Below are 55,966 nucleotides of genomic sequence, written 5' to 3'. Positions count from 1 at the left end.
CGTCCCATTCGAAATGCAGTTCCTCGCGGCCCAGGGCGCGGGCGGCGATGTTCTCGCCCTCCTCGATGCTGGCGAATGTCGAATGCAGCATGTCGAAGAACCGCCCCGTGGAATCGAACTCCAGGAACGAGGCGCCGAAAGGCACCAGCAGGATGTCGGCCGCGGCCAGCCCGTTGATGGTCAGGTATCCAAGCGCCGGCGGGGTATCGAGGAAGATCAGGTCGTAGCGGTCGAGGATCCCGTCCGCCGCCAGCGTCTCGGTCAGCGCGTCCCACAGCTTCCACCCGCGCGAGGCCATGCGCCAGACCGGGATCTGGAATTCGGCCCAGTACAGGTTCAGCTGCGCCCCGATCAGGTCGATGTTGGGCCAGTGGGTGGGCCGGATCAGGTCGCCCGCAGCGATCTTCAGCGCATCCGTCAGGCTCTCGTCCATCGCCACCGGCGGGTCGCCCCGGTCGATGCGGCGCTGATTGTCGGCCCGCAGCGTCTCGGCATAGTGGCGCGCCAGAAGCGGGAAGACCGTCTGCCATTCGTCCTCGACCTGGGCGCCGAAGATCGACGACAGCGAGCCCTGGCTGTCCAGGTCGATCACCAGCACCTTGTAGCCGTCGAGCGCCGCCGACATCGCCAGATGCGCGCAGGTCGAGGTCTTGCCGACGCCGCCCTTGAAATTGGCCACCGCCACGATCTTGGCGGGCAGGCCCGCGGGGCGGTAGGGCAGGTATTCCTTGGTCTTGGACCCCTCGGCCCCGAAATGGGCGCGCAGCCGCTGCACCTCGTCCAGGGTGAACCACCGCGCGCCCCCGCCGGTCTCGGATCGGCCCTGCGGCAGGTCGGGATTCTGGCGCAGCACGCGGCGGAAATGCTGGGGCGCGACCGGGATCAGATAGCGGGTGATCTCCCAGGTCGAGAACAGCCGCAGCCTGCGATCGCCATTCTCCTCGAGCCCGCGGCCGACCAGATCCTGGCGTCCCCGGCGATAGTTCGCGGCGATCCGGGCCAGACCTTCGGTTCCCGTGGGTTCGCCCAGCAGGGTCATGGCCCGATCGGGCGAGATGTTGAAATAGGGGGCAGATCCTGGCCGCTCATCGCCTGTCCGTAACCATGTATCGCTTTTTTGGGATCATATCCTGTAACGCGATACATGAAAGGAATTTCGATACTCAACAGCCTCTTTCTGGAAAATTCGCGGCTTTCCAGGGTCCGGCTGTGGCCATTCTGCCATCCTTTCCTTGTTAGAATCCAGTTAGTATCAGTTACGCCACCGCCCTTGGGCCTGACCTTGCCCCCAACCCATTGAAGGGAGGAACTTTCTGGGTCCGCCCCGATGGGGGCGGTGAATCCGATACCACGCAAACGCGATTCCGAACCCACGCTGATCCGAATCCGATCCCCCGAAGCGCCGGTCCCGTCGGCGCTTGTCGTGCTGGACGGGCGGCCTGTGGATAAGTAGGGTGGCGTCAATGAAACGACGAAGCTGCGCCGACCCGGCTTATCCCGGCGACAGGCGGCCGAGCGCGTCCCGACCGGGCAGGATGATGGCCGGCGGGTGGACGGAAAAGGGACGGGGATGGCTCCAGCCGCCTTCTTGGACGCGCAGGCCGACACGCGGCCGGTGCAGGATTTCTTCGTCTGCGACTTCTTCGCGGCGGTCCCCAAGCACGACCTGGCCTCGATGGAGCATCCGATCTTCTCGCTCTCGACCCGGCCTGACCGGCGCGTGGTCAGCTATGACCACAACGGCGCCACCCTGACGGTGATCCCCAGCGTCAAGGGCCGCGCCACGATCTTCGATGCCGACATCCTGATCTTCTGCATCAGCCAGCTGATGGCCGCGCTGAATGTCGGCCGGGCGGTCTCACGCAGGCTGACGCTGACCGCGCGCGACCTGCTGCAGGCCACCAACCGCGAAACCTCGGGCGATGGCTACAAGCGGCTGCGCGACGCCTTCGAGCGCCTGGCCGGCACCCGCATCACCACCAACATCGTGACCGGCGATCACGAGATCACCCACGGCTTCGGCCTGATCGAAAGCTGGGAGATCGTCCGCAGGACGCGCGCCGGCCGCATGGTCGCCGTCACCATCACCCTGTCGGAATGGCTGTTCAACGCGGTCCTGTCGCGATCGGTGCTGACGCTGAGCCGCGACTATTTTCGCATGCGAAAACCGCTCGAGCGGCGGATCTACGAACTGGCCCGCAAGCATTGCGGCCGCCAGGCCGAATGGAGCGTGTCGGTCGCGGTCCTGGCCAAGAAGACCGGCTCGACCAGCCCGCTGCGCGTCTTCCGCGCCATGCTGCGCGAGATGATCCGAGAGAACCGGCTGCCCGACTACCTGCTGTCTGAGGAGAGCGGCGACATCCTGCGCGTCACCCCGCGCGCCGCCGTCCTGGAACCCGGCGAGGGCCCGCATCTGCGCCCCGAAACCCTGGACCAGGCCCGCGCCCTGGTCCCCGGCGCCGATGTCCACGCGCTGCAGGCCGAATGGCGCAACTGGTGGGCAGCCACCGGACGCCCCCGGCTGCGCAGCCCGGACCGGGCCTTTCTGGGATGGGTCGGAACCCGGCCCCGGTAGCAGTGGCGCGAGAGCGAAAGCTGCGCTAGACCATCTGCATCTCAGCAAAAGGCATCCTCATGTCGCGTCCTCGTGTTCTTGTTCTTGCCGAAAGCTGCAACCCGGAATGGCCGTCCCTGCCTGTCGTGGGCTATAAGTACGCGCGGGCGTTAGGCGAGGTTGTGGACATGACCCTGGTCACCCATGTCCGCAACCGCCCGAACATAGACAAGGCGGGCGACATGACCGGGCCTGTTCATTATGTCGATAATGAATGGCTGGCACGGCCCATGTATCGCCTGGCCCGCAGATTGCGCGGAGGCAACGAGGTCGCTGGTCCACGAACCAGATGATGGCCTATGCTCCCTATCTGGCCTTCGAACGCCAAGCTTGGTCAAGATTCCGCAAAGCCCTGAAGGCTGACGGGTTCGATTTGATTCACCGCATCACACCGATGTCGCCCACCTTGCCGTCCTGGATTGCCGGGCGCGGCCGAGTCCCCTTCGTGGTGGGCCCCTGAATGGAAATCTGGACTGGCCCAGGCAATTTTCCCGGGAACAGAAGCGAGAGCGCGAGGGGCTGAGGAAACTGCGTGACCTCTACAAGATGCTGCCCTATGCGCGTCGCACCTATCACAAGGCAGCGGCGGTCTTGGCGGCTTTCGATCATACCGCAAAGGACCTGTCCTTCGCCGATCCGGCCCGGATCGTTCCCATGCCGGAAATTGGCTACGATCCCGAAATCTTTCATGCCCAGGGACGTTTTCCGGCCTTCTCGACGCCGGGGCCGCACAGGTTTCTCTATGTCGGCCGTCTGGTTCCTTACAAGCTTCCCGAAGTCGCGATCCGCGCCTTTGTCGGATCGAACATCCTGAACCCGCATTGCCTGCACATCGTCGGCGATGGTCCCGAAATGGAACGCCTGCGGGCGATCGTCCAGCAGGCGGGGGCCCAGCAACGCATCATCTTCGAAGGCCGCAAGAGCCAGGCCGAGGTAGCCGATGCCATGCGCAAAAGCGACGCCTTCGTCTTCCCCTCGATCCGCGAGCAGGGGTGGTGATCGAGGCCATGGCATCGGGTCTGCCCTGCATTGTGAGCGATTACGGCGCCCCGGGCCACTTGGCCGCACAAGGCCGAGGAATCCGCATTCCGATGTCCGATCGCGACGGTCTGATCACGGCCTACCGCGACCGGATGGAGGCCTGTGTCCTGGGTCGCGAGGACATTTCCGGAAGATAGTGTCCCAGGGGATGGTGTAAGAGCGCCGACCCTCGGAGTGGTCAGGGCTTGATCAGGTCGCCACGGCGGGCAGCCTGACATTGGGATTGTCGGTCACGCGGGCGAGCGTTTCAAGCGACATGTATCGCCGTGCGACCGCCCATTCGTCGTTGGTCTCCAGCATCAGCGCGCCGACAAGGCGAATGATGGCTTCGTCGTTCGGGAAGATGCCGATGACATCGGCGCGGCGCTTCACCTCGCGGTTCACCCTTTCGAGCGGGTTGGTCGAGGCGATCTGGGTCCAGTGCTCGCGGGGGAACGACATGCAGGCCAGGACGTCGTCGCGCGAGTTGTCCATCAGGGCGCCGAGCTTGGGCTGCTTCTCGCGCAGGGCGTCGGCCACGATCTGCCATTGGGCTTCGGCCTCGGCCTTGGTCTCCTGTGCGAAGATCGTCTTCAGCATCGCCGCCACGGCGGTGCGGCTCCTGGCCGGGGCGTGAGCCAGGGCGTTGCGCATCCAGTGAATGCGGCATCTCTGATGGGTGGCGTTGAAGACGCGGCGCGCGGCCGCCCGCAGGCCTTTGTGGTCGTCGGCGATGACCAGCTTCACGCCGCGCAGGCCCCGATCGGCCAGGGACCGCAGGAACTCGGTCCAGAACGTCTCGGCCTCGGAGGGGCCGGTGGCGACGCCCAGCACCTCGCGCTTGCCGTCGTCGTTCACGGCGACGGCGATCATCACCGCTCGGCTGACGATCCGCCCGCCCTCGCGCACCTTCACAGAGGTCGCGTCGAGCCAGAGGCAGGGCCACGCGCCCTCGAGCGGCCGGGTCAGGAAGGCGTTCACCCGCTCGTCGATCTCGGTGCACAGCCGGCTGACCTGGCTCTTGGACATGCCGCCTGCGCCCATCGCCTTGACGAGGTCATCAACCGACCGTGTCGAGACGCCATGGACGCAGGCCTCCCGGATCACCGCCACGAGGGCCTTCTCCGCCGTGCGACGCGGCCCAAGGAAGCTCGGGAAATAGCTGCCCTTCCGGAGCTTCGAAATGCGCAGCTCGACAGTCTCGGCACGGGTCTCCCAGTCGCGCTCGCGGTATCCGTTGCGCTGGACCTCCCGCATCGCAGTGCGCGCGCCCTTGGCCGCGCCGGTCCGGGCTTCCACCTCATTCTTCGCTGAAATCGATCCACTGGATCGATTTCCCTCCGCTCGAATTCCATGATCCGTTCCGCCGCGAAGGCCAGCATCTCCCGCACGAGATCACCATCAGCCTTCTTCTCAACCAGCTCGATCAGCGCCATTCTCTCTTCGGTCATCGTCATCTCCGTTGTCGGTTCCAGGTCTCGCAACCCGAGCCTTCTCCGAAGATCGGCGGTGACCGCCAGCGTCACCCACGGCCGCGCGGCTCGCGCTACGCCGGAGGCTCCGCGCGCGGCCTCCTACACCACCACCCGGGACACTGTCCTACCCCAAGATCACGCAGTCTGCCGTCCAGGGTCTCATGCATTGTGTTCTTGGTCGCCGCCCGCCGCTTAGCCTCACCCATGCCTTTGCTCCTTTGCTTTATCCAAGATCACCAAACAACCAGGAAGATCGTCACCACGCATTCAAGCAACCTCTACGCAGAGGGCTCTGGTGACGGACGCTAAGGGCAAGCGCATATCCATCAGTTCACCTGACGGTTCAATTCGCACTTCGCGTGCCTCAAGCTTCGGCACTTGTTCCAGGACCAAAGTCCTGCCGTGCGGCATCCTGCTCACACCGCGGGAAGGGGGATCAGCGTTCTGCCGCCAGGCTGTCCAGATCGCCGTAGAAGCCGGATCCATGAAGGACGCATCAAGACCGTTGGCGACCTTTCTGGGCTGACCCGTGAAGGTGATGCCCCGCACGGCCTCTGTCTCGTCTGCAGCCGGGCCCGGAGCCTCTGGCCAGTTGGCAGGCTCATCCATCCCGGCCTCGTGCCGGATCCGTTCATCAGCGTTGTAGAGCGCCACGATCTCGCGGCGGGCGAGCGAAGGCTGCACGGCCCGTGCGGCAGCGGCCGCCATGGGCAGCCTGTCCAGCCGGTCACGCAGTTCCTCGGGGCTGCAGCCATTAGCGCGGATGAAGTAATTCGAACTGTTTGAGTAGCCCCGGGGCGTCACTCCGGCAGCAAGGGCGGCCGCATCGGGGCAGGGGAGGATGACGCCCGCGCGGTTCCCCACCCGGCGGATGACCAGGTCGGCCTGCGCCAGGTCGGCCACGAACTCGAAATCGGGATGGGCATCCGGGGTGCGGGTCATGACGCGTGCCTCAGGCCGCCGCTCCCAGATCTGGAAGACGCAGTTGACCCGGTGCAATCCGTCTTCGGTTTGGAAGGGCTCATTGGGCAGGTCGACCTGGCGGCGCAGGTGAAACCGCGGATCGATGCCACGCTGCATGGAGGCCTTGGCGAAGGAGGCGGGCAGGATGAAGGCGATGACATCGGCAAACAAAGCCGCGCGTTGGATGAAGCGTGTCGCCAGATGGCCGCCGCGCCCGAAGGGCGGATTGCCCAGCACGATGATGCGGCCATCATGGCGAGGCGCGGGCAGGGTGAAAAAGTCCCGTTCTTCGATGCCAGGCGCATCAGGGACAAGATCGACCGCGATCAGCCGATCCTGAGGCAAAAGACGCGAGAACGCCCCGGCACCGGCAGCGGGCTCGATGAAAAGATCATCTGTCCGAAAGCGGACCTCACGCCACGCCATGCCGATGCACTGACGCGCCGTCGCGTCCGTCGTATAGAACTTGTCCACGGCCAAAGCCGCTGACGCACCTGCGTTGTTCACCTTGAAATCGCGCATCTTCATCGAGCTTTTTTCCAGTTGCGCGGTCTTCGCGCTGTTGGGACTGACGATAAATTCCGGCTGTGAAAACCGCTAGCGACACAGCTCGCTCGACGCTGCCAAACCTGTGGATAACGAGACAAAAGGGGAACATCAGGAGCCAGCCGCATCCATGCTCCATGAGCGATGGGGTGGAGGCCTCTCCTGGGCGGCATCGATGTGCCTTGGCGGCGGGTGTTGGAGCGCCGCTACGGAAGGGAGCGACCATGGAAGAGGTTCGTATCATCGGCCTGGATGTGGCCGAGAGCGTGCTTCAGGCGCATGGCGCTGCAGCTGGCGGGGCAGCGGTCTTCCGCCGCAGGCTGTCACGGGCGCGGCTGTTGAACTTCATGACCATACAGGCGCCTTGCATCGTGGCGATGGAAGCTTGCGCCAGTGCACATCAATGGGGCCGGGCTATCGGTGACCTCGCCCACGACGTGCGGCTGATCCCGCCAGCCGATGTGAAGCCTTCGTGACGCGGCAGCAGAACGATATAGCCGAGGCCGAGGCGATTGCGGAAGCGAGTCGCGGCCGACGATGCGGTTTGTGGCGGTAAAGACCGAGGCCCAGCAGGCATCCGCGATCGCCTACCGGACCCAGAATGGTCTGGTTGGTCAACCCACGCAGACGATCAATGCCTTGCGCGGCCATCTTGCCGAGCGCGGTCTCGTGGCGCCGCCGGAGCCGCGCATGTCGGGCGCCTTGAGGCGCTCACGGGGCAGCTCATCGCACTGCGATGCCTCAGGAGAGGGTGGCATGCCGGACGCCTGAATGCCGCCGAAGGGAGGCCCTGCCTGTTACGCTGTTACGCCCTGTTTCAGGGTCTGTAACAGATAAGATATTGAAAATACACGATGTTACAGTGTTACGCCAAAAAAACGGCCCGAGTGTCTTCCTGTGCGGGCGTGCGTGCGTGGGCGCGTGGGTGCGCGCACGTACTAGGTCATGTTGACAAATGGCGGAGCCAGAGCTTGATGCATGCGATGTCGATGAAGCCGCGGAAGCTTTCTGCGGTTTTGTCGTAGCGGGTTGCCAGCCGACGGCTGTTTTTCAGCTTGTTGAAGCAGCGCTCGACCATGTTGCGCAGGGTGTAGATGGTCATGTCGACAGCCTTGCGCACCCTTCGGTTCTTTCGCATCGGTATCATGGGGAGGGCGTTGCGGCTCTCGATGTCTTCCCGAATTTTATCAGAGTCATAGCCCCTGTCTGCGACCAGGACGGCTGGCTGCGGCAGGTTGTCGGCCATCACCAGATCATAGCCGGTGTAGTCGGAATCCTGCCCCGGCGTGATCTCGGTCCTCATCGGGAGGCCAGCGCCGTTGACGCGGAGATGGATCTTGGTCGAGAAGCCACCTCTCGAACGGCCAAGAGCCTCTTTCGGAGTCCCCTTTTGCGCCCGCCGCATGATGATGGGCGCGGATCACGGTGCTGTCGATCATCTGCAGCTTGTCCGGCGCGATCCCAGCGTGGTTCAGCGCGTCCAGGATATCCTCCCACAGCCCGGCAAGGGTCCAACGGCGGAACTGCCGGTAGACCGAGGACCACTTGCCGAACTCTTCGGGCAGGTCGCGCCACGGCGCACCAGTCCTTGCGATCCAGAAAATGCCATCCAGAACAAGACGATGGTCCGCAGGCTTGCGCCCGTTCGGATGCCGGACGGCTCGGATGAAGCCCTCAAAGAATCCCCATTCGTCGTCGGACATCAGGTTGCGTGCCAAGCTCATCTCCTACGTAGAGAGCAGCTTGAATCACAGCGCGAACGCCGGTGGAACCCCTTTTGTCAACATCACCTAGTATATATATATTCAGAACATGTAACAATGAAACACTCGCCCTATTCTTCAACGAAATCAATATCTTGATCTGTTACAGTTTCCGTTACAGCCTGTAACCTCTGTAACACTATGATTTCAAAAGAAACGCCTGTTACAGCGGCGCAGGAAATCGCCCTCTGGGGCTGTGGGACAGGCTCCCTGGCCGGTTTTACAGTGGTGACTAGAGGATTTTTTGTGCCTCCCGGGTGTCGTCCAGTTCCCCCATGCCTGCCCGATGGCATAGGCCGGCAGCGCAAGCTTGGCCCGGTTCGGTCAGGGCCCTTGTCCCTGGAATGTCCCGGCCATCAGGGGCCAGGTGGTCTCCCTCGGCGCCCTGGCTGAGACGAAAGGGACGGGCGCAGCTTACGGCATCTTCGTCATGGTCGCTGCGGGCATGATCTCACCCTCGTGGCCGGGTTCCGCGTTCATCAATCAGCCCCCGCAGCAGGCGCTCGGCTTCGTAGCCTGGTTCGACGTCGTCCGGATAGCCGAGTGAGACATTGATCACCGGCACGCGGTGGACGGTGGCATCCAGAAGCCGATGCGTGTGGCCAAAAAACCAGCCATCGGGGCGATGCCTGCCGATCCAGGTGTCGAGATCGGAGGCAAAGGCGGGCGACAAGCCATTGACTTGCCCGGCCACGGCGGGGCTTGGGGCGTGGTGGGTGACGACAATGCGCTGTCCCCTCCAAGGCTCAGCCATCGCCTGCGTGAGCCAATCCAGATGGTCTTGGTGCACGGCCAGAGTGTCTTCGGGGCGGATCGGGCCTTTGGCGACGTCAGCGCTTTTGCGGATGCGGATGTAGTCGGGCATGACCATCCGGGCGCGGTGCATGGCCTCCGGGCGATCCCCGGTGAGGGCAAAATCGGTCCACAGCGTGCAGCAGAGCAGCCGGACCGCTCCGATGTCGATGACCTGCTTCTGTGCCAGATGGGCCCCGGCCGTCCGGGCAATCTCAGCCAGCCGGTGGTCGCCACCGTGCAAATACAGGTTCCACAGATCGTGATTGCCGGGCACGATCCAGACACGGTCCAGGTCGATCAGCCGGCCGAGGCGCGCCAGGCAGCGCGGCCATTGATAGCCAGGATTATTGCTCAGATCGCCAGCGACGATCAGCGCGTCGAGGTGGGACAGCACCGGGGCGATAGGGGCGAGCGGATCGCGCCCGTCGCGCATCCAGGCGTCGAGGTGCAGGTCAGCGACGACGAGGATCATGGGTGGTGTTCCTTCACGGTCTTGGGGCATGGGGCAGGCCGCCTCGGCGGCGGCGGCTGGCACAGGACACGGCGGTCAGGGCGGTCTTTGGCTGGGGTGCCGGTCATTGCCGGAGCGCGGGCAGGGCAGGCTCTGGCCCGCCCCGCCGCCGCGCTATCGGCTCAGTGTCTCGCCGCTCGCTCGGCCGCGATGGTGTCGCGGTGGGCGCGCAATCGGTCCCTGTGGGACGCGAGCAGACGATCGAGCAAGGCGCGATTGCTGACAGGCAGACATCTCAGGCGCGCGGCGTCGGCCGCCAGCCGGGCCCTGTCGCCGCACGCCGGCTGTCTGCATTCTGGCGCCTCGGGACCGGCTGCAGGCTGGCCGATCCCCCGGCCCAGCCGATACCAGCGGCTGGAGGTCCGCGCCCACTGGCCGTCGGGGTCGAGAGCGATGAGGCGCGCGGTGGTGATCCATCGCGCCCCCAGGATCGGGTGGCCGTTGACATGGCCCCACAGCAGCGGCTCGGCCGCGAGGGTCAGGATCGGGTGCCAGGGGCTCAGCGTCGGGGCGGTGGCCAGGTCTTCGGGCGTCGGGCCGGACCGGGCTTCGTCAGTGGCGGCGAGGATCTGCTCAAGCCAGGGAACGGCATCGGTAATCATGAAGATCTCCAGAAGCGGGGGTCGTGAGAAAGGAAGGCTTGCCGGGATGCACTGCGGAGGCCGCGGTGTCCGGCCTCATGGGGTTTCTGGCGTCCTCATGCGGTTGCGCTGTCATCGTCGGGCGCCAGAGGGTCATCGGCGCGACCCGGTTCGCTCCCGCCCGCGGGAAGCCCGTGGCGCACGTGCTCGAGCCAGGGGCGGATGGCCTCGGCCTCCATCTCGCGCGCCGCGAGGAGCGCGTGCGCCATGCCCTCCAGGATGTCCCTGTTGTCGGCAAGGATGGCGCGGGCCCGTGCCTCGGCGGCCTCCAGATCGTGGCGGACCTGACGGCGCAGGGCCGGATCGAGCAGCAAAGCCTTTTCCGCGTCCTCGAGCCAGACCGGTCCGTAAGCCCCCAGGCCATGGCGGGTGTGGATGCTCGCGGCCAGTGCGGTAGCCTGGGCCAGGTCGGACGTTCTGCCGCCGCCCGCGCCCGTCGAGACGGTGCCCAGCACCACGGCCTCGGCAGCGCGCCCGGCGAGAAGCTGAGCCATCTCATCGCGCAGGCGCGACAGGGAGACCGATCCTGGGATAGGGTCGACAAAGGTCATGCCACCGCCCCGTCGCCCCAGCCGGATGCGATGCACCGGCCCGAGGCGCAGCGCCGCGCAGACGAGCGCATGCCCGCACTCGTGCAGGGACACGCCCCAGGCATCGTGGTCATCACATGCCGGGGCGAGGACAGCGCGCAGATCGGCGGGCAGAAGATCCCGCCCGTGCACCCGGGCGTCCGTGCGCGCCTGGCGGATGGCGGCGTCGACTTCCGCTGCGCTGAGACCCACGGCTGAGCGGGCCAGCTCCAGCAGGTCCGCCTCAGCCCAATCCGGCAGATGGTGACGCAGGATGCCGTGCAGCGCGGCGCTGTCGGGCTGCGGCATTGCCACCGTCCGGTCGATCCGACCGGGGCGGAGGACCGCCGGATCGATCGCATCGGGGTCATTGCAGGTGGCGATGACAATGACCCCCTCGTGCTGCGCGATGCTGTCGAGTTCGGTGAGGCAGGCGTTGACGACCTGGCGGCGGTAGGACGCGTTCTGACTGCCGCGATCTTCGCGTGAGCCCACAGAGTCGACCTCGTCGATGACGAGAAGGGCGGGTGCCTTGGCGCGGGCCTCGGCAAAGCTTTTGCGCATCTCGCGCAGCATGTCGCCGAGATGCCCCGCCGCCTGCCATTGGCCGAAGGTCGCCGCGATGACCGGCATGCCGGCGGTGTGGGCAATGGCCCGCGCCAGCCACGTTTTTCCACTGCCTGGCGGACCGTAGAGAAGGAGCGAGCGCGACAACTCGTTCCAGCGGATCTGCCCCGCCCGCCATGCCTGCAGGTCCGCCGCCATCTGGCGGGCCGCGACCAGGGCCGGGGCGTCTCCCGTGAAGTCGTCCAGGTTGGGCGTGCCGGTCGCAAGGGGTGCAGCGGGAGGGCGTGCCGGGGAGGGAGCCGGTGCCGCCGGTTCTGCGGCCCTCGCCAGGCGCGCGACGACTCCCTCATCTGCAGCGCCGCCACCACGTCGCGGCGGTATTCGCGCTGAGCATAATCACTCATCCGGCCGTCCGACAGCGCGGGCCGGATCACCACCAGATCCGGCTCCCCGGTCGCGATTTGGGAATTCGAGGCGATCGTGCAGGATAGCGGCAGGACGAACTCGAGCAGACTGCGGGTGTCCTCCAGATCCTCGCCGGGAATGCCATCGAGGAGGGTCAGCGCACCTGGCGACAGCAGCCGATCGATGGCGTCCGCGCCGCCCAGGGTTGCTGCCAGGCGGACGAGCAGCAGGAGGTGATGACGGGGAACCGACACGGGCACCGGCGGCAGCGGAACCGATCTGTCGCTCCCGGAGGCGCCGGACGTGGTGCCGGCCTTCGTTCCCGTTCGCCGGGACCGGGCAGGCGCCGTTTCTGCCGGCGCGCGCTCCTCGCCCCCGGCGGCGGCCCGGGAGCCATGGGTGGCGGAGTCCGCGCCATGACGGCCGGACTCCGCGGCCAGGAAGCGGATCACAGCGGTCTGCGCGAGTTCCCACCAAGCAGGATAGAAAGGGCTGGAAGAGCGGGGCGGAACAGGGGGCATCGGGTGTCTCCGGAACGAGGGAAGGCGGCGCCCCGGAGGGGTTCCGGGAGGCGGCATGGACGCGGGTGCGCGCGGCTCGGGTGGCAGAGGGACGGGTGAAGCAGGATGGGTCCGGTCCGGGAGCCATCCCGCCATTCCCCGTGACGCTCCCGTTCCGGTCGGAGGAGCCTATTCCGGGTCGGAGGGTAAGGAGTCGTCCGCCGCGGAAGGGGGCAAGCTGCTGGCCAGGGCAGGGTCGTCCGCCGCGGGGCGGGCAGGCGCCTGGCTCTGCTCAAGGCGCCGCCGCAGGCGCTCGAGACGGCGTTTCTCGCGGCGCCGGACCCGCCGCTTGAGGCGGACCTCGATCCTGTCCAGAAGCGCCATGATCAAGCCTTCGATGCTTGCGTCATAGAGCTCGGAGACCACCTTCACCTCATTCGCGAATTCCACGCGGTCGAGCACAGCCTCCGGATGTTGCTGCCGGAGGGTGGTGTGCAGGCGCTTCTCGAGGATCATGGCCTCCTGGCCGGTCGGCACCGCGATGGTGCGGATCAGCCGTGCGTTCTGATCTTTCTCGGTGATCAGTTGATAACGCAGGCGCGAGACGGGATCGCGCGAGAAACCGGCCTTGATCGCGTCCCGACCGGATCTCAGGCCGAAGCGCATCATGTAAAGGAAACTCTGGTCCCCGGTCCAGCCTTCGCTGCAGCCGCCGCAGGTAAACCGCCCGGTCGTCATATTCGCCAAGGCGACCGGCTGGACATGGCCGCAGTCGTGCCGATAGAGGCGATGGCTTGCGCGGCTTTCGGGATCCTCGCCGATCAGATCCCAACCGCGCTCCCGCGCCTCAGCCTGCATCCGCGTCTCGAGGCATACGCTGCAGCGGATGGCGGTCGCGCCGCGCCGGACCCGTTCCAGGAGTTCCTGCTGGCGATCCGTCACGTGGCCGCAGGGAAGCTGGACCCGGAGATAATTTGGGCGATCGCCGCGTCCCAGAAACGTGACTCCGGCGTCTTGGCAGAGCGCCCGCCAGCGGGCCTCGAGGCAGTGCGGGCAGGTCGGCTGGGCCGTGCGCAGCGTGAAGATCTTGCAGATCATGCTCCCGCCGCAGCGCTCGCAGCGCAGGTGCAGGTGGTAGCGGTCAGGGCCACGGGCGACGATCTCAGAAGCCTTTGTCCTCGGCGTAGCCGTGCCAGTGATCGGGGATGGGGAGGGTGATGGAGCCGCGGGTCCGATCATCGACCGAAAACGCTGCATCGAAAAAGTCGGGGATCTGGTCCGTCATGGGACGACTCTCTTGAATAAGAATGGGAACAGGCGGCCGCCGGCGGCCCGCGCAGACGCAGGGCGATGTCCCTCGGGGTGAGAGAGGCCGGCAGGCTGCAGGAGGGCTGGCCCGGTCAGAGCCGGGTCAGTCCGTCGAAGCTGTCAGAAAGCGAGGATCAGGAAGGCGCAGCGTCAGGCTGCCTGGGCAGGGACATCCGGAGCTGCTGCCATCTCGGTCCCGGTGCGGGCGCTGCGATAACGCGGGATCTGCGCCATCATGAGCAGGCGTTTGCGGGCGGCGAGCAGCATCTTGCGGACCCGGACCTCCGCGGCATCCTCACCAGGAACCACCAGATCCAGAGCCAGGCTTTCCTCGGCCTGGCAGCGGAACGCCGGGGTCGTGCCAGTGCGCACGAGTTCCTGAACGATGAGCGACATCCGATAGAGCGGCACATCGGTGCCGGTAACGCCCGTCACGGCGGTGATCGTCTCAAGGACACGGTCAAGCGCGGCTCGTGCCTCTGTGGCATCGCTGGACACGCGATCGTGGCCGGGATCGGACGGCTCGCTCTGGAACAGAGCCTCTTCGCAGCGGATGTGATGAAGAAGCACGTTGAGCAGCCCGACAAACCGAGTTGCGAAAGGATAGCTTGGCTCTTCAATGTAGAAGGGGCGCGGTGTATGGAACAAGGTAGCCATGTCAGTCTCCAGTCAGAGTGGCAGGGTTAGGAGCTTTAGGGTGGTGCAACACCTTGAGGCTCCGCTTGCTGTTGCTAGCACTAGAAAGTATTCTTCATCTTGAGCTAGAGGTCAACAGGAAAATACTAACAATGCTAGAAGATCGCGAGAAGCGCTCTGCACCTCTTGGCCTCAGAGTCTTACCTTCCATGAAGGAAGCTCTCGAAAAGGCGGCGCAAGATGACCGAAGATCAGTGGCAGCAATGGCAGAATTAATCCTTACGGATTGGCTGAAAGAACGAGGCTATCTCCAGAGGGAATAGTTGCCGTCGATCACGCGAGTAAAAGTCCTTGATCTCTATCAGCCTGGCGGAAGGGTTATTTCCAGCAAACGATCATAATCGTTGACTTGCCCCTGACCTTGCTTTTTGGCGCTCCGTAGTAGGATTGGCATTTCTGAGCAGGCCAGCAGACCGGTTATCCTGTCTCTTAGCATATTTCCTTTCGGGGCAGTGCCACTGCAAAGACCTTCCTCTCGGTTGCTTAGACAAGCTTTTTCTGCCGATTCTTGGGCGAATTCATCGAGAAAAGATCAAGCGGCTGACCCGACTGGACCGGCCAGTGTGAACCGCAAAGACGTGCGAAAACACGATGATTGCCGACCAAGCCTGCGATACCGAGCGGGATAATATGGAAAAGCGGGGCGGACCGGAAGGCTATCTCGCGTCTGAGCAGGGATCTTGCGTGGATGAAGCCGTTCAGGGGCTTTGCGAAAACTCGGCGTGAACCTGCCATCCATCTGACCGGCAGATGCTCCGGATGCCACTACCGGTAGAACCACCCGGATGACCTTGCCCTCTTCGCCCGACCAGCCAGACCCGGGCCGATGGTGTCTGGTCGGGGACTACCCTGTTGCCGATCGTTTCCCTGATGCAGCCTGCCCGATCCTGAACAATCCAAGATCGCCATGGAAACCTGTGGACAAGCCGTTGTCAAAAAAACGGACTGCCTCGATTCTATCCCCGAAGACCTGCACATCATCCGGAACGCGATCCCATGACCCATGCCGATGCCGCTTTCAAAAGGCTGTCCAAAAAGCAGAAGGATGAGCTCGCCCGGCAATCCCTGGCCAAGACCTATGCGAAGAAGGAGCAGAACCAGCGGGCTCGCGTGGCCAGGAAGATCAAGGGCGAGGTGCGCATCGAACGCTGGGTTCCGCGCGATCAGGTGGAGGAGGTCCGCCAGCTGCTGTCGCTCCATGCCGATGCCCGCAAGCACGGAGATGTTTTGTGGATCCGCGTCGCGCCTTCGCCGGACGGGCAGCACAGTGGCCTTGTCATCGATGATACAAGCCCGCTGATCCGGCAGTATCCCATGAGCATGACAGAGCCGGATGAGAGGCTGGGGACGCATTCTGGGACAGCCAGCCTCCGAGACCTGTTCCACATGCCCAGCTACAAGTCCGAGTTGAAACATCTGATTGCCGAGATCGTCGCGGCCGAGGGGCCGCTGCCCCTCGACGTTCTGGAACTCAAAATGGCAAGACGGCACGGCTACAGCTCAAGGGGCACCAGGATCGTGGATCGGATCGGAGCATGCCTCGACGGGGTCGAGCTGCATGCCGAGCCTCAGATCAACGACCCGGCGCGAACTTTCGTCTGGTCCAGAGGAACATTCGGCCCGCGCGCGCCTTGGCGTGGCAGGCGTGACCGCGACTTGGCCGACATCTCGCGCCATGAATGGGCCGATCTCCTCGACCGCCACGCCGTCGAGTTAGAAGATGCAGACGATCCGGTAAGGGCGGCTGCCGCGCTCGCCGGAGTGAAATCCCTTGTGGAGCCGACCCGCAGGCTTCTCACGGCATACCGGGAGTGGTGGCAGGCCAATCCCTGTTAGCGTCCGAGGAGCTGGTGTAATTTCGACACCGCTGACGGTGTGATCCCGGGTGGCCATCGAGGTGTAGGATTGAGGTGGAGTTTCGACGCTTCAACCCCAAGCCATACGGAGACCCCGATGACCAAGAGCAACATGGACTTGTCCGAGCTGCTGGCCAAGCACGATCAAGGTGACTTCCTACGCACGATCGCCGAGGCCGTCCTGCAGCTCATCATGGAGGCCGACGTCGAGGGCCTGATCGGTGCCGGGCGTCATGAGCGCAGCGGCGATCGCACGACCTGGCGCAACGGCTACCGTGAGCGCGCTCGATACCCGTCTCGGAACATTGAACCTGCGGGTGCCGAAGCTACGGCAAGGCAGCTATTTCCCGGGCTTCCTCGAGGCCCGGAAGACTTCAGAGCAAGCCTTGGTCGCCGTCATCCAGGAAGCGTGGATCGGCGGCGTCTCGACCCGGCGCGTCGACGATCTGGTGCAGGCGATGGGGCTGAGTGGCATTTCGAAGAGCACGGTGTCCAAGCTCTGCAAGGACATAGACGAGCGCGTCGGCGAGTTCCTGAACCGTCCGCTGACCGGGGAGTGGCCCTATGTCTGGCTCGACGCCACCTATCTCAAAGTCCGCCAAGGCGGGCGCATCGTGCCGGTCGCGGCCATAATCGCCGTCGCCGCAAACACGGAGGGGCGGCGAGAGATCATCGGCCTGGGCATCGGTCCCTCTGAAGCCGAGACTTTCTGGACCGAGTTCCTGCGCTCCCTGAAGGCTCGGGGTCTCGGGGGTGTCCGGCTGGTGATTAGTGACGCACATACCGGCCTCAGGACGGCCATATCGCGGGTGCTCGAAGCCACTTGGCAGCGCTGTCGTGTCCACTGGATGCGCAACGCCCTGGCACATGTCTCGCGCGGCCAGCACACCGTCGTTGCCGCTGCGATCCGGCAGGCTTTCGATCAGCCCGATCGCTCCCATGCCGGCGAGACCTGGCGCAGGGTGGCAGAACAACTCCGCCCGCGGTGGCCCAAGCTGGCCGATCTCATGGACGCCAGCGAGCACGACGTCCTGGCCTACATGTCATTCCCTCGCCAGCACCGCACGAAGCTGCACTCGACCAACCCAATAGAAAGGCTGAACAAAGAGGTGAAGCGCCGCGCCGATGTCGTGGGCATCTTTCCCAACGAAGCCTCAATCATGCGCCTGATCGGCGCTGTTCTCTTCGAACAGAATGACGAGTGGCAGACAGCCAGCCGCTACATGATGGTCGAGGCCTTCGCCCAGATCGACAAGGAGGAGATCGACCCCATCCTCAGCATCACAACCCAAGCCGCCTGATCATGCCCTCAGGCCATCCGGGAAATTACACCAGCTTGACGGACGTGACCCGGCGCCGCGCCCGCCAAGAGGCTGGCGGTGTCGGGCGCGTGGGAGGGGCCAGTGGGCAACCTGGGGTCGAGATCCTGCTCATTGGCGGGCCTTGGGGCGGTTGTCGATGCCGGTCTTGCGCAGCGACGGGCCATCGAGGGAGATCCGATAGGCATTGTGAACCAGCCTGTCGAGGATGGCGTCGGCGAAGGTGGGCTCACCGATGACATCGTGCCAAGTCTCCACGGGGAGCTGACTGGTGACGATGGTCGATCGGCGGCCGTAGCGCTCCTCCACGATCTCCATCAGGTCGCGGCGCTGCGTGGCGGTCAGGCGGTCGGGGCCCCAATCGTCGAGGATCAGAAGGTCCACACGGGCGATCTTGCGGAACAGCCGGTCGAAGCGCCCGTCGCCGCGCGCCAGCTCGAGGTCGGAGAAGAGCCGCGGCAGCCGGTGGTAAAGAACGGTGCGGTCCGCGCGGCTGGCCCCGTGGCCGAGTGCGCAGGCCAGCCACGACTTGCCGACCCCGCAGGGCCCGGTGATCAGGACCGAGCGGTGCCGGTCGATCCAGTCTGGGCTGGTGAGGCTTTGGAACAAGGCGCGATCAAGGCCGCGGGAGGTCCGGTAGTCCACATCCTCCATGCAGGCGCCGCCATGGCGCAGGTTGGCGGCACGCAGGCGCGACTGGAACCGGCGGGTGCCGCGCCGGGCCTGTTCGCGGTCCAGCATCAGCCCGATCCAGGCCAAGGGGTCGAGGCTGCGGCCGCGATCTTCGCTGATCAGCTCGGCAAAAGCTTCGGCCATGCCGTCGAGCTTCAACGCGTTCAGCGCTTGGTGGGTGGGGTGGGTCAGCAAGGGTTTGTCTCCTTTGGTCAGTGGAAGAACTTGGCGCCACGGATGTTGGCGTGGGTGATGGGCGGGGCTTCGGGTGGCCGGTCCGGGGGACGGCCATCGAGGCGGTTCAGCAGGATCGACTTCACCGACGTCATGGTGCGGGTGTTGATGGCGAGCGCGCGGTCACAGGCGGCCTCGACCCGCTCGGACCCATAGCTGCGGGCCAGATGCAGGATGCCGAGGCAGGAGCGAAAGCCCTGTTCGGGGTGCGGCCTGTCGCGGAGGATGACGTCGATCAGGATCCCGGTGGCAGGACCGATGCGGGCAGCCCGGTCGCGCAGCTGCTCGGGCGTGGTCTCGGCATAACGGCGATGGCTGGCAGGACGATGGTCGTTCAGCGTCGTTGCGCCGGTGTCGCCGGGGGCAGCGCGCCTGTGGCAGGCCACACGCTTGCCGGCGCGGAAGATCTCGACGGTGCCCGCCGTCAGCCGTGCCCAGAGCTGCTGGCGGATCAGGTCGTGTGGCACCGAGTAATGGTGGCCTTCCAGCCGGACATGATAGTCGGCACCAACCGTGGCGCGGCGCCAGTCGGCATGGACGAAAGGCTCCGGAGGCAGCGGCTGCATGGCCGGGCGATCGAGCGTCTCGAAAAGGTCCTGACGCGCGGCGCCCAGATGACGGCTGACACGGACGTTCAGGCGAGCAAGCTCTTCGCGGATGGCGGTGTTGAGTTCGTCGAGGCTGAAGAACTGCCGGTTGCGCAGTCGCGCGATGATCCAGCGCTGAGCAAGAAGAACCGCCCCTTCGACCTTGGCCTTGTCGCGCGGTTTGTAAGGACGTGCCGGAAGAATGGCGGTGCCATAGTGGGCCGCCATCTCGGCGTAGCTGCGGTTGATCTCGGGCTCGTAGAAGCAGGCTCGGATCACGCCGGCCTTGAGATTATCCGAAACGACAAGCGCCGGCACCGCCCCAAACGCGGCAAAGGCACGGGTATGAGCGCCGATCCAATCCGGCAGCGCCTGGCTCCAGGTCGCTTCGGCGTAGGTCATGTTCGAGGCGCCCATGACGGCAATGAAGATCTCCGCTGGACGGGCAGCGCCGGTCACCGGGTCGGTCACCGTCATCCGGGTGCCCGAGTAGTCGACGAACATCCGCTCGCCTGCGACATGGCGCTGGCGCATCACCGGCGAAAGGCGCCCAACCCAGCGGCGGTAATGCTCGCAAAAAGCCGAGTAGCCATAGCCGTTGGGGTGCTGGCCCCGATACTCGTCCCAAAGCAGCGCCAGCGTGACGCCCGGTCGCTTCAGCTCGCGATGAACCATCGCCCAATCCGCGGCGGCGAGTGGGCGGCCCTGCGAGGGTGGTGGAGGCGGAAACACCCGCCGCTCCAGTGCCTCCTCGTCCAGGCCCTCGGGCAGCGGCCAGGACAGGCCAGCCACTGCGGCACGGCGCAGATACTCGATCACCGTTGTCTTGCCGACGCCGGTCGCAAGTGCGATCCGCCGGGTCGACATTCCCTGCGCATGCAGGCGCAGCACATCCTCGATCTTTCTCATCGGCAGTCTCCTCATCGCGCCCCTTCTTCCGCTGTCGCAACAGCTTCTGGGTAGCGCAGGTGTCTGCCTCAGACCCGCTCCGTGTGACGGAGCCCGCTCAGATCAGCCTGGTCGGATGCGGCTGGAGCGGGTGGTCGGATGGTCGTGGAATGGCCGGCCGGATGTTTATGGAATCCGTGGTCGGATCACCGTGGTGCGCGCACGCTATCTTCATGAAAACGGCCACGAAGTCTTTCTGCTCGTCCGGCGGCCCGATCTCCGGTCTTGGCGCGGCTACTGGTGCAGGCTGGGGCAATAATCAGGTCAAATTCTATCTTTTTTACCTAGTCGATCATGCCCGAAGGGCTTTGCCCGCAGCCCCTTCCGACATGATCGCACTGGTGAGGGGGGGCAAGCTGGGCTATGGTCCCGCTGACATCAAATCCGCTCAAGCGGCAGTAAAAATGGCTCTTTCATGGAAAGCATTCCCTTCAACAGACCTTCGCTGGTGGGTCGCGAACTCGACTGTCTCCAGGAGGCGCTTGCCCGGGGTCAGCTGTCGGGGGATGGGCATTTCACGCGTCTATGCAACGCCCGGATCACTGAGCTGAGCGGCGCGCCGGCCGCACTGCTCACGCACTCCTGCACGGCGGCATTGGAAATGGCGGCTATCCTTTGCGATCTTGTCCCGGGGGACGAGGTCATCATGCCCTCCTTTACCTTTGTCTCCACGGCCAATGCAGTGGCCTTGCGCGGGGCGGTTCCGGTCTTCGTCGATATTGATCCGGACACGCTCAACATCAGTCCTGAAGCGGCGTCGGCAGCCGTCACCTCGCGGACGCGCGCGATCTTTGCGGTCCATTACGCCGGATTTCCCGCCGACATGGATGCGCTGTCGCGGATTGCCGATGCGCATGGCCTTGTGCTGGTCGAGGATGCCGCTCAAGCCTTGGGATCCACCTACAAGGGCCGGCCAGCTGGCAGTCTGGGCCATATGGCCGCCTTTTCCTTTCACGAGACGAAGAACATCATCAGCGGCGAGGGCGGCGCACTGACGCTGACGCGGCCCGATCTGGTGGAGCGGGCCGAGATCATCCGCGAGAAGGGCACCAATCGGTCACGGTTCCTGCGCGGTCAGGTGGACAAATATACCTGGGTCGACATCGGATCGTCCTTCCTGCCGGGCGAACTGGTCTCGGCGTTTCTCTATGGCCAACTGGAAAGAGAAGCCGAAATCCGCAGGATGCGTCTGGCCCTGTTCGACCGGTATGCTGAAGGATTTGCCGACCTTGGCGCACAGGGCAGGGTTGCGCTGCCAAAGGTGCCGGCAGATACCACAGGCAACGGCCACATGTTCTATCTGCTGCTGGACGACATCGACGACCGGGACGCCTTTATCGGGCATCTGCGCAGCCAGGGAATTACCGCGCCCTTCCATTACGTCCCCCTGCATTCCGCGCCTGCGGGCCGGCGGCTTGCCCGCGCCGAAGGTGACCTGAACGTGACCAACGACACCCACGCCCGGCTTGTCCGATTGCCCTTGTATTACACGCTTGGGGACGGCATCGAGCGCGTGATCGATATCTCGCGCGCCTGGCTTGGCGCCAACGGCAAGGGCTGAGGAAGTGGCTTTCTTGTCGGAGGACGCCCTGCGGGCCCTGGGCTTTGCGATGATCGGAAAGAATGTCAAGATCAGCGACAAGGCCGCCATATACAACGCCGACCGGATGCGGATCGGGGACAACAGCCGCATTGACGACTTCTGCGTGGTCTCGGGAAGAGTCGAGATTGGGCGGAACAGCCATTTTTCGCCCTTCTGCCTTGTCAATGGTGGATCGGCCGGAATTTTCATAGGAGATTTCGTAGGCCTGTCCTATGGCACCAAGATATTTGCGCATACCGATGATTACAGCGGTGCGGCGCTGATCGGTCCAACCGTTCCCAAGACCTATACCAATGTCAGGGCGGAAGCCGTGTATCTTGGCGATCATGTGGTTTCCGGCGCCGGCAGCATCATAGGTGCCGGAGTCACCGTGGCCGAGGGAACCGCCTTGGGAGCGGCAACGCTGGTGCTGAAATCTACTGAGCCCTGGTCTATCTATGTCGGTGCCCCGGCCAGGCGCTTGCGCGCGCGCAGCCGCGAGATGCTGGCGGCCGCAGAAGCCTATCTTGCTGAAGAAACAGAGGCAGCAAAGCGTGAGTCGTAACTATATCGTCGTGACATGGCCCTGGTCCGAAAACCGGGGTGGTGTAATCTTCCAGCATCACCTTGTCGATGCCTTGAACAAGATGGGCGAGCGCGCCTTCCTGTGGCGGATCGGCCCGATCGTCCCGCTGGGTCCGCGCGGTTGGCTGCGTTGGCGCCTGAACCGCGGCCCGATGCTGACCAATCCGGTCTTGGATACGCCGGTCGCACGGCGCCGCGACCTGACCGCTGACTCGATCGTCGTTTATCCTGAACTGCTTCCCGGAAACCCGCTCAGGGCAAAAAATGTCGTTCGTTGGCTTCTTTACCGGCCGGGACTGCGGCATCCCTATTCCTTCGGACCCGACGAGATGTTCTTCCGGGCCGGCAAGATGTCGGACCTGCCCGAAGTGACGGGCGGGGCGCCGGATCTGACCATGTGGACCATCAATCCCGCCTATCGCAATGAAAACCGCCCGGACCGACGGGGGGTCTGCTACCTGGTGCGCAAGGGCAATGCCAAGCCCCGGATCCCGCAGACCGAAACGCCCGATGCCATCCGCATCGACGGCATGACCCATGCCCAGATCAACGAGGTCTTCAATCGCTGCGACACGTTCTATTCCTATGACGAGGCGACGATGTATTCGCAGTTCGCCGCCATTGCCGGCTGCACCAGCATCGTCGTTCCCGGTCTCTATGCGTCGCGGGCGGAATGGGCAGCCGCCCATTCGAAGGGCCGTTACGGGGTTGCCTATGGGGACAGCCCATCAGAGTTGGAACATGCCCGCACGACCCGGCAGTTGTTGCTGGATGACCTGAAGGCGCGAGAACGTGACAGCCTCGAAACGGTGCGACGGTTCGTCGACCTGACCCATCGCCGCTTTTGGAGCAGCGGCAGGGACGGGCAGCCTGTCAAGGCCGTGCTTTCATCCTGATCCCGGCGGAGGTCAGTCCTCCGGCATGAATCGGGGCAGGGGGGCGATCACTTCCTTCGCCATCTCGACCAGCCGGGCCTCGGCATCGGCCTCGGTCTCGTCGATGCCGATCGGGGTGGTCAGGCGGACGATGCCGCCATCGGTCTGGCCGGTGCGGATCCCGTCCATCAGCAGGTGGAACTTGGCGGCGACATCCCAGGCCACCCGGCGTTCGCCCTGCTGGAACCAGTAATACACCATCATCCGCGCATGGCCCTTGCGGATCACCGCGCGGTTGAGGGGAAAGGCCCCCTCGGTTCCCAGCCGGTCGGCCATGTCCACCCGCTCGAGGCTGGACATTTCCCATCCCGAGGAGGGCAGGCAGATCTCGGGCGAATGGACGCCGCCGCGGGACTGGTCGTGGTAGAAGGCCATGAACAGGCCGACCGGCGCCGCCGCCCCGTCGCGGATCAGGGTCGCCTGCCGGTAATCGTCCGCCCCCAGCACCTTGGCGATCCGCGGCTCGAGCCGTTCTTCGGGCCCCTGCTGCTGCCAGGCGCCAAGCTGGCGCGGGAACATGGCGAAGGGGCTGCGCTCCACCTGTTCGCCCCGCACCTGGGGAACGGCCTGCCAAGCCAGCAGGGCGCCCACCCCGATCATGGCCGCCGCCACCAGCGAGGCCGAGGGGCGCACCAGGCGGATCCGGGCAAGCTGTTCGCCCATGCCCGAGGTGTCCAGATCCAAGGCATCGGCCAGCGACGGTCGGCCGGGATGGAACAGCAGCATCAGCCGCGCCAGAGCGAACAGCATCACGATGCAGATGATGAAGATCACCCAGCCTTCGAAGAAATGGGTGAACCCTTCCAGCCATTCGATGCCATAAACATTGGCGATGAGCCCGGCCACGGCGATGCGGACCGAGTTCATGAAGACGGTGATCGGCACCGCGGCCAGCAGCAGCACCGCCTTGTGCCATTTCGGCCCGCGGTAAAGCACCGCGAAGATATAGGAAAAGGACATGATCGGGAACAGATAGCGCAGGCCCGAACAGGCCTCGGCGACATGCAGCTGCATCACCCCCAGGTCGATGATGTTGCCTTCAAGATAGACCGGGACGGACAGAAGCCGCAGGATGCCCACGCCCAGTTCGGACGACACCATCTGCAGCCAGAGCGAGGTCTTGTAATACAGCGTCGCGGGCAGCGGCAGCATGTAGACCAGGTGCAGGACCGAGGGCCAGAACTTCCTGCCCCGCGACCAGCCGAAGGAGACCAGCACCATCCCGGCGACCCAGATGATCGTGGCATAGGCCACGATGTCGTCGATCCGCGCCAGCTTGCCCAGGGCGCCCGCCAGAAAGGCCAGAACGATGACAAGGACGCCGGGCCAGCGGTCTGTGACGGGGCCGTCCTGAGGCGGGTGCTGCTTCATTTCGCGCAGGAACATCAGCGCCGACAGGATCGGGATCAACGGTCCGTGGCTGTATTCCGGGGTCTGCCAGGCCAGAAGCAGCGCGTCGAGCCCGTCGATGAAGAACCATCCCGCCGAGACCGTGGCAAGCGCCAGCCAGAACAGGCCCCAGGCCGATATGCCGCTGTCCAGAAAACGCGCTTGCCGCAAGCGGCTGTCGGTCATCGTCATAATGTCACACTCGCAACTGTGGAAGGGACCCGGGGGCAGGGGCATTCTAGCGCCTTCGGCTGGCCCAGGCTACCGCGGGCGGGCGATCCGGAAAGCATGATCTGAAAATGTGAAGGGCCTGCCCCGGAAGGCAGGCCCCGTTTTCCGTGCCTTGCCCCAAAGGATCAGGCCGACTTGTTGCGGCGGCGCAGCGCGGCCATGCCCGCCAGGCCCACCAGCAGCATCCCGCCGGCAGCCGGCAGCGGAACCGGCGCAATGCTGACGCTTTCGACATCGAAGCCGTCGAAGCTGGTCGTGTCCGCGAACCTCTCCCGGGTCGTGTCCACCAGCTTGATGTATTCGAACGGCCCTTTGGAGGTCACCCTGCCGCCGCCGCTCACGTTGCTGATCTCGCCCAGCAAGGTTTCGACGTCGCCCAGAACCGAATAGACATTCGCGGATTCGAAGTGCTTCGCCGCCGGGACGGAGCCGAAGGTGACCTCAAGAGCCACGACCTCCTGAAGGCCGGTGAAAAGATCTTGGGCAAAGCCCACGGTCAGATCTCCGCCGAAGCCCAGCGAATAGAACGAGATCATCCGGCTCGCCCAGGGCGTTGGTCACAGTCAGACGGTCGTCATTGTCGCAGCGAGCCCCGCCGGTGCAGGTACCGTAATTGGCCGAGATCACTTCGTCTGCATAGTAGATGGCTGCATTGGCAGCGCCCGAAGTAGCGGCGAACGCAACACCGAGTGCCAGAAGTTTCAACTTGTTCATTAGGATCACCCACTCTTTATTCATCGGCGGAGCAACACCACCATAACTAAATTTTTACCATTTGTCGGACTGCAGTCACAAGGGCTTAAAGACCATTAACGATAAAAAAGAGCCGTTTTTATATTTTCCATTGGCGGGAACCCGAGGTTACTTTCCTTATGGTTGTAAGAAGAAACCGATAATTTCCTTGCCGTGTGGAAAGCCGGCCCTGTCCCCGCGCATGATTCGGCGTCCAAGGCTTGCGGATCGGTCCTGCAGGCTTCAGAACGGCGGGATCCCGCGCCCGAAAGAGGTGTCATGAACGACAAGCGTTCCTATCTTCTGGTCTCGCCCTGCCGCAACGAGGCGCAATACATGCGCCGGACGCTGGACAGCGTGATCGCCCAATCGGTCAGGCCCGCGAAATGGGTGATCGTGGACGACGGCTCCACCGACGGCACGCCCGAGATCCTGGCGGATTACGCCGGGCGGCACGATTTCATCCAGGTGGTCACCAGGCCGGACCGTGGCCACCGCGCCGTGGGCCCGGGCGTGATCGAGGCCTTCTATCACGGGCTGGATCAGGTGGATGCGGAGGCCTATCCCTATCTGTGCAAGCTGGATCTGGATCTGGACCTGCCGCCCCGCTACTTCGAGATCCTGATGGCGCGGATGGAGGGCAATCCCCGGATCGGCACCTGTTCGGGCAAGCCCTGGTTCCGCAACGCCGCAGGCCGCTGGATTTCCGAAAAATGCGGCGACGAGATGTCGGTCGGCATGACCAAGTTCTATCGCCGCGAATGCTTCGCCCAGATCGGCGGCTTCGTGCGCGAGGTGATGTGGGACGCCATCGACTGCCACAAGGCCCGGCAACTGGGCTGGATCGCGGTCAGCTGGAACGACGAGGATCTGCGCTTCGAGCATCTGCGCCCGATGGGATCGTCGCAGAAGGGGGTCTTCACCGGACGCCGGCGGCACGGCTTCGGGCAGTACTACATGGGATCGGATCCCTTGTACTTCATCGCCACGGGGCTCTATCGCATGGCCCATCCCCCCTATGTCCTGGGCGGACTTGCCACCATCCAGGGGTTCCTGGGCGCCTGGCTGCGCCGGTCGGCGCGCCACGGGGATGCCGAACTGCGCGCCTTCATCCGCAGCTATCAGCGCCGCGCCCTGAAGGTCGGCAAGTCCCGCGCCGTGGCCGAGATCGAGGCCGAAAGGGCGGGCCGCTGGCAGCCGCCCGCCTGAGCTATCCTGAAGCGGCGCGCCTCAGCCGGGCCAGGGCCTCGTCGAAGCCGGCCACCCCCGCTGCCTGCGCGGACAGCTGCAAGGTCGCGTCGTCCACGCCCCAGGCCTCGAGATAGCGCGAGATCTTGCCGTAGATGTTGTCCAGGCTGAGGTTCGGCCTGCCCATCAGGCTTGCGATCAGGTGGGCGTGAAGCCTGTCGGTGACGATCACCCGGCCCCGCGACAGCAGCCTGACGCCGCAGGCCAGGCGATAGGCCGCCTGCCGGCGATACCTGCGTTCGCGGCGGCGCATCAGCGACGGGCTGCCGGGGAAGGCCGGGGCCAGGATCCTGTCCACCAGCCGGTCCAGCGGCGTCCGCGCCAGGGGCTGACGCCCCCAATCGGTGATCGGGCCCTGCCCGCGCAGCCGGTCCAGGATGGCCTGATGCGAGGCTTCCTTGTCGTCGCGCATCAGCGCCAGGACCTCGTGGCGCGGCGCGCCTGCAGCCGGCAGATGCACGAGGCAATGCGCCGCGTCGGGGCACAGGATGACCGCGCAATCGAACTGGGCGCGCGCAAAGTCGCGGCTGGGCAGATCGCGGACCAGAAGGGTGAAATCCGGGTGGTTTCCGATCGCCCTCTTGCTGGCCTCGAGGGCCTGGCGGTCGGCAGGGTCGAAATGGATCGACTGCGCCAGCTGCACGATCCGGCGGTTCCGGTACCGTTCCAGCACCTCGTGGCGGAAACGCTGATGCCTGCACCAGACGGTGCCGAAGTTCCCGCCCCCCTGCAGGAACAGGGGGCCTTCCGGGCAGAAGTCCTCGACATCGCGGCGATAGCTGGAGATCGTGCAGACGTAATCGGGCGGCCGGCCCGCATGACGGTCGAAAAAGACCATCTGGCCTGCATAGATGGCGCTGTCGCCGATGTTGGAATAGTCGGGAAAGTCCAGAAGCGCATAGGGCTCTCCGGGGGAGACCAGCGGGCCGACCGCCTGGTGGAAGCGGTCGGCCAGAAGGCGGTTCAGCCGATCGGGGCTGGGGCGGTCCCTGATGGTCAGGTCGTTCATCTGTCTTCCTCAGCGGTCATGACCGGCTTCTTCCAGCAGGGCTGCCAGCTTTCCGGCTTCGGTTTCGACGTCGAAATCCCGGGCGATCCGCGCGCGTCCCGCCTGGCCCAGGACAAGGGCCCGTCCGGGATCCTCCAGCAGGGCGATCATCGCATCGGCGAAGGCATCCAGATCCCCCGGGGCCACGATGCGCCCCGACAGGCCGTCCTCGACCAGCTCGGGGATGCCGGCGATGCGCGTGGCCAGCACCGGCAGGCCGGTGGCCATGGCCTCCATCAGCACGACTGGCACGCCTTCGGCGAAAGAGGGCAGGGCGAAAAGATCGCTTCGGGCCAGATGGGCCGCGACCTCGTCCTGGCCCAGATAGCCGGTGAAGGCGACAGCCTCGGCAAGGCCCAGGCCGGCGGCGCGGGCTTCCAGTTGCCGCCGGGCGGGGCCGTCGCCGATCAGGGTCAGCCGGGCGTCGGGAAAGCGGGCATGAAGCCGGGCGAAGGCGTCCAGCAGGATCGGCACCCCCTTGGCCGCGGCCAGCCGGCCCACGAACAGCACCCTGCGCCCCGCCGGTCGGGACGGATCGCGGCCATAGCGCGCGGGAACCACGCCGCAATGGACGACATGCAGCTTCGGCCAGTGGACGGGGTCGGAAAACAGCATCCCCTGGCTGCGGCTGAACCGGCTGATGCAGGCCACGAACCGCGCCCGGGCGATCTTTTCGTCCAGGCGCCAGCGGCCGGTATCCAGGAAATCCGCCGGGCCGTGCAACGTGAGGCTGTAGGCGATCCCCGACAGCTCTGACGCCAGCATCGCCACCGAGGACGAGGCCATGGCGAAGTGGTTGTGGATCTGCGTGGCCCCGGCGCGGGTCAGGTGGCGGGCCAGCACGATGGCCTCCAGCAGGTAGAAGACCTGCCGGATCGTCGCCTTGATTCCGGCGGGACGGGTCGCCAGGGCCAGGCGGACCGTCCGCCACAGCCGGCCGGGACGCCCCAGGGCCCAGGCCAGGGCCGGCAGCAGCACCGCGGGATCTCGCCACCGCCTCGAGGACATTGAAGGTCGTGCGCGCCGCCTGCCGTTCGTCGGGGCCACGGTGATGCTGGGGACCGGTGCGGCGGATCGAACAGGTCATCACCTCCAGGCCGCGGGCCCGCAACGCCAGCACCTCGCGCAGGATGAAGGTGTGCGAGACGGCGGGATATTCCCCGGTCAGATAGGCGATGCGGCGGGGGCCGGCGGTGCCCCGCGCAGGGTCATTTGGCCACGCGCGGGATCTGGGCTGACGACGGGACTTCATGCTTTTACCAGTGACCCGCGCCCGCACCCTTGTGCATCTTGTAGCTGGCGACGAACCAGACCACAATATCCAGACCGGTTCCCAGAACCAGGCCCAGGGTCGGCCTGGCGCCGAACCTTCTGCCGGCGGCGTATCGGCGCCAGCGTTTGCCGATCATCCCGAAAGGCACATAGCCGTAGGGGCGGCGGGGCAGTTCCTGCGCAATGACCGTCTGCAACCACCCTTCGTCCGCCGCGGCCTGCATCAGCAGATCGTGCGCCTCGGCCTCGGACCGGGTCTGGGCGCGGATCTTCCTGTAGATGGCCGCGTTGATCGCGCTGCCGATGACGATCCTGGCCTGATGCCGCACGAGGGCGGGAAGGGTGTCTATGGACCGATAGACATGGAAGACCTCTGGATGCCCGTCGATGACCGAGACATCCTCGGGCCGCGACAGCAGGCCGGTCAGCAGCATGGCCCGGAAGAAGCCATCCTCGACCGGCAGGCCGGTCGGCATCCCGATGCGCCTGACCGCCGCCGCGCGGGCCATGAAAAGCTGGCCGCAGATGGATTTCCGCCAGTCGGTCAGCCCGTCCCCGCCCACGGCGATCAGCCGCGGCACCATTCCCCGGGCCGTGCCGGAAAGGACCGTGTCCTTGACCGGACGCGAGGTCAGCACCAGAAGTTCCGACCGGTCCCGCAGCATCTGGGCCATCTTGCGCAGGGCCTGGGGATCGGGAAGGCGGATATCGGCGTCCATGAAGCCCAGGATGTCGTCCTCGGGGCCGGAAAGCGCGTGGATGAAGCGGTGCGCGGTCCGCGACTTGCCGCCCTGCTCCAGATCCATGACCCTGACGCGCCCCGAGAAATGCCCAGGCAGCCGGGCCAGCATGTCGCGCGCCACGGCCACGGTCGCGTCGGTGCAGCCATTGGCCAGGATCAGGATGCGCGCGTCGAAAGAGGCGTCCCGGAAGATGTCCTGCCGGGACAAATCCTCCATCAGGCCCGGCAGATCCCGTTCCTCGTCATGGGCAAAGAGGCCGATGGTGACCTTCATCATGCCCGCACCATGCCGGAAAACCGGCACGAGACTCAAGCAGCTTCCCGGGCGATGCCCCTTGCTGCGCGGCGCCTGTGGGAAAAGGGTTCAGAGATAGGGCAAGGGAATGGCAATCCGATCATGAACATGGCATGATGCAATCCTTGGCGGTGCGCATACGGTTGATGCAACGCCCGATAGATCAAGACCCTGTTAAACGTTTACCGGGATCTTAAGGCTCCCTTGCAGCAGGTCGTTTTCCCTTGCGGCAGCGACCCATCGGAGCCCTGACATGATCGACCAGTTCCACAATCACGCCTCCAGCCTCGAAAGCCCTGCCTCGCACATCCAGGCGGTGACGCCCCATGACCAGGAGAACCTGGCCTTCATCAGCCGCGCCCTTGCGGTGGGCGGCGAAGGTCTTGTGAAGGTCACGACCCTGTCGGGATCGGTCGGCACGATCTTCGTGGCGCCGGGCGCCCCCTTCCCGATCCGCGTCAGCCGCGTCTGGGCCACCGGCACCACCGCAACCCAGATCGTCGCCCTGGCCTGATGATCGGCTTTTCGCTGGGGAACCGCCCCCGCCCCCTGCGCCGGCCGCCCGTGCGGCCCGCGCAACAGGTCACCCTGTTTTCCGCGCAGGACAACAGCATCGCTGTCGCCCGGGGCAAGGGCATCATCCTTGTCCAGGTGCCGCAGCCTTCGATCCACGCCGGCGAATACCGCCTTGACACGGCCCTGCTGGCCGGCGGCCCGGTCTGCCTTGTCCCGCCCGCGGCCCAGCTTGCGGCGGACGGATCGGCCGTTGTCGCCACCGGGGGCCTCTGGGCCTGCGATCCCGATCTGGGGGTTTCCCGGCTAGACGGGCAATGGCTGGCCAACGGCAAGGCGATTGCCGCCACCGCCGGCCTTTCGCTTGCCGCCGATGCGGCACTGGCAGGTCTTCCGCTGTGCTATGCGGAAACGGCACGCCAGGATCTGCGGGAAACGGCGGTGGTCTCGCAGGCCGTTGTCATCCCGAAAGCCGCCAGCCCTGAACTGCCTGTCGAGCCGCAACCCGAGCCGCAACCCGAACCCCAGCCGCAGCCCGAGCCGCAACCGGAACCTCAGCCGCAACCGGAACCTCAGCCGCAGCCCGAGCCTCAGCCGCAACCTGAGCCTGAGCCGCAACCTGAGCCTGAGCCTGAGCCGCAACCGGAACCTCAACCGGAGCCCCAGCCTGAGCCGCAGCCCGAACCTCAGCCTCAGCCTGTGCCGCAGCCGGTGGGGATCTCTGTCGTCCATGACGGGGACGGCACGTTCCGACTGGATGCCGATCCGGCCCAGCCGCTGACCCTGGTTCTGGAGCCGCCGCATGTCCATGCCGGCACCCATACGATCACGCCCGCGATGATGGCGGACATGGCGGCCGGTCCGGTCTGCCTGGTGCCGCCGGCGATCGAGATCGACGGCGATCTGACCGAATACCGGGTCACGAAGATCGGCCTGTGGATCTGGGACACGGCGCGCGGAACCGTCACGATCCAGAAGCTGTGGCGGCAGAACGGCGTCACCCTTGCCGGCCAGAGCGGACAATCGCTGCCCTTCCTGGAAACCTATCGCGGCAAGCCCGTCGTCCAGGTCGAAAGCGCATTGCAGGGCGGCCTGACGCCGCGCGATCAGGCCTCGAACGCGATCACGGTTCCGGCCAGCTATCGGTCCGCTGACGTGTTTGCCGCCACGCCCGATGTGATGCTGACGGCATTCGTCGGCGCCAGCGGAGAGGCGTGGACGAAGATCCACGACGACACGGCCAGCACCAATTCCGAGATGTTCGTGACGGTCGACTCGCTGGTGGGCGGCGATGGTAACGGCGACATTTACATCCGCGGCGCTGCGGATCGGGGACCGAAACAATTCGCCGAGGCAGATTATGTTTCTGGATCGGCCAGCCCCAGTCCGGTCACGGCATCGGCGTCTGCATGATCGGCACCAACGGCTATGTCCTGGGCCATCGGAATGCTGGTCTCAACTCGACGCCGCCCTACCCCGGCAAGATGATTCTGTATCGCTACGTCAACAACACGGCGACGACACTGGCCGAATGGCTTGTGGATATTCTAAAAGCGACAAGGCGCAACCACAGGCTTGAAGTGGACCGCACCTCCGGCCAGCCCGTCCTGAGTGTTTACGCGGACGGGGTTCTGCTTGGCACCTTTACCGACACTTCGGCTTCTGCCCTGAGCGGTGGCGGCGTCGGCGTGCGCGCCATACGGAGCGTGTATAAATCGAACAACTTCTACGGCAGGCTCAAGACATTCAACGGGGGATCGCTGTAATGCGGATCGGTTTCAATTTCCAGGAGGGCAGCCGTATCCGCGGCACAGCCACCCAGGGCCTGAAGAACGCGGCCCTGCGCGCCGATGTCTGGGGCACGGCGCACACCATAGCCTCTGCCATCGCGGGACGGATATGCCGGTTCGACTTCCCGGTGCCCGGCGGCAAGGCCCAGCCCGACGGCAGCCATGCCCTTGATCTGCTGGCGGATCGCGATGCGCGCACGATCACCTTCAAAGCCCAGGACGGAAGGGTGGGGGCCATCGCCGTCCAGCCGCGCGCGCAGCGCGACGGCTGGGGCGCGGGCGATTACTACATGCTGGAGACCGACGCGGACGGCTGGCTGGTCGTGGAGCCGGGCCGCAATCACCGCAGGGTCCATGTGACGGCGGGGCCGAATGGCTACACCAAGGCCAAGATCGCGGCCGAGTCGGGCGTCAGCGAAGCCAGCGTGACGAACGCCTGGCTGGAGGCGCGGCCTGAATACGGCTCGCAGGCCAAGCCGCTGGAATACGTCTTCGGCCTTGGATTCTGGCGCAGCCTGATCGCCGTCACCCGGCCGGCATCGTCCCACTGGCTGCTGTTCGAACGGGGCCATGCCTATACTGGCGTCAGCGGTCTGGCGGACGGCACGCGCGGCGAAGCCCGCTGCACCCGATCCTGATCGGCGCCTGGGGAACCGGCTCTGCGCCGAAGGGGGTCAGCTTCACAAGCAACGGCATCGCCTGGACCAACGTCGCGATCCGCGATGTCGACGATGGCGGGCTTTCGTCCCGAAGCGGGGCCTTCCTTCTGGCCAGCAATATCAAGTCGTCCACCTTTGCCCCTCTGGACGGCAACGCCGCCGACGGCACCATGGGGGTGGATTTCGCGACTCAGCACCGCTGCTGGACCCATGACTGGGCCGGGAAGGCGCCCAACAACGGCGTTTCCTGGTCGGCACATTCCGACCGCCACAGCGGCGGTTACTGGAACGGGTTTCATGGATTGCTGTTCCTGGAGACGGGCTTCAATCATTGTGGCTGGGCGGATGGCTACAGCCCGGACGGGATCGCCTGGAACAACGGCCAGTACGGCCAGCCCCCCAGCATGTACAGCCACAATGCCTATATCCAGGATGGTTGCCGGGATGTTGACATCGACGGCGGCTGGTCGATCAGCCCGGCCTCGATCGGCTGGATGATGCGTCCGGGCGGCCGGGTCCGCAACACCGTCATGGCCGACAGCGGCGTGGCAATGAACGACCTGGGCGGCAACTACAGTGACGCCGGTCCCGTCGGGGAATACACGCTGGTATCGGGCAATGTCGTCACCGAGGCGGCCTATCATGAAGGCGTGGACAGCATCGGCGCGCTGAACTGGGGCATGGACACGGCCAGCAAGCTGGTGTCGGTGGTCGACAACGTGGCCATGCACATGGCCAACCCGGACAATGCCGCCGATCTTGCGCGAAAGTCGAAGAAGGCGTGGTCGTCCAAGGTCGCGAACGGCAACTCGCTGTTCGACAACACCCTGCACTTCAAGTGGGAGGCCGCCGACAGCATCCGCAGCCTGTCGGCGCAGGCGCTGATGACCATCACCCTGCAGCGCTTCGCCCAGCAGGAAATGGCGTCCTCCGCCGCGGTTTCCGTGCGGCAGTTCGGCGCCTGGCTGAACACCAAGACCGCCAAGGAGCGCACGGAGATCCTGTGGCGGTTCCATGACTATGTGCGGTCGGCGTATGGCGGAGAGTTCGACGCCATCCCTTCCGCCCGTCGCACGACTGCCGCGACGCTGCACTTCTCGCCCGATCCGCGGGGCGAGGGTTTCCGCGCCGATACCGAGTTGAACTGGTCCACCGGCGATCTGCCCCGGAACGGCGACAGCATCCGCCAGCACGGCAACCGCATCAAGTGGGCGAAATACACCCGCACGATTGCCGACTGGACATCCGAGGGCGGGCTGCTGGAAGTAACCTCCGGCAAGCTGACGATCCAGACCCTGAACGATGCGGCCAAGACCCATGTCGGCATCAGCGGCCAGCTGGTCCTGCCTGCCGGATCGGGCGATCATGTCGCCCGCGGCGGGCGCCTGTCCTTCACCGGCGCGCAGTCCTGCGGCCTGGAGGTCTCGGGCGATGCCGAGGTGGTGTTCGGGCCAGGCCTGAGCGTTCCGGCAGGCAGGACGCTGCGCATCGACGGCGGGCAATGCTTCGCCGGCTGGACCGGGACGGGGACGGCCACGCTTGCCCTGAACGGCACCCTGGACATCCGCTCCACGCCGATCGTTAACGCGGCGCGGATGCTCTATCGTTATCGGCAGGGAACCGCCCTTAAGGGCGAAGGGACCGGCTTTACCGGCATTCTTGATCATGCAGTAAAGGTGCGATCGTCAGGCGGCACCTACCGGGTCGCAATCCGGGACATGACAGGTATTCCTGCCCCTGGCGAGAACATGATCTCGCCCGATGCGGACGGCGTCTATCCGCTGCCCCTGGGCGTCACGGCAATCCCGGCCGTCCACAGCCTTGTCACTTCGACCCTACCTACGCTGACCAAGTTCAAGACCAACGGCGATCACCCCGCGCCCACGGTCAATGTCACGGTCAACCTGGCCGGGCCGCTGCGGCTGGACCTGACGCTGGTAAGACCCGGCACCTATACCCTGATCGAGGCGAACGCGATCAACGGGACCTTCGCCAGCCAGCAGATCACCGGCCTGTCGGCAGGAATGACGGCGACGGTCAACAAGACCGCCACCAGGGTCGAGGTCGTGGTGGCTGCGGCCTAAGCGGGACGTCGGCGCTTTCGCATCAAGGCGAGAGCGCCGATCCCGAGAGGCAGAAGGGCAGCCGCCGCGGGCAGGGGAACTGGGGCCAGGGGTGGTATCTCGGTGAATTCCAGCTGACCTACCTGGCGCCAGCTAGATCCATCGGCATAATCATCAAAGAAGCCTCGAAACAGGCCATCGGCTACTTCAAATTCGACAACGGTGAAGTGATTTAAGCTGACGTATATGTTCTCCTGCGCTTCATAGTGGCTGCCGTCGCCTCTGATGGTAGCCCCGGCGTGAGCCAGTTCGAAGTAGAGAGACTGGTTCTGGACATGGAAGCTGAAAGTGCCCTGAACGGTATCGCCCAGGTTAAGGCCGTAGAATGGCTCAAGGACCTCGGGCTCGGGGTCGAATTCAGAGCAATCCTCGCAAAACCAATAGGTCTCCGTGAGGGCGATGTTGACCTCGTAAAACCCGCTGGTCAGTGTCGCCGCCTCGGCCTGCCCCACCCCAACGGCCACGGCAGCCGCCGCGCACAATACCCTGATACTCATCAAACTCTCCTGACGCAAAAATCCTCGGGTTCAAGGTTCATCCATGAACTTCTGAAAAGTCTTGGAGAAAATGTTTTGCTCCGGACAACCTTGAAAAGAAACGCGATGGGGAACAGGAAGATGCCTGTTCAAAAAGATTCCCGCGCCGTTCCTGCCGGTGGGGTCCTGCCGGCGGGGTCGGGCCATGCAGCCGCCGAAGACGCCGCAAGAACCCCGGAAGGCCCGCCCGTCCGGTTCCCGCGCCTCACCTCCGGACGATGTCTTCCTGCCTGTCCAGGCACCAGGCCTCCAGAAGGCCTTCCTTCAGGCGGAACGCCTGCCGCCCGTCGCGCCATGCCCGCCAGGACCCGCGGGTCTGCGGATAGTCGAAGCGTTTCATCAGGCTGTCCTTGACGATGTCGGTGGCGATGCGGTGGGCCATCTTGCGCGCCCAGGCCCGCCTTGCCCAGTTCCGGTCCGCGGCGTGCCGGCACAGCAGCACGGCCTGATTGAACGACCACAGATGCGCGACCTGAAGCCGATTCAGCCGTCCCGTCGCGCTTTCATGATGATGCAGCCTGGCCCGGCGGGACGTCACCAGCCCCCCCGGCGCGAGACGCGGTAGCTGGCATCCAGATCCTCGCCCGGGCAATAGTATCGCAGGCAGGGATCGAAGCCCTCGCGCCGGATCGCGTCGCGGCGATAGGTCATCCCGAAGCCGCCGAGCATCGGCACCGGAAAGACATCCAGCCGCTGGACCGTCTCGGGCACGGGCCGGACATGGAAGGCCTTGTCGTAAGGCAGAAAGACCGCCGTCATGCTTCGCATCATGACGGTTTCCAGAAACCAGCGAAGGACCGGCGAAGCCGAGCGGACACGGGACAGGTCGACATCGCCGGTCTTGCGCGCTCCGACCGGCCCGGCCGCGGGGTTCTGCGGGCTGACCGAGGCCTGCACCCCGGCCAGGACCCCGGCCTTGTCGGCCTCGTAGATCTCCATGATGTGCGCGGCGCAGTCGGGATGCATGAAGCTGTCGTCGTCGATCATGAAAAAGACATCCGCCGTTCCCGCCTCGAGGGTCTGGTTGCGCTGCACGGTCAGGGACGGCGCCGCCCCCTGCAGATAGACGAAGCGCGGCGGATGGGGGCTGGCGCGAAGGATGTCGGCGATGCGGTCGCGATGCGCCTGCCAGTCGGTGCTGGAATCGGCGATCACGATCTCGGACGGGGGGCGGGTCTGCCGCAGGGCCAGGGACACGCATTCGCACAGCGGCCCGATCCGGTCCTTTGTCGCGACCAGAAGTCCCCAGGTCAGACGGTCCATGCGCTGCTCTCCTGCTCCTGTTTCGGGCGGCAGGGCAGGGCGGACGCGCGCAGCCCCTTGCGCCGGTTTGCGCGGGTCCTGCGCCGGGCGGACGATAGCGATCGCGCGGCGGCCGGCAAGATGCCGGAGAGCTTTGCCTTTCCCGGATTTGCGCGCCATAATCCGCGAAACAGGCGGTTCGGGAAACGATGACAGCAGTCCGGCGCAACCTTCCGAGTGATCCGGCCGCCGCGGCGGCGGGTGCAGGTCCCGATGTCCCCGCCCTGGTCGTGGTCTATGGGGCGGTGCGATCGGGCACGACGATGTTCCGGCTGATGCTGGACAGCCACCCCCTTGTCGCCAATCCGGGCGAGGTGGATTTCCTGTTCGACCACCTGCATCCCGATCCCGCCCGTCCGGGCGGCTGGCGCTATGACCGGGCGGGGCTGCAGGCCAGCCGGATCTTCCGCGCCCACCGGCTGGAGCTGCGCCCCGACCTCGAGGGGATGGAGCTGATGGGCGACATGCTGCGCCAGTTCGCGGCGCGCGCGCCCGGCGCGGTGCTGACGGTGAACGTCCATCACAACATCGCCCGCGTGGCCCGGCTGTGGCCCCGGGCCCGCTTCATCCACATGCTGCGCGACCCGCGGGACGTGGCGCGGTCCTGCGTGGGCATGGGCTGGGCGGGAACCAGCTATCATGCCGCCGCAAACTGGCTTGCCGCCGAACGGGGATGGGACGAGGCCGCGCCGCTGCTGCGGCCCGAACAGGTGCTGACCCTGCGCTTCGAGGATCTGATGCGCGATCTGGAAGGCCAGCTGGCCCAGGTCTGCGCCTTCCTGGAGGTGCCCTGGACGGACGGAATGCTGCGCTATCACGAAAAATCCAGCTATCAGCCGCCCGACCCGCGGATCGCCCACCAATGGCGCCACAAGGCCCCCCGTCCGAGATCGCGCTGATCGAGGGGCGCTGCGCGGCGCTGATGGCGGCGCGCGGCTATGCGCCCGAATGCGGCCCCCGGGCGCCCCGCCGGGCCGAAGCCCTGGCCCTGGCGGTCCTGAACCGCACCCGCCGCTGGCGTTTCAACATCGGCCGGTTCGGTCTGCCGCTGTTTCTGGCCGGTCATGCGACGCGCCTGCCGGGGCTGCGCGTCTTCCGTCCCCGGGTGCGGCTGCGCATGGATGAAAAGATCAGCAGATGGCTGAAGTGAGCCTTCGTCCCGGTGATCCCGACCTGCCCGGGGCCCCATGACCAGCATCCTCGTGTCGCTGGCCTGGCCGTTCGTGGTCTTCTGGCTGTTCGCGCGGCGCCAGCCGGCGGCGGCCCTGGCCTGCACGATCCTGGGCGGCTATCTGCTGCTGCCGCGCAATTTCAGCATCGACCTGCCTGCCTTCCCGACGCTGGACAAGAACTCCATCACGGCGCTTGCCGCGCTTGCGGCGGGCCTGGTCCTGATCAAGGGGCCGCGGCTGCAGGCCCTGGCCCCGGGCATGGTCCTGCCGGGCCTGGTGCCGCGCAGCCGTTCGCTGCGGATCCTGCTGGTGCTGATGGTCCTGGGCGTGCTGGGCACGGTGCTGACCAATGACGACGCGCTTCGCTTCCCCGGCCGTTCCTGCCGGGGCTGCGGCCCTATGACGCCGCATCCATGCTGGGAAACGCGCTGTTCGGCCTGCTGCCCTTCCTGCTGGCGCGCAAGTTCCTGGCCCATCCCGACACGCAGCGGACGCTGCTGGTGACGCTGGCGGTGGCGGGGCTGCTCTATTCCCTGCCCGCGCTCTACGAGGTGCGGATGTCGCCGCAGCTCAGCCGCATGATCTATGGCTATTTCCCCCATTCCTGGATCCAGCACATACGGGGCGGCGGCTTCCGCCCGGTGGTGTTCCTGAACCACGGGCTGTGGCTGGCGATCTTCCTGTGCTCGGCCTTCCTGGCCGCCCTGAGCCTGTGGCGCAGCGGCGCCGGGCCGCAGCGGATGCGGTGGATGCTGGCAGCGGGCTGGCTGTTCATGACGCTGGCGCTGTCCAAGGGGCTGGGCGCGCTTGGCATCGGCATCCTGCTGGGCGCGGTGATCCTGTTCCTGCCGATCCGGCTTCAGATCCTGACGGCCGCGGTCCTGGCGGGCGTGGTGCTGGTCTATCCGATGCTGCGGGGCGCGGGGGTCGTGCCGGTCGATCGCATCATCGCCCTGGCCCAGGGGATCGACACCGAACGCGCGGGATCGCTGGCCTACCGGATCGAGAACGAGGACATCCTTCTGGACAAGGCCAACGAACGCCCGCTGTTCGGCTGGGGAAGCTGGGGAAGAAACCGGGTCTTCGACGAGAAGGGCAACGACATCAGCACCACCGACGGCTATTGGGTGATCCTGATCGGAACCGGCGGCTGGGTGGGCTACATCGGCGAATTCGGGCTTCTGACCATTCCGCTGATCTTCCTGGGGATGCGATGGAAGGGCATGGCGCTGACCCCGGCCACGGCGGGCATCGCCCTGGCGCTGACCGCCAACCTGGTCGACCTGCTTCCGAACGCCACCATGACCCCGGTGACATGGCTTCTGGCCGGCGCCCTGGCGGGGCGGCTGGAACTGGGGCGGCTGCCGCAGGGCGCGGCGGGCGCGGATCCGGCCGACCCCTTGCCGGCCCGGCGCAATGCCTATAGCCGCCAACGCAGCCGCCATCCCTCGCATGGTCCCGAACCCCTGTCCGCCTCGCGCATGATCCGATGACACCCTCGATCACCGTCTCCATCATCAACTACCGCACCGGCCCGATGACCCTGGACTGCGTGCGCTCCGTGCTGGCAGACCTGGCGGGCCATGCCGGGCAGGTGGTCGTCGTCGACAACCGCTCCGACGACGGCTCGGCCGAGGAGATCGAGGCCTGGATCGCGGCCCAGGATCCGCCGGTGCCGGTGCGGCTGGTCCGGTCGCCCATCAATGCCGGCTATTCGGGGGGCCACAACAGGGGCATGGCGGCGGCGCCCGCCGACCACTACCTGATCCTGAACTCGGACGCGCTGCTGCGCCCGGGCTTCTTCGACGCGCTGCTGGCCGCGGCCCGGGCCGATCCCGACGCCGGGCTGATCGTCCCCCGCCTCGAGGGAGAGGACGGCACCCCCCAGGTCAACTGCTTCCGCTTTGCCGGGCCGGCCAGCGAATTCATGCGCGGGGCCATGTCGGGGCCGGTGACGCGGCTGCTGAAGGCGCGCGAGGTCGCCCTGCCGGTCGATCCGCCCGAAGACCGGATCGAATGGGCCAGCTTTGCCTGCATCCTGCTGAACGGCCGCATGGTCGAGCAGATCGGCCCGATGGACGAGGGCTATTTCCTGTATTTCGAGGATGCCGAATACTGCCTGCGCGCGCGCCGGGCAGGCTGGCGGATCCGCCGGGCCCCGGACGCGGTGGCGGTGCATTTCCGGGGCGGGTCGGGGCCGGTCAAGGCCCTGGCGCGCGCCCGCAAGCGGGGGCCGGAATACTATTACCGCTCGCGCAGCCGCTTTCTGGCCCAGGCCCACGGCCGGGGCGGCCTGATCGCGGCCAACCTGGCCTGGCACGCGGGTCGCGGGCTGGCCCAGTTCCGCCGCCTGCTGGGCAAGCCGGTCCATTCCGCCGCCGAAAGCGAGGCCCGCGACCTGTGGATCGGGGCGCGCCGCCCGCTGGACCCCTTCCGCCCGCAAGGATGACCCCCTCATGCGCCAGCCTGACCGCCTGCCCGATCCTCAGGCCGACCGCCTGCCCGACTTCCTCATCGTCGGCGCGATGAAATGCGGCACCACCACCTTGCAGGCGCAGCTGGCGGCCCAGCCCGGCATCTTCATGACCACCCCGAAAGAGCCCAACTTCTTTTCCGACGACGCGGTTTTCGCGCGCGGCATGGACTGGTATCGCGGGCTGTTCGCGAAGGCCCGCCCGGGCGATCTGAAGGGCGAGGCATCGACCCACTACACCAAGCGGCCCACCCATCCCGACACCATCGCCAGGGCGCGCCCGCATCTGCCCTCGGTCCGGCTGGTCTACATGATCCGCAACCCGCTCGAGCGCGCCGTCTCGCACTATATCCACGAATGGAGCCAGGCGCGCATGGGCGCCGACCCGGTCGCCGAATTCGCCCGCCATCCCGAACTGGTCGATTACGGCCGCTATGCCTGGCAGATCGCCCCCTGGATCGAGGCCTATGGACGGGACGCGGTGCTGCTGACCAGCCTGGAACAGCTGGCCGCCGACCCGCAGGGCGAACTGACCCGCGTCGCCCGCCACATCGGCCTGGCCGGGCCGGTGGCCTGGCGGGCCGATCTGGGGGCGCAGAACGTCTCGGCCGAACGGGTGCGCAAGTTCCCCCTGGAACGGCTGCTGATCGCCAATCCGGTGGCCACCGCCCTGCGCCGGACCCTGGTGCCCAAGGCGGTGCGCACCGCCATCCGCAACCGCCGCCGGATCGAGGCCCGCCCGGCCCTGCCCGCCGATCTGCGCGACCGGCTGCAGGCGCGGTTTCTGCAGGACCGCGCGGATCTGGCCCGGCAGTTCCCCGGGCACCCGGCGCTGCGCCTGTGCTATCCCTTCGCGGCCCAGCCCGCCGATGGCTGAGCCGGTCATCGACGCCGTGGCCATCGGCCGCAACGAGGGGGCGCGGCTGGTCCGCTGCCTGGACAGCCTGCGGGCGGCGGGCTTCCGCCGCATCGTCTATGTCGATTCCGGCTCGACCGACGCCAGCATCGCCGAGGCCGAGGCGCGCGGCGTCCAGGTCGTCCGACTGGATCTCTCGCGCCCCTTCACCGCGGCCCGGGCGCGCAATGCCGGGTTCGAGGCGCTGCCCCAGGGGCGCGAGGCGCCGGACTTCGTGCAGTTCGTCGATGGCGATTGCGAACTGGTTCCCGGCTGGCTGCCGCTGGCGGCGGGGTTCCTGCAGGCCGATCCGCAGGCCGGCGTCGCCTGCGGCAGGCGCCGCGAGATCGCCCCGGGGGCGTCGCTCTACAACCGGCTGATCGACCGGGAATGGGATACCCCTGCGGGGCCGGCGCGCGCCTGCGGGGGACGCGCTGATGCGCGCCCTGGCCCTGCGCCAGGTGGGCGGCTTCGACCCGCGGATGATCGCCGGGGAAGAGCCCGAGCTTTGCGTGCGGCTGCGCCGGGCCGGCTGGACCGTCTGGCGGCTGGACGCCGAGATGACCCGCCACGACGCCGCCATCACCCGCTTCGGCCAGTGGTGGCGCCGGGCGCGGCGGGCGGGCCACGCCTATGCCGAGGGCGCCGCCCTGCACGGCGCCGCCCCCGAACGCCACAATGTCGCGCAGACCCGCCGCGCCCTGATCTGGGGCCTTGGCCTGCCCCTGGCGGCGGGGCTGGGGGCGCTGCTGGTCCATCCCGGGGCGCTGCTTCTGCTGCTGGCCTGGCCCTTGCAGATGGCCCGGCTGTGGCGCCGCCACCGCGACGCGGCCTATGCGGCCTTCCTGGTCCTGGGCAAGCTGCCCGAGGCCCTGGGCGTGCTGGAATACCGCCTGGGGCGGCTGACCGGCCGCGGCGGGCGGCTGATCGAATACAAGTGACGCCCCTGGCAAGGCGGGCGGCCCACGGACCCTAGGGTCCAGACTCATTGATCTTCAAAGCCAGAACATGACGGTTGCGGCGAGGGCGACGGCGGAGAGGAAGACCTTTGGGCATCTGTCGTAGCGTGTTGCGACGCGTCGCCAGTCTTTCAGGCGACCGAACATGATCTCGATGCGGTTGCGGCGGCGATAGCGCCGCTTGTCGTAGCGGACCGCCTTGCCGCGCGACTTCCGACCCGGGATGCAAGGGCGTATCCCCTTGTCTTTCAGCGCTTCCCGGAACCAGTCGGCGTCGTAACCGCGATCCGCGATCATCCACTCGGCAGCGGGCAAGCTGCCCAGCAGGGCGGCGGCTCCGGTGTAGTCACTCACGTGGCCCGCGGTCATGAAGAACTTCAGGGGCCGTCCCTTGGCGTCGGTAACGGCATGTAGCTTGGTATTGAGCCCGCCCTTCGTTCTGCCAATCAAACGTCCGCGCTGGTCGTCGGGCCCCCCTTTTCGCCCGCAGGCTCGAAGCCGTGCGGTGCGCTTTCAGGTAGGTCGCATCGATCATGATGGTCTTCTGCCCGGCACCCTCGGAGGCCAGTCCTTCCATCATCCTGGCGAAGACTCCCATGTCGCCCCACCGCTTCCATCGGTTGTAGAGCGTCTTCGGAGGTCCATACTCACGTGGCGCATCGCACCATCTCAACCCATTACGATTGATGAAGATTATGCCGCTCAAGACCCGACGATCATCAACCCGCGGCTTGCCATGACTCCTCGGAAAGAACGGCTTCAAACGCTCCATCTGCTCGTCGGTCAGCCAGAAAAGATTGCTCATCATTGCCCCCATCAGTTCGGGAGCGTGAATCACGCAGCCAAGGCGACCGCAAGCCGATTAATGGGTCCTGACCCTAGTGGAAGATCGAGATCGCCTCCCAGCTTCCGGTCACGGCGGGGGCCAGGGCCCGCGAGGCCGCGACGAATTCGGCCACCGCGTCCCAGTTGAACCACAGGGCCGCCGCGCCGATCGCCAGTCCCAGCAGCGCGAACAGGGCATCGCGGGACATGTCCGTGCCCTTGTAGCGCCGAAGATAGGACTGCTGCAGCGGATAGACCGCGCAGATCAGCAAGCCCTTGACCAGCACCAGCCCGAACAGCCCCAGCTGCCAGAAGCACAGGAAGGTCAGCACCAGATAGATCGGCATCTGGATCATCACCAGATAGGAGAACCGGCGCAGATCCCCCTCGGCCATCAGCAGGTTGTTGCTGCCCATGATCAGGGCGCCCGGGATGTTCATCAGCGCCATCACGACCAGCATCGGCCCCGCCCCCGCGTAGCGGTCGTCATAGAGCAGCTGGATCAGCGGCCCGCCGACCACCGCCAGGGCGCCGAACATCAGCACCAGGCTTCCCGTCAGAAGGTTGCGGGCCCGGCGGATCCTGCGCAGGTTCTGCGCGCTCTGCGAGGGGGGCATCTCCCGGTACAGGGGGAACAGGATCTTCCCGGCGATCATCCCGCCCAGCATGGCGGGAAATCCGGCCATGAAAAAGGCGATGTTGTACACCCCCAGATCCCCCAGGCTGACGAACCGGCCCAGAAACAGCTTGTCGCCCTGATTGATGAGGAACCCCGCCAGGGTGCTGAGAAAGATGAACCGGCCGAAGCCCAGCAGGTCGTGCACGGCCGATCGGTCCCACCGCAGGCGGTTCGGCACCCCCTCCATGAAGCGGTGCCCGGCCAGGACGGCCACCACATTGCCGACGAGCGTGCCGATCACGAGCGCCCAGACCGAAGGCCAGACCCAGGCCAGACCGATCATCACCGCCAGGCTGATGGCCTGCGTGAAAAGCCCGATCACGGTCTGCCGGCCCAGCCGGATCCTGCGGTTCGCCACCGCCGTCTTGGTGGTCGCGAACCCCGAGATCACCGCGTTCAGCCCGACCACCGGCAGCAGCCACAGGATCTGCGGCTCTTCGTAGAAAACCGACAGGGGCCAGGCCAGGGCGCAGGCCACCAGCCACAGCACCCCGCCCCGGATGATCTGGATGGTCCAGGCCGTATTGAGGAAATCCGGCTCCTCGCCCCGCTTGTTCTGGATGATCGAGGGACGGATGCCGATGTCGGAAAACATCTGCAATCCGATGATGAAGGTCTGGATCAGGGCCATCAGGCCGAAGGCCTCGGGAAACAGCAGGCGCGTCAGCGCCGGGTTCGACAGCAGCCGCAGAAGCTGGCCGCCGCCGGTTCCGGCAAGGGAAATCACCGTGCCCCGGATCACCCGGCTGCGCAGCCCCTCGCCCCTGAAATGATTCATCAATCGCAAGATCAACAGCTCGAATGGCAGCGTCGGGCCATCCCATATCCTTCCGCGCCGGAAGCGTCACCCCGAAACCGCCCCCGCCGGAAGGACAGACCCGGATGGCGGCCGGCAGGCCAGGGCAGGCCGGGCCGGGGCCGCCTTCCCGTCAGGACCGGCGCAACCCGTTCCTGATCCGCCAGTGCAGCATCTTGAGGCTCTTTTTCAGCCGTGTATTGGCCTTGGGCGGGGCCGCGGCGATCACCGGCTTGTCCAGGAAGGGGCAGATCCGGTCATAGCCCAGCTCCTCGAGCCGCAGTTGCAGATAGTCCCGGGGCCGGCCGGCGAAATAGGCGGCAGCTTCGGCATTGTGGCGCCGATAACGCTCCAGCCAGGCGCGCTCGTGGCCCTTGGGATAGGGCGAGCCGTAGATCAGCTGGTGCAGCGCGTTGGGATGGTCGGCGAAATCGCGCACCGCGCTTGCGATCCAGGCATCCGGGTCGCGGATGACATGGATGAACTTCGACCCCGGGAACCGCTGGTCCAGAAAGCGGTAGAGCAGCGGCCAGGGCGTATCCTTGGCCGCGTCGTGGCTGTCCATGATCGACACCGCCCGCCGCTCGAGATCGTCCCAGCCAAGATCGGACCGCGCCGCCAGGTCGCGAAAGCCGTGATAGCCCGCGACCCGGTATCCAAGCTGGCCCAGCATGGTCCCCAGGGTGGTGGTGCCGCTTTTCTGAAAGCCGATCCCGAATACCTTGGTCAATGATGCCCCCCTGCTGCGCCCGCGGCCACTCTAGCGCCGATGCCGCGCAAAAGGCGCGTCTTTCCCGGATCAAGGTTTACGGCACTGCGCCGCCGCCCCCGGCCCGGGAAAGGACCGCGGGAACCGGCGCATCCGCTTGCGCACTGTCCCCTTGCGGCCCCATCCCGCCACCGGCCCATCTTGCGTCCCGGCCGCGATTGGGGCAACCGCGCCGGGGTGGACGCAGCGCAGGGACGAAACGGATGACCGGCACAGCCGCCGCGCCAGCGGCGACCAGAACGGCCGCGGGCGCGGCGATCGGCCTCGAAGGGGTCGGCAAGGCCTTCGAGGGGCCGGGCGGCGCGCGGGTCGTGGCGCTCGAGGACGTGACGCTGCATGTCGAGCCGGGGGCGATCTGCGGGATCATCGGCCGGTCGGGCGCGGGCAAGTCCACGCTGCTGCGGATGGTCAACGGGCTGGAACGGCCGACCAGCGGCACCGTCACCGTGGCGGGGCGCGACGTGGGCCGGGCGCGCGGCGCCGACCTGCGCAGGGTCCGGCGCGAGGTGGGCATGATCTTCCAGCACTTCAACCTGCTGTCCTCGCGCAGCGTGGCGGGCAACATCGCCCTGCCGCTGGAGATCGCCGGCACGCCGTCCGACAGGATCCGCGCCCGCGTCGCCGACCTGATCGCGCGGGTGGGCCTTGACGGGCTGCAGGACCGCTATCCGGCCGAACTCTCGGGCGGGCAGAAGCAGCGCGTGGGCATCGCCCGGGCGCTTGCCATGCAGCCCCGGGTGCTTCTGTCGGACGAGGCGACAAGCGCGCTTGACCCCGAGACCACGCGGACGGTGCTGCGGCTTCTGGCCGACATCAACCGCGACCTGGGCCTGACGATCCTGCTCATCACCCATGAAATGGCGGTGGTGCGCGACATCGCCAGCCACATGGCGGTGATCGAGGCGGGCCGGATCGTGGAATCGGGGCCGACCTACGACATCTTCACCCGTCCCGGCCATCCGACCACGCGATCCTTCCTGGGCGGGGTCACGGGGCTGACCCTGCCCGCCTTCCTGGCCGGGCGGATGCTGGACCGCCGCCCCGACGGCCCGTCCCAGCAGGTGATCCGCGTGACCTTCGCGGGCACCCACGCCACCGACCCGATGCTGTCCCGGCTGGCCGTGGAAAGGGGCATCGCCTCCAACATCCTGGCCGGCGCCATCGAGGAGGTGGGCGGGCGCCCCTTCGGCAACCTGCTGATCTCTGTCGATGCCGCGCAGGGGGCCGAGGCGCGGGCCTATCTGGAACGGCACGGGCTTCTGACCGAGGTGCTGGGCCATGTCCGCTGACCTGATCTGGCTGCTGTGGGAAGCGACGCTGCAGACCCTCTACATGGTCGCGGCCTCGACCCTGCTGGGCACCGCCTTCGGCCTGCCGCTGGGGGTGTTCCTGGCCGTCTCGCAGCGGGGCGAACTGCTGTCGGCGCCCTGGGCGAACAAGGCTCTGGGGCTGGTGGTCAACGCCACGCGGTCGGTGCCCTTCATCATCCTGGTGGTGGCGATCATCCCGCTGACCCGCGCCATCGTCGGCACCTCGATCGGCACCGATGCCGCCATCGTGCCGCTGACCCTGGCCGCGATCCCCTTCATCGCCCGGCTTGTGGAAAACGCCATCCGCGAGGTCGATCCCGGCCTGATCGAGGCCGCCCGCGCCATGGGCGCCACGCCCTTGCAGATCATCACCAAGGTGCTGCTCCGCGAGGCCCGGCCCGGCATCGCCCTGGGGCTGACGCTGGCCGTGGTCAGCCTGATCGGCTATTCCGCCATGGTCGGCGCCGTCGGCGGCGAAGGCCTGGGCGACCTGGGCATCCGCTACGGCTATCAGCGCTTCATGCCCGAGGTGATGCTGGCGGTGGTCGTGGTGCTGATCGTGCTGGTGCAACTGGTGCAGTCGGCCGGCGAATGGATCGCCGCCCGCTTCGACAGGCGCGCCCCCCGCAACCGGGGCCGCTGACATGGCCCCGATCCCCGCAGACAAGAAAGGAACCCGTCCGATGCTGCGTCTTGTTACCCTGACTTCCGCCCTGGCGCTGTCCGCCGCCGCCGCCCTGGCCCAGGACATCAAGGTCGGCGTATCCCCCGGCGAACACGCCGAGATCATGGAGCAGGTCGCCCGCGTCGCCGAGCCGATGGGCCTGGACATCGAGGTGGTCGAGTTCTCGGACTACGTGATCCCGAACACCGCGCTCGCCGACGGCGACATCCAGGCCAACAGCTTCCAGCACCGGCCCTATCTGGAAAACCAGATCCGCGACCGCGGCTTCGACCTGGTCGAGATCGCCACCACCATCACCACGCCGATGGGCGTCTATTCCGACAGCCTGGACAGCCTGGAGGCGCTGCCGGACGGCGCCAGGATCGGCATCCCGAACGATCCGACCAATGGCGGGCGGGCGTTGCTGCTGCTGCAGGATCTGGGGCTGCTGACCCTGGCCGAAGGCACGGGCCTGGTGCCCACGCCCCTGGACATCACCGAGAACCCCAAGGACCTGGAGTTCCTGGAACTGGACGCGGCGCAGCTGCCGCGGTCGCTGGCCGACACGGATGCCTCGATCATCAACACCAACTACGCGCTTGCCGCGGGCCTGGATCCCAACACCGACACGATCGCCATGGAAAAGGCCGACAGCCCCTATGTGAACATCATCGTGGTGCGCCAGGGCGATCAGGACCAGGACTGGGCGAAAAAGCTGGTCCAGGCCTATCACAGCCCCGAGGTGAAGGCCTTCATCGAGGAGAAGTACGCAGGCTCGGTGCTGACCAGCTGGTGACCGCAGGGGACCGCCGCATGGGGCGGCCCCTTCTTCCTTCCCCGGCCCTGACCCGGGCGCGGCCGCCGGGCTCAGCCCAGGCCCAGCGTCGCGCGGCCGCGGGCCACAAGCGCCGCCAGGTCGGCGCGGGACTGTTCGCCAAATTTCAGCTTGCCGACTGGCAACCCCCATTGTCATCCTTAGGGTTTGGCAGCAGTGTCTGGTGCAATTCGTCTTTGTGGTGACAAAATGTTTCAAAGCTCTTCCAGGTCTGAAGTTTTGCCAGAGAGCATCCCTTCTATTCTGTATCAGACATGGGAAACGCACGAGTTGAGCGAGGGTATGGCGAAAGCTCGAGACACATGGCTGACTGCAAATCCTGACTTCCAGCACATCCTGCATGACGCTGAGGAGCGTCGTGCCCTTGTTTCCGAGTTTGGTGAAAAGCCTTTACGCGCATACGACCTTCTTCCCAGTGGGGCCTTCAAGGCTGACTTGTGGCGTTACTGTGCGCTGTACAAAACAGGTGGCGTTTATGCTGATATAGATTCATTATGTTTTGCGCCTTTGAATGAATATCTTCGGAATGAAGACAGGTTTGTTGCGTCCGCAGGTGTTCGTCCAGACGGTAGACTTGCTTGGGTAATTTCAAACGGGATGATAGCCTCGGCACCTGGTCATCCTTTTCTGGAAAAGGCCATTTCGCGGGCTACGAACCTCACTCTCAGGGGCGATCTGGACGGATTTTTCACGACAGGACCAGGTGGGCTAGGTATTTCCGTCAATCGCGTCCTGGGCCGGCGGGATAAATATCCCAACCCTGCAGGAAATTACGATCATGGATTCCGTCTGCTTCGAAAGGTAAGGTCAGAGATTTTCGATGGCGAACGACTGGTCGTTTCCGCTCATTATAAAGGCTACAAGGATGACTTGTCGCGGCTTGGGATTGCGCATTGGCGATCGCAGGAACATCCGCTCAGCCTATGGCAAAAGGTCAAGCGGCGGTTCTGGAACTAGCAACCCTGGCTGTTGTCCAGCCTGGTGAAGCCTGCTGTGACCTTCGACACCCTGACCCGGGCGCGGCCGCCGGGGGCTCAGCCCAGGCCCAGCGTCGCGCGGCCGCGGGCCACAAGCGCCGCCAGGTCGGCGCGCGACTGTTCGCCGAACACCGCCTCGTCACCGGCAAGGAAGGTCGGCGTGCCCATCAGGCCCATGTGCTCGGCCAGCTGGAAGGACAGGCCGATGTGGCGGCTCACCGGCTCGGCCTCCATGCCGCGGCGCAGGGCGGCTTCGTCCAGGTCCATCCGGCGGGCCACGCGCATCACGCTGGCTTCCTCGGCCCGGCCGTCCATGGCCAGCAGGGCGGTGTGGAACTGCCAGTAGCGGCCCGTCGGCAACGAGGCCAGCGAGGCGCGGGCGGCGAAGTCCGAGCCCTCGCCGAAGACCGGCCATTCGCGATAGACCACCCGCAGCCGCGGATCCGAGGCGATCAGGCCCTGGATCGGGCCGGCCATCCTGCGGCAATGCGGGCAGTTGTAGTCGAAGAACACCGACAGGGTGATGTCGCCCCGGGGGTTGCCCAGGACCGGCGCGGTCGGGTCGCGTTCCAGGGCCTGGCGCAGCTCCTCGGGCATCGGGTTGGGGCGGTCGGCGGCGCGCAGCGGCAGGGCGGCAAGCGCCCCGCAGGCGGCGGCACTGGTCAGGACAAGGCGGCGGGGGATCATGGGGCGGGCCTTTCGGATGGGGACGCCACACTTAAGCCGCCGGCCGGGCGCGGGGAATGGCCCGGCGGTCACGATGCCGTAGGCGGGCCCGGCGGCGCTGACATCGGGGCCCGGGGGGGTAGACTTGCCGGACCGACCGCGACCGGCCCGACCGGCTGTCGCCCGAGGGCGGCCATGATCGCCGATCCGGGCGGTGTGAGCGACTTCACATGTCCGGGACCGCGCGCATATCGGTTGTCCCGAGGCGCGCGATGGGGTGTTCTGGTGCCAGATCGTCGGGTCGCCGGAGGGAGTAAGGAATGCGCGCGGTCAAGGCCGTCCTGGGACTGGTCGTGATCCTGGCCGCGGCTGCGGGCGGGCTGTACCTGACCGAACGCCTGCTGGCCGCCTCCGAACCGGCGGCGGCGGCGCAGCAGGGCGGCGGCGGCCCGCTGCGGGTGGAAACCATCGCCCCCGAGACCGTGACCTTCGCCGATGCCGTCACCGCCGTGGGCACCGCCCGCGCGCGCCGGGCGGTGGAACTGCTTCCCGAATCCGGCGGCCGCATCCGCCGCATCGCCTTCCAGCCCGGCGATCTGGTCGCGGCGGGGGCGGTGCTGGTGGAACTGGACGACCGCGCCGAGCAGGCCGACCTCAAGGCGGCCGAGGCTACCCTGGCCGAGGCGCAGACCGCCTTCGACCGCCTGGAAAGCCTGAACCGGACGGGCAACGCCTCGGACGCCGCCTTCCAGACCGCCCGCGCCGCCCTGCTGCGCGCCGAGGCCGAGCGCGACCGCGCCCTGGTGGCCCTGGAAGACCGCAGCCTGCGCGCGCCCTTCGCCGGCGTCGTCGGCCTGTCCGATCTGGTCGAGGGCCAGGTGATCGACACCGCCACCCCCGTCACCACCCTGGACGACCTGGCGGTGATCGAGGTCGATTTCAGCGTCCCCGAAACCCTTCTGCCGCGCCTGGAACGCGGCCAGCGGGTCGAACTGACCTCGGCCGCCTGGCCCGGCCGGGTGTTCCAGGGCACCATCAGCCGCATCGACAGCCGCGTGGACGCCGCCACCCGCAGCCTGGCGCTGCGCGCGGAAATCCCCAACGACGACCGCGCGCTTGCGGGGGGCATGTTCCTGCAGGTGCGGCTGGTGCTGGGCGAACGGCGCCGCCCGGCGGTCCCCGAAAGCGCCCTGTCGGTGGAAGGCGACCGGACCCTGGTCATGGTCGCCGACGGCGACACGGCGCGGCAGGTGGACATCGTCACCGGCCAGCAGCAGGAGGGCCTGGTCGAGGTGGTGTCGGGGCTTGCGCCCTCGGCGCGGGTGATCGTCACCAACCTGCACCGCCTGACCGACGGCGCCGCCATCGAGCCCGTGGCCCAGGAACGCCGGGTCGAGGCCCTGCCCGCGGCGGCCCCGCCCGTTCCCGCCCCCGCCCCGGCGGAGGGCGGCGGATGAGCCTGCCCGACCTGTCCCTGCGCCGGCCGGTGACGGCCACGGTCCTGAACCTGCTGATCGTCCTGATCGGCGCCGTCGCCATGTCGCGCCTGCCCGTCCGCGAACTGCCCCAGGTCGATGCCGCCCAGGTCACGGTCCGCGTCGATTACACCGGCGCCGCCCCGGACGTGGTGGACAGCCAGGTGGCCTCGGTGATCGAGGGATCGCTGGCGGGGGTCAGCGGCGTCACCTCGATGTCCACGGAATCCGAACGGGGCCGGATGCGCACGGTGCTGACCTTCGATTCCGGCCGCGACATTGACGCGGCCGCCAACGACGTCAGGAACGCCGTCGAGCGCGTGGTGGGCCGCCTGCCCGAGGAGGCCGAGCGCCCGCTTGTGGACAAGAACGACAGCGAGGGCGATCCGGTGGTGCGGCTGTCGCTGTCCAGCCCGGACATGACGCCGCTGGAACTGTCGGACTACGCCACCCGCTTCCTGGTGGACCGCTTCTCGCGCCTGCCGGGCGTGGCCAACACCGTCGTCTTCGGCGCCCGCTCGCCCGCCATGCGGATCTGGCTGGACCAGTCGCGCATGGCCGCCTATGGCGTCACCACCGGCGACGTCATCGACGCGCTCGAGGCCAACAACATCGAACTGCCCGCCGGAGAGATCGAGACCGGCGCCCGGCAGCTGCAGGTCCTGGCCCAGACCCGCTTCACCAGCCCCGACACCTTCCGCCAGGTGGTGATCCGCGACGCGGGACCCGCAGAAGCCGGCCGGCCGCTGCGCCTTGGCGACATCGCGCGCATCGAGGAAGGCCCCGAGCAGCGGGAATCGATCTTCCGCGCCAACGGGGTGATCTCGCTGGGGATGGGGGTCCAGCCGCAGGCCCAGGCCAATACCGTCGCCATCTCCGAGGCGGTGAAGGCGGAACTGGCCCGGATCCGCCCCACCCTGCCGCCGGGCATGAGCCTGGACATCACCGCCGACGAGGCGGTGTTCATCGAAAGCTCGATCGCGCAGGTCCTCAAGGTCTTTGCCGAGGCGGTGGCCCTGGTGATCGCGGTGATCTTCCTGTTCCTGGGCTCGATGCGGCTGTCGATGATCCCGGTGGTGACCATCCCGGTCTCGGCGCTTGGCGCCGGGCTGGCGATGCTGGCCCTGGGGTTTTCCATCAACATCCTGACGCTGTTCGCGCTGATCCTGGCCATCGGCCTGGTGGTGGACGACGCCATCGTGGTGCTGGAAAACATCCAGCGGCACCGCGCCATGGGCAAGTCGCGGCTGGCTGCGGCGCGCGACGGATCCGCCCAGGTCAGCTTCGCGGTGATCGCCACCACCGCCGTGCTGATCGCGGTCTTCGTGCCCGTCAGCTTCATGGAGGGCGAGATCGGCAAGCTGTTCGCCGAATTCGGCATCGTGCTGGCGGTGGCGGTGGCGGTCTCGGCCCTGGTCGCGCTGACCCTGTCGCCGGTGCTGGCCGCGAAGATCATGCCGCGCGAGGAACGCCCCAACGTGCTGACCCGGGGCGTCAACCGCCTGATCGGCTGGCTGGAGCGCGGCTATGGCGCGGTGCTGGACCGGCTGATCGCCCGGCCCGTGCCGATCCTGGCCCTGACCGCCTTCCTGATGGCGGGGGCCGTTGCCGTCTATGGCCACCTGCCCCGCCAGCTGACCCCCGACGAGGACCGCGGCCAGATCCGCATCACCGTGACCGCGCCGCAGGGCTCGAACCTGGCCTATACCGACGCCGCCACCCGCAAGGTCGAGGCGCTGCTGGAACCCTTGCGCGAGGCCGGCACCGTCACCAACGTCACCACCATCGTCGGCACCTGGGGCGAACTGCGCCGGTCGCTGCTGCTGGTGAACCTGGCCGACTGGAAGAAGCGCGACGTCAGCGTCGAGCAGGTCATCGCCGACCTGCGCCCGCAACTGGCCCGCATCCCGGATGCCGCGACCTTCATCCGCGCCGCGGAGGGGCTGGGGCTGGGCAGCGGGCAGGGCAACATCCGCTGGATGCTGGGCGGCCCCGACATGGACCGGGCGGCGGCCTGGGCCAACGACATGGCGGGGGTGCTGGAGGACGACCCGCGGCTCGCCTCGGTCGAGGTGAACCACGCCGCCAACCAGCCCGGCGCCAACCTGTCGATCGACCGCACCCGCGCCCAGGATCTGGGCCTGTCGGCGGAAACCATCGCCCAGACCCTGCAGGTCCTGTTCGCGTCCCGCAGCGTCGGCGAATACACCAGCGACGGGCGGCAGTATCCGGTGGTCCTGCAGGCCTCGCCCGAGGACCGCGATTCCGTGCAGGACATGCTGTCGGTGTTCCTGCGCAACGACCGGGGCGACCTGATCCCCCTGTCGGCCTTCGCCGGCATCGCGACCGGCGCCACCGCCCCCGCCGTCAACCGCTATGACCGCCTGATCTCGGTCGAGATGGAGGCCGACATCGCCCCCGGCACCGATCTGGCCGGCGCCATGGCCGCGGTCGAGGAGGCGATGGCCGGGATGCCCGCCGGCGCGGTCCTGGCCTGGGAGGGGCAGGCCAAGGACTATCTGGAAAGCTCGGGCGGGATCGCCACGGTCTTCGCCATGTCGCTGATGATCGTCTTCCTGGTGCTGGCCGCGCAGTTCGAAAGCTTCCGCACGCCGCTGACGATCATGCTGACCGTGCCCTTGGGCCTGGCCGGGGCGGTGGTGACGCTGCTCATCACCGGGGGGACGGTGAACATCTTCTCTCAGGTGGGGATGATCCTGCTGATCGGCATCATGGCCAAGAACGGCATCCTGATCGTGGAATTCGCCAACCAGCTGCGCGAGGAGGGCCGGCCCCTGGTCCAGGCCGCGCGCGAGGGCGCGGTCACCCGCCTGCGCCCGGTGATGATGACCACCATCGCCACCATCCTGGGCGCGGTGCCCCTGGCCATCGCCACCGGCGCGGGGGCCGAAAGCCGCCGGGCCATCGGCGCGGTGATCGTGGGCGGGCTGTCGCTGGCCTTCGTGCTGACGCTGCTGATCACCCCGGTGATCTATGTCCTGATCGAGGGGATGCGGCGCAAGCCGGCCGGAGAGGCCGCGCCGGTGGCGGCGGAATAGGGGCTGGCGTCCCGCGGTGGCCGGGGGCGCTTCGCCCCCGGACCCCCGGCCCGGCTCCCGAGCCGCCCCTTCAGGGGCGACTGGCATCCCGGCAGGGCCGCGCTAGAATGCGGACATGCGCGGATCCGGGCTTTCCTGGCACGATTCGGGCGATGGCGACCAGCCCGCCCCGCCCCGCCCGGCCGACTGGCTGGCGGCGCAGGCGGCCCTGGCGGTCGAACTGGCCGGGGCGGCGCTTGCCGCAGGCCGGCTCGAGGCGCGCCTGACGGCGATGGAGGACAGCGCCCGCGCCGGCGCCACCGCCGCCTGGCCTTGGCCGAGATCGAGGAGATGCTGCGCGCCCAGGGCACCCCCTGTCGCGCGAGGAGATCGGGCTGGACGCCATGGCGGCCCGCGCCGGCACCGACCTGGCGGCCATGGCCCAGGCCCGCTGGGCCCTGCGGCGGCTGGAAGGACAGTCCGACCCGGCCCGGCTGCGCGATTTCCTGGCCCTGCACCGGAGCGATGACCGGACCGGCCCGCGGGAAGGCGGCCGGGCGGCGGATCCGGCCTGGTCGGACCGCCCCTCGGGCGCGGCCTTCGACGCGGCGGCGGCGGATTTCCTGGAGGCGGTCGAGGGGCTGTCGCGGCTCCATCCCCTGGCCCGCGCGCCCGCGGCCCGGATGCTGTGGCGGCTGGCCGACCTGTCGCCCGGCGGCGCCGGGATCGAGGCCGCGGTCTGGGCCGCCCGCGACATGGCCCGGGCGACGCCGGGCCTGGCCTTCCTGCCCCTGGGCCGGCACGGCCGGGCGATCTGGACCGACGGCGGCCCGCCCGAGGCCCGGCTGTCGCGCCACCTGGCCGCCGTGGCGCGCGGCGCCGCGGACGCCTGCCGGATGCTGGACCGCCTGGCCGACTGGGCGCAGGCCGCGCGCGGGGCCACCGCCGCCATCAAGGGCCGGAACCCCGCCCGCATCATCGCGGCCTTGGCCGCCCACCCGGTCCTGCACACCGCCCAGGTAGAGGAGCTGGCGGGCATCAGCCGCGACACCGCCGAACGGCTTCTGTCGCGGATGCGCGCCCTGGGTCTGGTGCGCGAGATCACCGGCGCGCGGCGCTTCCGGCTGTGGGCGGCGGCGGCCTGAGGCCGGCGCGGCGCTTGCCCCCGCGGGCGCGGCGCTCTAGCAGTCCGGCAACCCAAGGACTGCAAGGCGCGCGACGATGCCCCATCCCGACCTGACCCTGGCCGCCGTCGTCGTCACCCATGACCGGCTGGACCAGCTTGCCACGACGCTGGCCCGCCTTCTTGCAGAGCCGGTGCAGCACGTGGTGGTGGTGGACAACGCCTCGGGGGACGGGACGGCCGGCTGGCTTGCCGGGCAGCGCGACCCGCGGCTGATCCTGCACCGGTCCGAGCGGAACCTGGGCGGCGCGGGCGGCTTTTCGCTGGGCCTGGAGATCG

At 66.8% G+C, this 55,966-nt stretch carries 49 protein-coding genes and 5 pseudogenes (1 of these 54 cut by a window edge); 30 read left to right on the top strand and 24 right to left on the bottom strand.

What is annotated here, in order from left to right; translation table 11 throughout:
• Positions 1-1,039, bottom strand: partial view of an AAA family ATPase gene (locus tag ACZ1HC_RS16365; protein WP_472701036.1) — the 5' portion only. The gene continues 287 nt to the left of window position 1, outside the view; 1,039 of the gene's 1,326 nt are visible here — the first part of the coding sequence; it begins with the start codon at positions 1,037-1,039; its stop codon lies off the left edge, out of view.
• Positions 1,040-1,570: 531 nt separating this feature from the next.
• Between ACZ1HC_RS16365 and ACZ1HC_RS16360 the strand changes: the two genes are divergently transcribed.
• From ACZ1HC_RS16360 to ACZ1HC_RS16350, 3 genes are all read left to right on the top strand, one after another.
• Positions 1,571-2,575: a replication initiator protein A gene (locus tag ACZ1HC_RS16360; RefSeq protein ID WP_472701035.1), complete on the top strand. Its 1,005-nt coding sequence runs from the start codon at positions 1,571-1,573 to the stop codon at positions 2,573-2,575.
• Positions 2,576-2,742: 167 nt separating this feature from the next.
• Positions 2,743-2,907 carry a hypothetical protein gene (locus ACZ1HC_RS16355; protein ID WP_472701034.1) on the top strand — a complete coding sequence of 55 codons (165 nt, stop codon included), beginning with the start codon at positions 2,743-2,745 and terminating at the stop codon, positions 2,905-2,907.
• A 298-nt stretch (positions 2,908-3,205) separates the two neighbouring features.
• Positions 3,206-3,613: a glycosyltransferase gene (locus ACZ1HC_RS16350; protein ID WP_472701033.1), complete on the top strand. Its 408-nt coding sequence runs from the start codon at positions 3,206-3,208 to the stop codon at positions 3,611-3,613.
• A gap of 231 nt (positions 3,614-3,844) precedes the next feature.
• On the opposite strand, the pseudogene ACZ1HC_RS16345 reads toward ACZ1HC_RS16350, so the two are convergent.
• Together ACZ1HC_RS16345 and ACZ1HC_RS16340 are read right to left on the bottom strand one after the other, a co-directional pair.
• Positions 3,845-5,085, bottom strand: a pseudogene (locus ACZ1HC_RS16345) (IS256 family transposase).
• A gap of 291 nt (positions 5,086-5,376) precedes the next feature.
• Positions 5,377-6,600 (bottom strand): hypothetical protein, encoded by a 1,224-nt coding sequence (locus ACZ1HC_RS16340; protein ID WP_472701032.1) that lies wholly within the window; start codon positions 6,598-6,600, stop codon positions 5,377-5,379.
• 242 nt (positions 6,601-6,842) lie between these two features.
• On the opposite strand from ACZ1HC_RS16340, the pseudogene ACZ1HC_RS16335 reads away from it, so the two are divergent.
• A pseudogene (locus ACZ1HC_RS16335) lies at positions 6,843-7,293 on the top strand (IS110 family transposase); the annotation flags it as partial.
• 268 nt (positions 7,294-7,561) lie between these two features.
• Here ACZ1HC_RS16335 and ACZ1HC_RS16330 read toward each other — a convergent pair.
• The 7 genes from ACZ1HC_RS16330 to ACZ1HC_RS16300 form a co-directional block, all read right to left on the bottom strand.
• Positions 7,562-8,342, bottom strand: a protein-coding gene (locus tag ACZ1HC_RS16330) for an IS5 family transposase (RefSeq protein ID WP_472700216.1) whose coding sequence is annotated in 2 segments (ribosomal slippage) — positions 7,562-8,006 and positions 8,005-8,342 — 783 coding nt in all. Because the reading frame shifts where the segments join, the coding sequence is not laid out codon by codon here.
• A 490-nt stretch (positions 8,343-8,832) separates the two neighbouring features.
• Complete coding sequence (locus tag ACZ1HC_RS16325) at positions 8,833-9,648, bottom strand: metallophosphoesterase (RefSeq protein WP_472701031.1); 816 nt, start codon at positions 9,646-9,648, stop codon at positions 8,833-8,835.
• A 161-nt stretch (positions 9,649-9,809) separates the two neighbouring features.
• On the bottom strand, positions 9,810-10,289 hold the full coding sequence (locus ACZ1HC_RS16320; RefSeq protein WP_472701030.1) for a DUF6634 family protein: 480 nt from the start codon (positions 10,287-10,289) through the stop codon (positions 9,810-9,812).
• Between the two features lie 95 nt (positions 10,290-10,384).
• Complete coding sequence (locus ACZ1HC_RS16315; protein WP_472701029.1) at positions 10,385-11,662, bottom strand: AAA family ATPase; 1,278 nt, start codon at positions 11,660-11,662, stop codon at positions 10,385-10,387.
• A gap of 896 nt (positions 11,663-12,558) precedes the next feature.
• Positions 12,559-13,467, bottom strand: a complete 909-nt coding sequence (locus ACZ1HC_RS16310) for a GIY-YIG nuclease family protein (RefSeq protein WP_472701028.1) — start codon at positions 13,465-13,467, stop codon at positions 12,559-12,561.
• 64 nt (positions 13,468-13,531) lie between these two features.
• Positions 13,532-13,654, bottom strand: coding sequence for a hypothetical protein (locus ACZ1HC_RS16305; RefSeq protein ID WP_472701027.1), 123 nt, complete (start codon positions 13,652-13,654; stop codon positions 13,532-13,534).
• Positions 13,655-13,827: 173 nt separating this feature from the next.
• A complete protein-coding gene (locus ACZ1HC_RS16300; RefSeq protein WP_472701026.1) occupies positions 13,828-14,334 on the bottom strand; it encodes a hypothetical protein in 507 nt (168 codons plus the stop codon).
• Positions 14,335-15,369: 1,035 nt separating this feature from the next.
• On the opposite strand from ACZ1HC_RS16300, the gene ACZ1HC_RS16295 reads away from it, so the two are divergent.
• Together ACZ1HC_RS16295 and ACZ1HC_RS16290 are read left to right on the top strand one after the other, a co-directional pair.
• Entirely contained in the window at positions 15,370-16,209 is an 840-nt protein-coding gene (locus tag ACZ1HC_RS16295; protein ID WP_472701025.1) for a DUF3320 domain-containing protein, read from the top strand.
• 117 nt (positions 16,210-16,326) lie between these two features.
• Positions 16,327-17,530 (top strand): annotated as a pseudogene (locus tag ACZ1HC_RS16290) (IS256 family transposase).
• A 129-nt stretch (positions 17,531-17,659) separates the two neighbouring features.
• Here ACZ1HC_RS16290 and istB read toward each other — a convergent pair.
• Together istB and istA are read right to left on the bottom strand one after the other, a co-directional pair.
• A complete protein-coding gene (istB, locus tag ACZ1HC_RS16285; protein WP_472701023.1) occupies positions 17,660-18,415 on the bottom strand; it encodes an IS21-like element helper ATPase IstB in 756 nt (251 codons plus the stop codon).
• Between the two features lie 17 nt (positions 18,416-18,432).
• Positions 18,433-19,965: an IS21 family transposase gene (istA, locus tag ACZ1HC_RS16280; RefSeq protein WP_472701022.1), complete on the bottom strand. Its 1,533-nt coding sequence runs from the start codon at positions 19,963-19,965 to the stop codon at positions 18,433-18,435.
• A 439-nt stretch (positions 19,966-20,404) separates the two neighbouring features.
• Between istA and rffA the strand changes: the two genes are divergently transcribed.
• The 3 genes from rffA to ACZ1HC_RS16265 are packed head-to-tail and all read left to right on the top strand — an operon-like array spanning position 20,405 to position 23,052.
• Positions 20,405-21,550, top strand: a complete 1,146-nt coding sequence (rffA, locus tag ACZ1HC_RS16275; protein ID WP_472701021.1) for a dTDP-4-amino-4,6-dideoxygalactose transaminase — start codon at positions 20,405-20,407, stop codon at positions 21,548-21,550.
• Between the two features lie 13 nt (positions 21,551-21,563).
• On the top strand, positions 21,564-22,136 hold the full coding sequence (locus ACZ1HC_RS16270) for an acyltransferase (RefSeq protein WP_472701020.1): 573 nt from the start codon (positions 21,564-21,566) through the stop codon (positions 22,134-22,136).
• Positions 22,099-23,052, top strand: coding sequence for a hypothetical protein (locus tag ACZ1HC_RS16265; protein ID WP_472701019.1), 954 nt, complete (start codon positions 22,099-22,101; stop codon positions 23,050-23,052). Before ACZ1HC_RS16270 ends, ACZ1HC_RS16265 begins: the two co-directional genes overlap by 38 nt.
• A gap of 12 nt (positions 23,053-23,064) precedes the next feature.
• On the opposite strand, the gene xrtD is transcribed toward ACZ1HC_RS16265, so the two are convergent.
• Entirely contained in the window at positions 23,065-24,666 is a 1,602-nt protein-coding gene (gene xrtD, locus ACZ1HC_RS16260) for a VPLPA-CTERM-specific exosortase XrtD (protein ID WP_472701018.1), read from the bottom strand.
• Between the two features lie 170 nt (positions 24,667-24,836).
• The gene (locus ACZ1HC_RS16255) at positions 24,837-25,247 is read right to left on the bottom strand and encodes a VPLPA-CTERM sorting domain-containing protein (protein WP_472701017.1); all 411 of its coding nucleotides are present in this window, start codon (positions 25,245-25,247) and stop codon (positions 24,837-24,839) included.
• A 475-nt stretch (positions 25,248-25,722) separates the two neighbouring features.
• Here ACZ1HC_RS16255 and ACZ1HC_RS16250 point away from each other — a divergent pair, with 475 nt between their 5' ends.
• Positions 25,723-26,652, top strand: a complete 930-nt coding sequence (locus ACZ1HC_RS16250) for a glycosyltransferase family 2 protein (protein WP_472701016.1) — start codon at positions 25,723-25,725, stop codon at positions 26,650-26,652.
• 1 nt (position 26,653) lies between these two features.
• On the opposite strand, the gene ACZ1HC_RS16245 is transcribed toward ACZ1HC_RS16250, so the two are convergent.
• The 3 genes and pseudogenes from ACZ1HC_RS16245 to ACZ1HC_RS16235 all read right to left on the bottom strand — a co-directional run bounded on the left by ACZ1HC_RS16245 (position 26,654) and on the right by ACZ1HC_RS16235 (position 30,030).
• Positions 26,654-27,700 carry a polysaccharide pyruvyl transferase family protein gene (locus tag ACZ1HC_RS16245; protein WP_472701015.1) on the bottom strand — a complete coding sequence of 349 codons (1,047 nt, stop codon included), beginning with the start codon at positions 27,698-27,700 and terminating at the stop codon, positions 26,654-26,656.
• A 9-nt stretch (positions 27,701-27,709) separates the two neighbouring features.
• Positions 27,710-28,991 (bottom strand): annotated as a pseudogene (locus ACZ1HC_RS16240) (glycosyltransferase).
• Between the two features lie 4 nt (positions 28,992-28,995).
• The gene (locus ACZ1HC_RS16235; protein WP_472701014.1) at positions 28,996-30,030 is read right to left on the bottom strand and encodes a glycosyltransferase family 2 protein; all 1,035 of its coding nucleotides are present in this window, start codon (positions 30,028-30,030) and stop codon (positions 28,996-28,998) included.
• A 271-nt stretch (positions 30,031-30,301) separates the two neighbouring features.
• On the opposite strand from ACZ1HC_RS16235, the gene ACZ1HC_RS16230 reads away from it, so the two are divergent.
• From ACZ1HC_RS16230 to ACZ1HC_RS16210, 5 genes are all read left to right on the top strand, one after another.
• The gene (locus tag ACZ1HC_RS16230; protein WP_472701013.1) at positions 30,302-30,562 is read left to right on the top strand and encodes a spike base protein, RCAP_Rcc01079 family; all 261 of its coding nucleotides are present in this window, start codon (positions 30,302-30,304) and stop codon (positions 30,560-30,562) included.
• On the top strand, positions 30,562-31,974 hold the full coding sequence (locus ACZ1HC_RS16225) for a hypothetical protein (protein ID WP_472701011.1): 1,413 nt from the start codon (positions 30,562-30,564) through the stop codon (positions 31,972-31,974). Before ACZ1HC_RS16230 ends, ACZ1HC_RS16225 begins: the two co-directional genes overlap by 1 nt.
• Complete coding sequence (locus ACZ1HC_RS16220; protein ID WP_472701010.1) at positions 31,971-32,327, top strand: hypothetical protein; 357 nt, start codon at positions 31,971-31,973, stop codon at positions 32,325-32,327. The genes ACZ1HC_RS16225 and ACZ1HC_RS16220 overlap by 4 nt, the downstream gene beginning before the upstream one ends.
• Positions 32,327-32,989: a hypothetical protein gene (locus ACZ1HC_RS16215; RefSeq protein ID WP_472701009.1), complete on the top strand. Its 663-nt coding sequence runs from the start codon at positions 32,327-32,329 to the stop codon at positions 32,987-32,989. The genes ACZ1HC_RS16220 and ACZ1HC_RS16215 overlap by 1 nt, the downstream gene beginning before the upstream one ends.
• 197 nt (positions 32,990-33,186) lie before the next feature.
• Positions 33,187-35,094, top strand: a complete 1,908-nt coding sequence (locus ACZ1HC_RS16210) for a hypothetical protein (protein ID WP_472701008.1) — start codon at positions 33,187-33,189, stop codon at positions 35,092-35,094.
• Here the strand turns inward: ACZ1HC_RS16210 and ACZ1HC_RS16205 are convergent.
• From ACZ1HC_RS16205 to ACZ1HC_RS16195, 3 genes are all read right to left on the bottom strand, one after another.
• Positions 35,091-35,630: a hypothetical protein gene (locus tag ACZ1HC_RS16205; RefSeq protein WP_472701007.1), complete on the bottom strand. Its 540-nt coding sequence runs from the start codon at positions 35,628-35,630 to the stop codon at positions 35,091-35,093. The two genes, ACZ1HC_RS16210 and ACZ1HC_RS16205, sit on opposite strands and share 4 nt — an antisense overlap.
• A gap of 244 nt (positions 35,631-35,874) precedes the next feature.
• Complete coding sequence (locus tag ACZ1HC_RS16200) at positions 35,875-36,207, bottom strand: hypothetical protein (RefSeq protein ID WP_472701006.1); 333 nt, start codon at positions 36,205-36,207, stop codon at positions 35,875-35,877.
• Complete coding sequence (locus ACZ1HC_RS16195) at positions 36,204-36,932, bottom strand: glycosyltransferase family 2 protein (RefSeq protein WP_472701005.1); 729 nt, start codon at positions 36,930-36,932, stop codon at positions 36,204-36,206. The genes ACZ1HC_RS16200 and ACZ1HC_RS16195 overlap by 4 nt, the downstream gene beginning before the upstream one ends.
• A 188-nt stretch (positions 36,933-37,120) precedes the next feature.
• On the opposite strand from ACZ1HC_RS16195, the gene ACZ1HC_RS16190 reads away from it, so the two are divergent.
• The 7 genes and pseudogenes from ACZ1HC_RS16190 (at position 37,121) to ACZ1HC_RS16160 (ending at position 42,452) form a co-directional block, all read left to right on the top strand.
• Positions 37,121-37,870, top strand: a complete 750-nt coding sequence (locus tag ACZ1HC_RS16190) for a sulfotransferase family protein (protein WP_472701003.1) — start codon at positions 37,121-37,123, stop codon at positions 37,868-37,870.
• Positions 37,834-38,121: a hypothetical protein gene (locus ACZ1HC_RS16185; protein WP_472701002.1), complete on the top strand. Its 288-nt coding sequence runs from the start codon at positions 37,834-37,836 to the stop codon at positions 38,119-38,121. Before ACZ1HC_RS16190 ends, ACZ1HC_RS16185 begins: the two co-directional genes overlap by 37 nt.
• Positions 38,122-38,158: 37 nt before the next feature.
• Complete coding sequence (locus ACZ1HC_RS16180) at positions 38,159-38,647, top strand: hypothetical protein (RefSeq protein ID WP_472701001.1); 489 nt, start codon at positions 38,159-38,161, stop codon at positions 38,645-38,647.
• On the top strand, positions 38,557-39,636 hold the full coding sequence (locus ACZ1HC_RS16175; RefSeq protein ID WP_472701000.1) for a hypothetical protein: 1,080 nt from the start codon (positions 38,557-38,559) through the stop codon (positions 39,634-39,636). Before ACZ1HC_RS16180 ends, ACZ1HC_RS16175 begins: the two co-directional genes overlap by 91 nt.
• A complete protein-coding gene (locus tag ACZ1HC_RS16170; RefSeq protein ID WP_472700999.1) occupies positions 39,633-40,592 on the top strand; it encodes a glycosyltransferase family 2 protein in 960 nt (319 codons plus the stop codon). The genes ACZ1HC_RS16175 and ACZ1HC_RS16170 overlap by 4 nt, the downstream gene beginning before the upstream one ends.
• A 7-nt stretch (positions 40,593-40,599) precedes the next feature.
• On the top strand, positions 40,600-41,493 hold the full coding sequence (locus ACZ1HC_RS16165; RefSeq protein ID WP_472700998.1) for a sulfotransferase family protein: 894 nt from the start codon (positions 40,600-40,602) through the stop codon (positions 41,491-41,493).
• Positions 41,486-42,452: pseudogene (locus tag ACZ1HC_RS16160) on the top strand (glycosyltransferase family 2 protein). Before ACZ1HC_RS16165 ends, ACZ1HC_RS16160 begins: the two are co-directional and overlap by 8 nt.
• A 54-nt stretch (positions 42,453-42,506) precedes the next feature.
• Here the strand turns inward: ACZ1HC_RS16160 and ACZ1HC_RS16155 are convergent.
• The 3 genes from ACZ1HC_RS16155 to ACZ1HC_RS16145 form a co-directional block, all read right to left on the bottom strand.
• Positions 42,507-43,275, bottom strand: a protein-coding gene (locus tag ACZ1HC_RS16155; RefSeq protein WP_472700997.1) for an IS5 family transposase whose coding sequence is annotated in 2 segments (ribosomal slippage) — positions 42,507-42,954 and positions 42,953-43,275 — 771 coding nt in all. Because the reading frame shifts where the segments join, the coding sequence is not laid out codon by codon here.
• Between the two features lie 73 nt (positions 43,276-43,348).
• On the bottom strand, positions 43,349-44,752 hold the full coding sequence (locus ACZ1HC_RS16150; RefSeq protein ID WP_472700996.1) for an oligosaccharide flippase family protein: 1,404 nt from the start codon (positions 44,750-44,752) through the stop codon (positions 43,349-43,351).
• 151 nt (positions 44,753-44,903) lie between these two features.
• The gene (locus ACZ1HC_RS16145) at positions 44,904-45,500 is read right to left on the bottom strand and encodes a sulfotransferase (RefSeq protein WP_472700995.1); all 597 of its coding nucleotides are present in this window, start codon (positions 45,498-45,500) and stop codon (positions 44,904-44,906) included.
• Between the two features lie 242 nt (positions 45,501-45,742).
• Here ACZ1HC_RS16145 and ACZ1HC_RS16140 point away from each other — a divergent pair, with 242 nt between their 5' ends.
• From ACZ1HC_RS16140 to ACZ1HC_RS16125, 4 genes are all read left to right on the top strand, one after another.
• Positions 45,743-46,828: a methionine ABC transporter ATP-binding protein gene (locus ACZ1HC_RS16140; protein WP_472700994.1), complete on the top strand. Its 1,086-nt coding sequence runs from the start codon at positions 45,743-45,745 to the stop codon at positions 46,826-46,828.
• The gene (locus tag ACZ1HC_RS16135; RefSeq protein WP_472700993.1) at positions 46,818-47,492 is read left to right on the top strand and encodes a methionine ABC transporter permease; all 675 of its coding nucleotides are present in this window, start codon (positions 46,818-46,820) and stop codon (positions 47,490-47,492) included. Before ACZ1HC_RS16140 ends, ACZ1HC_RS16135 begins: the two co-directional genes overlap by 11 nt.
• Positions 47,493-47,532: 40 nt before the next feature.
• Entirely contained in the window at positions 47,533-48,309 is a 777-nt protein-coding gene (locus tag ACZ1HC_RS16130) for a MetQ/NlpA family ABC transporter substrate-binding protein (protein WP_472700992.1), read from the top strand.
• Positions 48,310-48,618: 309 nt separating this feature from the next.
• Positions 48,619-49,305, top strand: a complete 687-nt coding sequence (locus ACZ1HC_RS16125) for a glycosyltransferase family 32 protein (RefSeq protein ID WP_472700991.1) — start codon at positions 48,619-48,621, stop codon at positions 49,303-49,305.
• Between the two features lie 77 nt (positions 49,306-49,382).
• On the opposite strand, the gene ACZ1HC_RS16120 is transcribed toward ACZ1HC_RS16125, so the two are convergent.
• Positions 49,383-50,012 carry a DsbA family protein gene (locus ACZ1HC_RS16120; RefSeq protein WP_472700990.1) on the bottom strand — a complete coding sequence of 210 codons (630 nt, stop codon included), beginning with the start codon at positions 50,010-50,012 and terminating at the stop codon, positions 49,383-49,385.
• Between the two features lie 299 nt (positions 50,013-50,311).
• Here ACZ1HC_RS16120 and ACZ1HC_RS16115 point away from each other — a divergent pair, with 299 nt between their 5' ends.
• The 4 genes from ACZ1HC_RS16115 to ACZ1HC_RS16100 all read left to right on the top strand — a co-directional run.
• Positions 50,312-51,448 carry an efflux RND transporter periplasmic adaptor subunit gene (locus ACZ1HC_RS16115; RefSeq protein WP_472700989.1) on the top strand — a complete coding sequence of 379 codons (1,137 nt, stop codon included), beginning with the start codon at positions 50,312-50,314 and terminating at the stop codon, positions 51,446-51,448.
• Positions 51,445-54,525 (top strand): efflux RND transporter permease subunit, encoded by a 3,081-nt coding sequence (locus ACZ1HC_RS16110; RefSeq protein WP_472700988.1) that lies wholly within the window; start codon positions 51,445-51,447, stop codon positions 54,523-54,525. Before ACZ1HC_RS16115 ends, ACZ1HC_RS16110 begins: the two co-directional genes overlap by 4 nt.
• 383 nt (positions 54,526-54,908) lie before the next feature.
• Positions 54,909-55,649 (top strand): hypothetical protein, encoded by a 741-nt coding sequence (locus tag ACZ1HC_RS16105; RefSeq protein ID WP_472700987.1) that lies wholly within the window; start codon positions 54,909-54,911, stop codon positions 55,647-55,649.
• A gap of 76 nt (positions 55,650-55,725) precedes the next feature.
• Positions 55,726-55,966: glycosyltransferase (locus ACZ1HC_RS16100; RefSeq protein WP_472700986.1), on the top strand; the 241-nt coding region annotated here is incomplete at its 3' end.

The organism is Paracoccus sp. BR5-17 (assembly GCF_055693925.1).
This window is presented reverse-complemented; position numbering and strand designations above follow the sequence as displayed.

Excerpts from the sequence above, each read along its gene's own strand:
- ACZ1HC_RS16130 (WP_472700992.1), top strand. The coding sequence starts at position 47,533 with ATGCTGCGTCTTGTTACCCTGACTTCCGCCCTGGCGCTGTCCGCCGCC.
- xrtD (WP_472701018.1), bottom strand. The coding sequence starts at position 24,666 with ATGACCGACAGCCGCTTGCGGCAAGCGCGTTTTCTGGACAGCGGCATA.
- ACZ1HC_RS16120 (WP_472700990.1), bottom strand. The coding sequence starts at position 50,012 with ATGATCCCCCGCCGCCTTGTCCTGACCAGTGCCGCCGCCTGCGGGGCG.
- ACZ1HC_RS16300 (WP_472701026.1), bottom strand. The coding sequence starts at position 14,334 with ATGGCTACCTTGTTCCATACACCGCGCCCCTTCTACATTGAAGAGCCA.
- ACZ1HC_RS16315 (WP_472701029.1), bottom strand. The coding sequence starts at position 11,662 with ATGGCGGCGGACCTGCAGGCATGGCGGGCGGGGCAGATCCGCTGGAAC.
- ACZ1HC_RS16255 (WP_472701017.1), bottom strand. The coding sequence starts at position 25,247 with ATGATCTCGTTCTATTCGCTGGGCTTCGGCGGAGATCTGACCGTGGGC.
- ACZ1HC_RS16175 (WP_472701000.1), top strand. The coding sequence starts at position 38,557 with ATGCTGGGAAACGCGCTGTTCGGCCTGCTGCCCTTCCTGCTGGCGCGC.
- ACZ1HC_RS16235 (WP_472701014.1), bottom strand. The coding sequence starts at position 30,030 with ATGATGAAGGTCACCATCGGCCTCTTTGCCCATGACGAGGAACGGGAT.
- ACZ1HC_RS16195 (WP_472701005.1), bottom strand. The coding sequence starts at position 36,932 with ATGGACCGTCTGACCTGGGGACTTCTGGTCGCGACAAAGGACCGGATC.
- ACZ1HC_RS16215 (WP_472701009.1), top strand. The coding sequence starts at position 32,327 with ATGCGGATCGGTTTCAATTTCCAGGAGGGCAGCCGTATCCGCGGCACA.
- ACZ1HC_RS16190 (WP_472701003.1), top strand. The coding sequence starts at position 37,121 with ATGACAGCAGTCCGGCGCAACCTTCCGAGTGATCCGGCCGCCGCGGCG.
- rffA (WP_472701021.1), top strand. The coding sequence starts at position 20,405 with ATGGAAAGCATTCCCTTCAACAGACCTTCGCTGGTGGGTCGCGAACTC.
- ACZ1HC_RS16225 (WP_472701011.1), top strand. The coding sequence starts at position 30,562 with ATGATCGGCTTTTCGCTGGGGAACCGCCCCCGCCCCCTGCGCCGGCCG.
- ACZ1HC_RS16295 (WP_472701025.1), top strand. The coding sequence starts at position 15,370 with ATGACCCATGCCGATGCCGCTTTCAAAAGGCTGTCCAAAAAGCAGAAG.
- ACZ1HC_RS16110 (WP_472700988.1), top strand. The coding sequence starts at position 51,445 with ATGAGCCTGCCCGACCTGTCCCTGCGCCGGCCGGTGACGGCCACGGTC.
- ACZ1HC_RS16360 (WP_472701035.1), top strand. The coding sequence starts at position 1,571 with ATGGCTCCAGCCGCCTTCTTGGACGCGCAGGCCGACACGCGGCCGGTG.
- ACZ1HC_RS16325 (WP_472701031.1), bottom strand. The coding sequence starts at position 9,648 with ATGATCCTCGTCGTCGCTGACCTGCACCTCGACGCCTGGATGCGCGAC.
- ACZ1HC_RS16185 (WP_472701002.1), top strand. The coding sequence starts at position 37,834 with ATGGCGCCACAAGGCCCCCCGTCCGAGATCGCGCTGATCGAGGGGCGC.
- ACZ1HC_RS16310 (WP_472701028.1), bottom strand. The coding sequence starts at position 13,467 with ATGATCTGCAAGATCTTCACGCTGCGCACGGCCCAGCCGACCTGCCCG.
- ACZ1HC_RS16115 (WP_472700989.1), top strand. The coding sequence starts at position 50,312 with ATGCGCGCGGTCAAGGCCGTCCTGGGACTGGTCGTGATCCTGGCCGCG.
- ACZ1HC_RS16355 (WP_472701034.1), top strand. The coding sequence starts at position 2,743 with ATGACCCTGGTCACCCATGTCCGCAACCGCCCGAACATAGACAAGGCG.
- ACZ1HC_RS16140 (WP_472700994.1), top strand. The coding sequence starts at position 45,743 with ATGACCGGCACAGCCGCCGCGCCAGCGGCGACCAGAACGGCCGCGGGC.
- ACZ1HC_RS16170 (WP_472700999.1), top strand. The coding sequence starts at position 39,633 with ATGACACCCTCGATCACCGTCTCCATCATCAACTACCGCACCGGCCCG.
- ACZ1HC_RS16150 (WP_472700996.1), bottom strand. The coding sequence starts at position 44,752 with ATGAATCATTTCAGGGGCGAGGGGCTGCGCAGCCGGGTGATCCGGGGC.
- istA (WP_472701022.1), bottom strand. The coding sequence starts at position 19,965 with ATGAGGAGACTGCCGATGAGAAAGATCGAGGATGTGCTGCGCCTGCAT.
- ACZ1HC_RS16320 (WP_472701030.1), bottom strand. The coding sequence starts at position 10,289 with ATGATTACCGATGCCGTTCCCTGGCTTGAGCAGATCCTCGCCGCCACT.
- ACZ1HC_RS16220 (WP_472701010.1), top strand. The coding sequence starts at position 31,971 with ATGATCGGCACCAACGGCTATGTCCTGGGCCATCGGAATGCTGGTCTC.
- ACZ1HC_RS16205 (WP_472701007.1), bottom strand. The coding sequence starts at position 35,630 with ATGAGTATCAGGGTATTGTGCGCGGCGGCTGCCGTGGCCGTTGGGGTG.
- ACZ1HC_RS16165 (WP_472700998.1), top strand. The coding sequence starts at position 40,600 with ATGCGCCAGCCTGACCGCCTGCCCGATCCTCAGGCCGACCGCCTGCCC.
- ACZ1HC_RS16230 (WP_472701013.1), top strand. The coding sequence starts at position 30,302 with ATGATCGACCAGTTCCACAATCACGCCTCCAGCCTCGAAAGCCCTGCC.
- ACZ1HC_RS16305 (WP_472701027.1), bottom strand. The coding sequence starts at position 13,654 with ATGACGGACCAGATCCCCGACTTTTTCGATGCAGCGTTTTCGGTCGAT.
- ACZ1HC_RS16340 (WP_472701032.1), bottom strand. The coding sequence starts at position 6,600 with ATGAAGATGCGCGATTTCAAGGTGAACAACGCAGGTGCGTCAGCGGCT.
- ACZ1HC_RS16250 (WP_472701016.1), top strand. The coding sequence starts at position 25,723 with ATGAACGACAAGCGTTCCTATCTTCTGGTCTCGCCCTGCCGCAACGAG.
- ACZ1HC_RS16105 (WP_472700987.1), top strand. The coding sequence starts at position 54,909 with ATGGCGGCCCGCGCCGGCACCGACCTGGCGGCCATGGCCCAGGCCCGC.
- ACZ1HC_RS16245 (WP_472701015.1), bottom strand. The coding sequence starts at position 27,700 with ATGAACGACCTGACCATCAGGGACCGCCCCAGCCCCGATCGGCTGAAC.
- ACZ1HC_RS16180 (WP_472701001.1), top strand. The coding sequence starts at position 38,159 with ATGACCAGCATCCTCGTGTCGCTGGCCTGGCCGTTCGTGGTCTTCTGG.
- ACZ1HC_RS16135 (WP_472700993.1), top strand. The coding sequence starts at position 46,818 with ATGTCCGCTGACCTGATCTGGCTGCTGTGGGAAGCGACGCTGCAGACC.